Origin of the sequence: Rhizobium sp. AC44/96, from assembly GCF_001692185.1 — a bacterium.
In the GTDB taxonomy this organism is placed as follows: Bacteria; Pseudomonadota; Alphaproteobacteria; order Rhizobiales; family Rhizobiaceae; genus Rhizobium.
Genome location: NZ_LXKO01000003.1, coordinates 114,095 through 171,765, shown reverse-complemented (window position 1 = coordinate 171,765; position 57,671 = coordinate 114,095). Strand labels below are relative to the sequence as shown.

Below are 57,671 nucleotides of genomic sequence, written 5' to 3'. Positions count from 1 at the left end.
TCCGAAAACCCGGGGCCGCATCGCGCACCCCGCCATCGACATGCTCCTCGAACTTGGCGAAATTCTCGATGAACATGGCAACGAGCTTCGCTGCCTGCGCATCGTAGGCGACCGGATCCTGCCAGGTCGAACGCGGATCCAGAATGCCGCTATCGACGCCCGGCACGACAACGGGAACGCCGAAACCGAAGTTCGGATCAGCCCGAAGATCGGTCTTGCCGAGGTCGCCGGAAAGCGCGGCGGCGAGAAGCGTGCGTGTTGCCTTGATCGGCATACGCTTGCCGGTGCCGTAAGCACCGCCGGTCCAGCCGGTGTTGACCAGCCAGCATTCGACACCGTGACGACCAATCAGGTCCTTCAGCAGATTGCCGTATTCCGAGGGGTGGCGCGGCATGAACGGGGCGCCGAAGCAGGTCGAAAACGTTGCCTCCGGCTCCGTGACGCCACGCTCGGTACCGGCCACCTTGGCGGTGTAGCCAGAGAGGAAGTGATACATTGCCTGGTCCGGCGTCAGCTTGGCGATCGGTGGCATCACGCCGAAGGCATCGGCCGTCAGCATGATGATCGTTTTCGGGTGCCCCGCGAGGCCGGTCTTCGATGCATTCGGAATGAAATCCAGCGGGTAGGCACAGCGCGTGTTTTCCGTCAGCGAGCCATCATCGAAATCGGGCTCGCGAGCGGAATTGAGCACGACGTTTTCGAGAACCGTCCCGAAACGCTGCGTCGTTGCGTAGATTTCCGGTTCTGCTTCCGCCGAGAGGCGGATCGTCTTGGCGTAGCAGCCACCTTCGAAATTGAAGATGCCGTCCTCGCCCCAGCCGTGCTCGTCGTCGCCGATCAGCGTGCGGGCAGGATCTGCCGACAGTGTCGTCTTGCCGGTGCCCGAGAGACCGAAGAATACGGCCGCATCGCCATCCGGCCCAACGTTTGCCGAGCAGTGCATCGGCATGACGCCCTTTGCCGGCAGGAGGTAGTTGAGCACCGTGAACACCGACTTCTTCATCTCGCCGGCGTAGAACGTGCCAGCAATCAGGACTTCGCCATTCGTGAGATCGCAGGCGATGACCGTCTCGGTGCGGCAGCCGTAGCGTTCGGGATCAGCCTTGAAGGTCGGAAGATTGATGATGGTCAGCTTCGGAACGAAGCCTTCCAGCGTGGAGCGCTCCGGACGGATCAATAGGTTGCGGATGAAAAGCGAGTGCCAGGCGAGCTCTGTTACGACGCGCGTCGGCAAGGCGTTGTTTTCATCGGCGCCACCGATCAGATCCTGAACGAACAGGTCCTTTCCGGCTGCATGCGCCAGCATATCCCGCTTCAGCAGAGCGAAATTCTCCGGCGACATCGGCTTGTTGTTGTCCCACCAAATCTGGCCGTCCGTGTTGGCATCGCGAACGACGAACTTGTCACGTGGGGACCTGCCGGTGTGCTGGCCAGTCAGGGCGCGCAAGGCTCCATGAGCGGTGAGTTCGGCCTCGCCCCGGCGAATCGACTCTTCATAGAGGTAGGCGGCGGTAAAGTTATAGCGAGCGCTATTTGCGCTCCCCAAACCGATCGTCGCCAGCTCTATCGCCGGGTTGTGGACTCCGAACAGCTCCATGGTCTTTCCCTTCCCTTGAGGCTCGTGCCGTTAAGAAACTGAGCGGGACCGTACGGGCAGGATTTTTAAAACGCAATAGGCCGAAATCAATAAAATATAGTAATATCAATTATTTAATCGATTTAAATTATTGCCGATTATTTTAAATCGTTTGAATTCGGCTAGGCAGGTTCAATTTGTCGCACAACCAAAAGCTGTCTTCAAAACTTTGAAACAATCCTCCCCTTTATCTTTGCCACAATTTGTTCCACCTTTATCCCCATAAGCGCATCCGGTTCAGAGAGGCCGGCTAGGGGACCTTCAAATTCCTGGAGACGCGCATAGATGACGGAGACGAATACCATGCCGACAATCGCGCTCGTTGATGACGACCGCAACATCCTCACTTCAGTATCGATTGCGCTGGAGGCAGAAGGATATAAGGTCGAGACCTACACGGATGGCGCTTCGGCCCTCGATGGTCTTCTCGCACGGCCGCCGCAGCTGGCCATTTTCGACATCAAGATGCCGCGCATGGACGGCATGGAGCTGTTGCGCCGCCTGCGCCAGAAATCGGACATGCCGGTGATCTTCCTCACCTCGAAGGATGAGGAGATCGATGAACTCTTCGGCCTGAAGATGGGCGCCGACGACTTCATCACCAAACCTTTCTCGCAAAGACTGCTGGTCGAGCGCGTTCGCGCCGTGCTGCGCCGTGCATCCAGCCGCGAGGCCGCGGCTGCAGCCGGCGGCGTTGCGCCGAAGCCGGGCGCGGCCCAGCTCGCGCGGTCTCTGGAACGTGGTCAGCTGGTGATGGACCAGGAGCGGCACACCTGCACCTGGAAGGGCGAACCGGTGACGCTAACGGTTACCGAGTTCCTGATCCTGCATTCGTTGGCTCAGCGTCCAGGCGTCGTAAAGAGCCGCGACGCCTTGATGGATGCCGCCTATGACGAGCAGGTCTACGTCGACGACCGAACCATCGACAGCCACATCAAGCGGCTGCGCAAGAAATTCAAGATGGTCGACACCGACTTTGATATGATTGAAACGCTCTACGGAGTGGGGTACCGCTTCCGCGAAGCAGCCTGACGCCCAAGCGGTGCGGCATACGAGAATTGTAGAGAGCTGAGTTCGCGACCTGCGGACCGCTCTCCGAAAGGGCCTGTCGTTGGCACAGTTGGTGCAGGAAAGGGATCTGGATGACGTGGAGGGCGTAAGCGGCCGCCGCGTCAGGGGAAGGCGTTGGTCACATCCCTTTACGATCATCCGCCGGATCTTCGGCAATGCGGTCTTTTCCAGCCTGACGCGCCGTATTCTTTTCTTCAATCTTGCGGCGCTGGTCGTGCTCGTCGGCGGTATTCTCTACCTCAACCAGTTCCGCGAAGGGCTCATCGACGCCCGCGTCGAGAGCCTGTTGACGCAAGGCGAGATTATCGCGGGTGCCGTCTCGGCCTCCGCCTCTGTCGACACCAACTCGATTACCATCGATCCCGAGAAACTGCTGGAACTGCAGGCCGGACAAAGCATTACGCCTGTTCCAAACGACGAGGACCTCGAGTTCCCGATCGATCCGGAGAAGGTGGCGCCAGTGCTGCGCCGACTGATCTCCCCTACGCGTACACGCGCCCGCATCTTCGACGCCGACGCCAATCTGCTGCTCGACTCGCGCCATCTTTATTCGCGTGGGCAGGTGCTGCGCTTCGATCTGCCGCCCGTCGAGGATCAGGAGCAGACCTGGGGCGAATGGTTCACGACGATTTTCAACAAGGTGCTGCAACCCGGCAACCTGCCCCTTTACAAGGAAGCGCCCGGCGGTGACGGCTCGATCTATCCAGAGGTCATGAACGCGCTGACCGGTGTTCGCGGCGCCGTCGTCCGCACCACAGAGAAGGGCGAGCTGATCGTTTCGGTTGCTGTGCCTATCCAGCGCTTCCGCGCTGTGCTTGGCGTTCTTCTCCTATCGACCCAGGCGGGCGATATCGACAATATCGTCCATGCGGAACGCCTGGGCATCATGCGCGTGTTCGGTGTTGCGACGCTCGTCAACGTGTTGCTCTCGCTGGTGCTGTCTTCCACGATCGCAAATCCGCTGCGCCGCCTGTCGGCCGCCGCCATCCGCGTCCGCCGCGGCGCCAAGGAACGCGAGGAAATTCCTGATTTCTCGGCGCGCCAGGACGAAATCGGCAACCTGTCGATCGCACTGCGCGAGATGACGACTGCGCTTTACGACCGCATCGACGCGATCGAGAGCTTTGCCGCCGATGTCAGCCATGAACTCAAGAACCCGCTGACATCGCTGCGCAGCGCGGTCGAGACATTGCCGCTCGCGAAGTCGGACGATTCAAAGAAGCGTCTCATGGATGTTATCCAGCACGACGTGCGCCGCCTCGATCGCCTCATCAGCGATATCTCTGATGCCTCGCGCCTCGACGCCGAGCTCGCCCGTGTCGACGCCGGATCAGTCGATCTTGAGATCCTGCTGCGCGATCTCGTCGACGTGTCGCGCCAGATCCACAACCGCAAGAAAGAGGTTCAGATCGAATTCGCGATCGAGCGGAAGCCTGGTGTGAAAACCCGTTTCGTCGTCAATGGGCATGACCTGCGCATTGGCCAGATCATCACCAACCTGATCGAAAATGCGCGCTCCTTTGTCGCCGACCATGAAGGCAAGATCACTGTCAGGCTGGTGCGGACCCGCTCGCGCTGCATTGTCTATGTTGAGGACAACGGTCCTGGTATACAGGCCGAGGATATCGATCGCATCTTCGAGCGCTTCTACACAGACCGCCCCGAATCCGAAGGATTTGGCCAGAATTCCGGCCTCGGGCTTTCGATCAGCCGGCAGATCGCCGAAGCACATGGCGGCTCGCTGCGGGCGGAAAACATCATCGATGCGGAAAGCGAGAAGATTGTCGGCGCTCGATTCATTCTCGCCCTGCCCGTCGATACGACCGCATGACCGACGCACCGTCGAACATCCACGCCACCGCTATTGTCATCGGCAAGACCGGCCTTCTGTTCCTCGGGCCATCGGGGTGGGGGAAGTCAATGCTTGCCTTCACCTGCATCACCGAGGCGCAACGGATGAACATCTCTTCCATGCTTGTCGCTGACGATCAGGTGCTCATCTCCCGGCGCGGCCAAAACGTGATCGCGCAATGTCCACCGACGATCGCTGGGCTCATCGAACTTCGCGGAACCGGCATTGTCCGGGTGCCTCATATCGACGAAGCGCGGATGCACTATGCGGTCCTGCCCGGCAACGTTACAGGAGAAGATCGCGTTCCGCCTGCAAATGAACGGTCGGTCGTCGCTGAGGGCATCGACCTCCCGGTCGTTCGATTGCTGGCCACCGCACCGCTTCCTTTGGCTGTCCTGATGGCAGCGCTGCCCGATATTGGACGATAATGCCTCTCAAATCAGCAAATCCGGCCCATAAAGTCGTATTTTTGTCTTGCACTTCGGCTTTTCATCGCCAAGATGTGCCCCCACGGTGGACGCGATTGCTGCATTGCGATATTGGGCCCACCGTTTGCATACGCCACTAGGAGCAGTAATATCATGATCGGACTTGTGCTTGTCACTCATGGCAAGCTGGCTGAAGAGTTTCGTCATGCGGTCGAACACGTCGTCGGTCCTCAGAAATTCATCGAAACGGTCTGCATCGGCCCCGAAGACGACATGGATCAGAGGCGGCAGGATATTCTCGAAGCAGTGGCGAGTGCCGACGATGGTCACGGCGTCGTTATTCTGACGGATATGTTCGGCGGAACACCGTCAAACCTGGCGATATCGGTGATGAGCAGCGGCCACACCGAGGTCATTGCCGGCATGAATTTGCCAATGCTGATCAAGCTTGCGGGCGTGCGTGGCGAAAACAACATGGAAAAGGCGCTCGTCGAAGCATCCGAGGCCGGCCGCAAATACATCAATGTTGCCAGCCGCGTTCTCAGCGGCAAATAACGAGCTCTGCGCCCCATGACCTCCCCGCTCTCCCGCGAAATTCTCATCATCAACAAACGTGGTCTGCACGCCCGTGCTTCGGCCAAGTTTGTGCAGACGGTCGAGACCTTCGATGCTGCAATCACCGTTTCAAAGGACGGGATGACTGTGGGCGGTACTTCGATCATGGGTTTGATGATGCTCGCAGCCAGCCCGGGCTCCAGCGTCGTCGTCTCGGCGAGCGGCAATCAGGCTGCACAGGCGCTCGAGGCGCTCGACGAACTGATCCAGAACAAGTTCGGCGAAGAGATGTGAGCGATCCGCTCATATAAACATATAAAGACTTCTTTATATCATTATTGCCTTCGTCACGGAAGCCTGCTAAACGGCGACCATAGCCGCGTTCCGCGCGGACATATCGCGGCGTGACCATTTCGCGCCTTCGCCTTTTTGAGACGCTTTTCAGCCCGGAGAATCCCAATGAGCACTGAAAAAGACTATGTCGTCGCCGATATCGGCCTTGCAGACTTCGGTCGTAAGGAGATCACCATCGCCGAAACCGAGATGCCGGGCCTGATGTCCTGCCGCGCCGAATTCGGCGAAAGCAAGCCGCTGAAGGGCGCGCGCATCACCGGCTCGCTGCACATGACGATCCAGACCGCCGTTCTGATCGAGACGCTGGTCGCACTCGGCGCCGAAGTCCGCTGGGCATCGTGCAATATCTTCTCGACGCAGGACCATGCGGCGGCTGCTATCGCAGCGTCTGGCGTTCCGGTCTTTGCGATCAAGGGCGAGTCTCTCGAAGACTACTGGATCTACACCGACAAGATCTTCCAGTGGACCGATGGTGGCCTCTCCAACATGATCCTCGACGATGGCGGCGACGCCACGATGTACATCCTGCTTGGCGCCCGTGCGGAAGCCGGCGAGGACGTTCTGTCGAACCCGCATTCTGAAGAAGAAGAAATCCTCTTCGCACAGATCAAGAAGCGCCTTGCCGCTTCGCCGGGCTGGTTCACCAAGCAGCGCGACGCGATCAAGGGCGTCACCGAAGAAACCACGACCGGCGTCAACCGCCTGTACCAGCTCAGCCAGAAGGGCCTGCTGCCCTTCCCCGCTATCAACGTCAACGACTCCGTCACCAAGTCGAAGTTCGACAACAAGTACGGCTGCAAGGAATCGCTGGTCGACGGCATCCGCCGCGGTACCGACGTGATGATGGCCGGCAAGGTTGCCGTCGTCTGCGGTTACGGTGACGTCGGCAAGGGTTCGGCTGCTTCGCTTCTAGGCGCCGGCGCTCGTGTGAAGGTCACCGAAGTTGACCCGATCTGCGCGCTGCAGGCCGCTATGGATGGTTTCGAAGTTGTCACGCTCGAAGACGTCGTATCGACCGCTGACATCTTCATCACCACGACTGGCAACAAGGACGTCATCCGCATCGACCATATGCGTCAGATGAAGGATATGGCGATCGTCGGCAACATCGGCCACTTCGACAACGAGATCGAAGTTGCTGCGCTGCGTAACCTGAAGTGGACCAACATCAAGCCGCAGGTTGACCTGATCGAGTTCCCGAAGGGCAACCGCATCATCCTTCTCTCCGAAGGCCGTCTGCTCAACCTCGGCAATGCGACGGGTCATCCGTCCTTCGTCATGTCGGCCTCGTTCACCAACCAGACGCTGGCGCAGATCGAGCTCTTCACCAAGCCCGGCCAGTACCAGAACCAGGTGTACATCCTGCCGAAGCACCTCGACGAAAAGGTCGCTCGCCTGCATCTCGAAAAGCTCGGCGTGAAGCTGACGCAGCTTTCCGAAGAGCAGGCAGCCTATATCGGCGTGACGCCGAAGGGCCCGTTCAAGTCCGACCACTACAGATATTAACCAATAATTCAATATCCACAACATCTAGAGGGTCCGGCATTGACAAATGCCGGGCCCTTATTTTTTGCCGTGCACCTTCCCGCCGATTCCCTTCCGAAGTATTGTTTTAGAACTCGATTCGTGGCCACGGACGTGTCCGTTTGCTTCGAAAATGGGATGTCTTGTCGTGATGCGGCACATTGAAAGACGGAGACATACCGCGCATGTCGGAAATGATGCATAGCCTGGTCGACCAGGCAGAGGATGGCATACATGCTTCCCCCTGCCCGATCTCCGCAGGTGAACGGACAGTCGTCGGCGCCTCCGAGGCTTCGGCGCGAAAGCCAGGGATATTGGCCCGCGTAGCAAGGATATTTGCTGCGGGTACGGCCATTGCATCGGTTGCCCGACCCGTCCTCGCACAGGCGGAAGTCGAAGCGAGTGCGTCCGCGCATCTTTTCACCTCCACGCAGGTGGTTGGCCTGTCCGTCGTGATCGGCGTGATTTCCGCAGCCTTGCTTTCGACACTGTGGGTCGTTCGCCAGCGTGGCAATCTTGAGAGCGAAAGCCGCGAGATCCGCACGGCACTTTCGGACGCGCAACAGCAGATCTCCCAGTACCAGGCACTGATCGCCGACAATAACCGGCGTATCGTCATCTGGGACGGCGACAAGCGTCCCGAGTTGCTTGGCCAGCTTCCCGCCGAAACCGGCGCGCCGCAGGACAACGAATTCCTCGCCTTCGGCCTTTGGCTGAAGCCACGCTCGGCGTCCGAACTCGAACGTGCGATCGACCGTTTGCGGCAATCGGCGCAGAGCTTCGATATGGTCGTCGAAACCCATCGCGACGAGATCCTGGAAGCGCAGGGACGCGTTTCCGGTGGCCGGGCCTTCGTTCGCTTCGTGGCGCTGAACAATCTGCGCGCCGAACTTGCCGAGCTGAAAATCGAGCGCGACCGGTTAATGGCCTCGATTTCAGCATTTGAGGGCCTTCTCGATTCAATCGACCTGCCGGCATGGCAGCGCGACACCGACGGTCGACTGACATGGGTGAACCAGGCCTATGGTGACGCTGTCGATTCTGCCTCGCCTGAGCAGGCGGTCAGCGAAGGCCGTGAGTTCCTCACGACGATCGCCCGCGAGCGTATCCGCGCCAGCGCGACGCCGGAATCCCCCTTCCACGACAAGATCTCGACGGTCGTCAACGGCAACCGGACCTTCTTTGACGTTGTCGATGTCAAAGTTCCGGGCGGTTCCGCCGGCATCGCCGTCGATGTCTCCGGCATCGAAGCGGTGCGCGCCGAACTGGAACGGACGCTGAAGAGCCACGCCGAAACGCTCGACCATCTCGCGACCCCGGTTGCGATCTTCGATGGTGACCGACGCCTGCAGTTCTATAACCAGGCGTTCGTATCGCTCTGGGAACTCGACATTGCCTTCCTCGAGAGCCGACCCGACAACGCTGAGTTGCTGGAGCGCCTGCGGGCCGCCAAGAAGCTGCCGGATCAGCTGAACTGGAAGACCTGGAAGGAAAGCGCACTCGCGGTCTATCGCGCGCTCGATACCCAGTCCGACCTCTGGCACCTGCCCAACGGCCAGACGCTGCGCGTCTTTGCGACCGCGCATCCCCAGGGCGGCGCGACCTGGGTGTTCGAAAACCTGACGGAACAGGTCGATCTCGAGACACGCTACAACACGCTACTGAAGGTCCAGGGCGAAACCATCGACCACCTTTCCGAAGGCGTTGCCGTGTTCGGCGCAGACGGCCGTATTCGTCTGTCGAACCCCGCTTTCCGCGCATTGTGGGGCATCACCGAGGCCGAAGCGAAGCCGGGAACGCACATTCGCGCGCTTGGCGAGGCCTGCGCGCCATCCTACGACCGACCAGACGGCTGGAAGAGCTTTGCCGAACTCATCACCAGCATCGACGATGAGCGCCGCTCAAGCCAGGGCACGCTCGAGCTGTTTTCCGGCCTCGTTCTCGACTACGCCGTCATTCCGTTGCCGAACGCGCAGACGATGCTGACCTTCGTCAACATGACGGACAGCGTTCGTGCCGAGCGGGCTCTGACCGAAAAGAACGAGGCACTGCGCAAGGCCGACGAGCTGAAGAACGATTTCGTTCAGCATGTCTCCTACGAATTGCGCTCACCGCTCACCAACATCATCGGCTTCACCGACCTGCTGCGCACGCCGGGCGTCGGCGATCTCAATGAGCGGCAGGCTGAGTATATCGACCATATCTCTACCTCTTCGTCGGTTCTGCTGACGCTGGTGAACGATATTCTCGATCTCGCAACGGTCGATGCCGGCATCATGCGGCTGAACTATGCGGAAATCGATCTCGGCGATCTGCTGGACGATGTTGCGATCCAGATTGCCGACCGACTGCAGGACAGCGGTGTAACGCTGGAAATCACGGCTCCGGCGCATCTTGGAACCATCGTTGCAGACCCGCAGCGCTTGAAGCAGATTCTGGTCAAGCTGCTGTCCAACGCCGCCAATTTCTCGCCCGAAGGCGCGGCCATCTCTCTGGAATGCCGTCGCGATGGAACGGATTTCGTCTTCTCCGTCAGCGATCGCGGGCCCGGCATTTCGCAGGATATGATCTCAAACGTCTTCGAACGGTTCGCAACCGGCGCCAAGAGCGGAAAACGCGGTGGTGCTGGGCTTGGCCTGTCGATTGTCGATAGCTTCGTGAACCTGCACAACGGCCAGGTCGCCATCGACAGCCAGTCGGGTAAGGGAACGACGGTGGTCTGCCGCATTCCTTCGGCCAATCTGCCGTCGTACGTCGCTGCGGAATGACCACGACGGCACCTGAAATCTCCCTTTTTCTCGAAGACGAATCTGCAACGGTGCGTCTCGGCGAGGATCTGGCGCTGGCGCTCAGGGCGGGCGATTGCCTTGCGCTTTCGGGCGACCTCGGCGCCGGCAAATCGTCGCTGGCGCGTGCCTTTCTGCGCGCTCTTGCGGATGACGCGGAGCTGGAGGTGCCGAGCCCGACGTTTACGCTGGTGCAGTCCTACGATCTGCGGATACCCGTTTCTCATTTCGACCTTTACCGCCTCGGTGATCCCGCGGAACTGACAGAACTTGGGTTCGACGAGGCGTTGCAAGGCGGCGTTTGTCTGGTCGAGTGGCCGGAAATGGCCGAAAGTGAACTGCCGGATGATCGTATCGTTCTCAGGCTCACCCATGAGGGAGCCGGGCGGCGTGTCACCATCTTGGCACCTGAAAAGCAAGCCAGCCGGATTCGCCGAGTTTTCGCCATTCGTGAGTTCCTCGACGGTGCCGGATTTCCGCAGGCGAAACGCCGGTTTCTGACGGGAGACGCCTCGCTTCGGGCATACGAAGCGATCTACCCTAATGACGGCGTTCGCCGGATCCTCATGGACTGGCCGCCGCTGCCGGAGGGGCCACCTGTTCTGGACGGAAAGCCCTACCCAAAGGTCGCTCATATCGCCGAGAACGCCTATCCCTTCGTTGCGATCGCGAATGTCCTCCGCCAGGAGGGGTTCGCCACCCCTGAGATCTACAGCGTCGATTATGACCAAGGAATTCTGCTGCTGGAGGATCTCGGCAGCGATGGCGTTCTTGACGATGATGGAAAGCCGATCGCTGAGCGATATCTGGAAAGCGTCGCGTGCCTCGCGCAGTTGCATTCGCAACCGATGCCGCAGGATATCCCCGTCACCGATACGCATGTTCACCGCATTCCGGATTTTGACCGAACTGCCATGAAGATGGAGGTTCGCCTCGTTCTTGACTGGCATCTGCCGTGGAAGCGTGACGGCGCGCTGGCAAGCGAGGACGAGCGAAACGAATATCTCACCATCTGGGACACGCTGATCGACCAGCTTGGAACGGCAGAGAAGAACCTTCTGCTGCGCGATTTCCACTCGCCGAACATCATCTGGCGCGAGAACAAGGCTGGTATCCAGAAGGTCGGCCTGATCGACTTCCAGGACGCGATGATCGGCCCCACCTCTTACGATCTCGCATCGATCGTGCAGGACGCGCGGGTGACGATCGAGCCTGACCTGTTCCATCGCCTGATGGAGCACTACCTGTCGCTGCGCCGCCGCCAGCCGAATTTCGACGAAGCCGCGCTTTTGAAGAGCTGGGCGATCATGTCGGCACAGCGCAATTGCAAGCTTGCCGGCCTCTGGGTCCGGCTGATGCGGCGGGATGGCAAGCCGGGTTACATGAAGCACATGCCGCGCACGCTTGCATATCTTGGGGTTGCCCTGCAGCACGATACGCTTGCCCCCTTGCGCGACTGGTGCGTAAGGGCTGGAATAGCGACAGCCGAATCATAAGTTCCGAATGAAATGACGATTAAACAAGCCATGGTGCTGGCTGCCGGCCTCGGCACCCGCATGCGCCCCATTACCGATACGATCCCTAAGCCGCTGGTCAAGATCGACGGCAAGCCGATGATCGATTATTCGCTCGACGCGCTGGCCGAGGCGGGCGTCGAAAGGGCAGTAGTCAACGTCCACCATCACGCAGAACAGATGCTCGAGCATCTCAGGTCGTACACGCGCCTGGAAATCATCATCTCCGACGAGCGCGAGAGACTGATGAACAACGGTGGCGGTTTGGCTAAGGGCCTGAAACTGCTTGATCCCGGCGATGTATTCGTGACGAACGCAGATCTCTTCTGGATCGGCGAACCGAGCGACCGGCCGAGTAACCTTAGACGCTTAGCCGGATTCTATGATGGCAACCAGATGGACATGGCCATGCTGTGCGTCAAGCTCGAGGACACAACGGGCCATAACGGCAAGAACGATTTCAACCTTGCCAATGACGGCAAGCTCAGCCGCTATCGCGAACAAGGTCCGAAGCCGGTGGTCTATGCCGGCGCTATCGCCATGAACACCTCTTTTCTGGACGATGCGCCGGACGATGCCTTCAATCTCAACATCTACTTCGACAAGGCGATCGCGCGCGGTCGCCTCTATGGCATGATGCTTGAAGGCCATTGGCTGACGGTGGGCACGCCTGAGGCAATCGGGGACGCAGAGGAAACGATCCGACGTTACCGGACGTTTGCGTGACGCATGAATGAGCGCCATCGGCCGAGAGTACTGACGATTCCGGCGGGATTGCCGTTCCTCGCTACCCTTGCTCAGACGCTCTGTGCTGGACAACTCACTCCATCCTTTCGGCACGACCCTGCCGATCCGCTGTCGTTGTCCAAGGTTACGATCTATCTGCCCACGCGGCGTGCGGCGCGCGTGCTGCGGTCGGAGTTCGTCGATCTGCTTGGCGGCCAAGCAGCTATCCTGCCCGTGATCCGACCGCTTGGCGAAACCGATGACGACAACGGCTATTTCGACGAAGCGCTGCCGGCAACGCTTGACCTTGCACAGCCACTCTCCAATACGGCGCGTCTGCTGGAACTGGCTCGGCTGATCCTTGCCTGGCGCAACAAGCTTCCGGAGATCGTGCGCAGCATTCATTCCGATTCTCCCCTTATCGCACCGGCAAGTCCCGCGGACGCCATCTGGCTGGCGCGCAATCTTGCCGAGCTGATCGATTCCATCGAAACCGAAGATCGTGACTGGAGCGAGCTTGGCCGACTGACCGCTAGGGATCATGCGCTTTGGTGGCAGTTGACGGCGGAGTTCCTGCAAATTGCCAGCGCATTCTGGCCGGAACGGTTGAATGAGCTTGGGAGGTCTTCGCCGGCGCGCCATCGCAACGCCATTCTGCGTGCCGAGGCAAACCGGATTGCAACCATGCAGCCGACAGGGCCGATTATCATTGCCGGCTCCACCGGCTCAGTGCCCGCGACCGCCGACCTTATCGCAGCGGTGGTAAACCGTCCGGAAGGCGTCATTGTCCTGCCTGGACTTGATGTCGGAATGCCCGAAGAGCATTGGCGCATGGTCGCGCCCGAGAGGATCGCGGGCCAGCCCACGGACGCAGCAAGCCGAAGCCATTCGCAATATGGTCTCTCCCTGCTTCTGAAGCGCCTTCAGCTGACGCGCGAAGACGTTGCCACGGTCGCAGAAGCCCCCGCCGTGCTCAAGCAGCGCGCGGAGATCCTGTCCCACGCCCTTTCGCCCGCTGAAGCGACAAGTGATTGGGGTGCCTGGAAGGAAACGCTGCCGCAAGGCGCGCTGTCCGATGCCTTTGGTGACGTATCCCTGATCGAGGCGGGAAATGAACGCGAGGAGGCAACTGCCATCGCCATCGCGCTTCGTCTGGCGCTGGAGCAGCCGGGGATGAACGGCGAAAGCCGGGCGGCTTTGATCACTCCGGACCGCAATCTCGCCCGGCGCGTGATGGCGGACTTGTCACGTTTCGGCATTCTTGCCGATGATTCCGCAGGCACACCGCTTTCAGCCACGCCTCAGGGAGCGTTGTTGCAGTTGCTTCTTGAGGCAACGTTGCGGCCCGGCGATCCGGTTGCGATCGTCGGCTTGCTCAAGCATCCTTTGGCACGCTTTGGCCTGGATCGCGAAACACTTGGCGAAGCCGTGGCCGCTCTCGAGCTCCTGGCATTGCGCGGCGGCGTGGCCGAAGTCGACGTCAGCGCGCTCGAACCGTTGCTCGATCATCAGCTGTCGGAACAGTCGCTGGACCGGCATGCACCGAACTGGCGCAAGGCCCTGCCCCTTGATGCCCATGAAAAGGCTCGCGACCTTGCCCGTCGCATCGCCAGCGCAGTGGAGCCGCTTGCGGCCGCATTGGTCCGTCGCGGGCCTGGCGATCGCGGCCTGACGACGAGCTTTCCGCCTTCCGAGTGGGCACAGCGGACCGGCCGGGCCATCGATGCCATTGCCCGCGACGAACGGGGCGATCTCTCGGGCCTTTGGTCGGGCGAAGCCGGCGACACGTTGGCAAAGTTGCTTGGCGAAGTCATCGAGACCGAAGGTCAGATCGAGGCCGACGGGCCGCAATGGATCGACATCATGGCCGCACTGACGGCTGGCCAAGCGGTGAAGCCGCGCGCGCTCAGCCATCCGCGGCTCTTCATTTTCGGAACGCTGGAAGCACGTCTGCAAAGTGTCGATACCCTGATCCTCGGCGGCCTGAACGAAGGCTCGTGGCCGGGGCAGACCTCCAATAATCCGTTCATTTCCCGATCGATGAAGACGGAGATCGGCCTGGAGCCACCCGAACGCAGGATCGGCCAGTTGGCGCACGACTTCGAAATGGCCAACGGGACGCGCCATCTCGTCTATTCACGCGCGCTGCGTCAGGGCTCAACGCCAACGGTTGCGTCCCGCTGGCTGCAACGGCTCCTGGCCTTCGGTGGCAAGGGGTTCGAGGCGGAGATTAAAGCGCGCGGCGAAAACTTCGTGCACTGGGCCAATCTCCTCGATCAAGGAGATCGCCAGGCACCAGCCCAGCGTCCGAGTCCCACCCCGCCGCGCGAGATGCAGCCGAAGTCCTACTCGTTCAGTGAAGTTGGCCGGCTGCGGCGCGATCCCTATGCGATTTATGCGCGTCGCGTGCTCCGCCTTGATCCCGTGGATCCATTCAACCGCGATCCAGGTGCAGCGGAACGCGGAACGCTCTACCACAAGATCATCGACCGTTTCATTCGCGAGGGCAATATCGCCGGGACGCCGGACGCGATCGCGGCGATGGAGCGTATTCTCACGGAACTGTTCGACATGGAGCAACTGCCGCCGCACATCGACGCCGTCTGGCGGCCGCGCTTCCGGGAAGTCGCCCGTTCTTTCCTTGTGTGGGAAGCTGAGAGGCGGCCCGGTATCAGAAGAACACTGACGGAAGTGCGCGGCGGGATCGAGCTCGAACCAATCGACATTCGCCTCAGCGGCGTTGCCGATCGCATCGATGTGACCGGGCCGAACGCGGCCGACATCATCGACTACAAGACCGGCTTCAATCCCTCGCCTGCGCAAGCGCGGGCTCTCCTCGATCCGCAGCTGGCGCTTGAGGCGGCAGCGATGAAAGCGGGCGCCTTCCGCGACGCCGGGAGCCTCGTGCCGCAGGATCTTCTTTATGTGCGACTGCGCCCGGCAAGTCGGTTCCAGGTCGACACCGTCAACAACGAATTCTCCACGAGGAGCGACAAGCCGAAATCGGCTATCGATCTCGCTGCCGATTCGATCGACCAACTGGTAAAGTTCGTTTCGCTGCTGCAATCCGGCGAGAAAGGCTTTACCTCGCGGCTCATTCCCGCCCAGCAATTCGAATTCGGCGGCGATTACGATCACCTCGCGCGTGTTTCCGAATGGTCGACGGCGGAAAACGATGAGGCTAGCGGCGATGAATGACGAACCCCTGCTACCAGAAGGCGATGATCCTGTCGCCTGGACGAGCTGGACGACGATCCAGCAATCGATCGCTTCCGATCCGCAGCGTTCTGCCTGGGTTTCGGCCAACGCTGGCTCCGGCAAGACGCATGTGCTGACGCAGCGTGTCATCCGCCTGCTGCTTGCAGGCGCTCGCCCTTCCGCAATTCTTTGCCTCACCTACACGAAGGCTGCGGCTTCCGAGATGTCGAACCGTGTCTTCGACCGACTTGCGGAATGGGCCGTGCTTTCGGACGATGATCTCAGCCAGCGTATCGCGCAGATCGAGGGCAAGACGCCTGACCTAATAAAGCTCGCTGAAGCGCGGCGCCTGTTTGCCAAGGCGCTGGAAACGCCGGGCGGTCTGAAGATCCAGACGATTCACGCGTTCTGCGAAGCGTTGCTACATCAGTTTCCACTGGAAGCGAACGTCGCCGGCCATTTCTCCGTGCTTGACGATCGGGCGGCCGCAACCCTGCTTTCCGACGCTCGCCGATCGCTGCTGACCGCAACAACGCCCGAAGAGGACCCGGCACTGGCGGAGGCATTTTCCTATGTGCTCAACCTCGGCGATGAATCGGGACTTGAACGGCTGTTGGAAGAGATCGTTGCCGATCGCAACGCTATCCGGAGCTTCACGCTCGCAGCGGCACACAATGGTGGCCTCGATCACGTGCTCCGGACGCAGCTTGGCCTTTCCGGCGACGACACCGAGGCCGGCATAGCGGAAGAGTACTGGCCGCTGCCCGGCCTTTCCGGAAGTACGCTTGACCGCTATCTCGCGCTTGCGGAGCAGAAGGGTGGTGCCAAGGCGCAAGATGTCGCGGCGAGCCTCAAGGCCGTGGCACGAGAGTTGAATGCCGCGCGGCGTATCCCGTTACTGGACAAGATTTTCCTGACGGCCAAGGGCGATCCTAAGTCGGATTCGCAGTTCGTCGTGAAGGCGATGCTTAGCGAAGCGCCAGAACTGGCAGATGCCGTGGCGACCGCGCGCACGCATGTGGTTTCCTGCCGCGACCGGTTGAAAATCGCGCGAATGTACACCGCCACGCATGCTGCCCTGGTGCTCGCGGAGCGGCTGAACCGAGACTACGAAGATCTCAAGAAACAACGAAGCCAGCTCGATTTCGAGGACTTGATCACCCGGACCGCCGACCTGCTGACCAAGAGCGATGTTGGTCCGTGGATCCACTACAAGCTCGACCAGGGTATCGACCATATCCTTGTCGACGAGGCTCAGGATACCAGCCCCATCCAGTGGAGCGTCATCCAGTCGCTTGCGGAAGACTTCTTCTCCGGTGATAGCGCGCGCAATGTCGTTCGTACCCTGTTTGCGGTGGGCGACGAAAAGCAATCCATCTATTCATTCCAGGGTGCGCGCCCCGAACGCTTCTCCGAAGAGAGTCAGCGCACCCGGCATCGTGTTTCCCAAAGCGGCCTCGCCTTTTCATCGGTGCGGCTACCTCTATCGTTCCGTTCGACCTCCGACGTCCTGGCTGCCGTCGACCACATCTTCGGTCCGGCCGACAATGCGCGCGGCCTGAGTGCGACCGGCGAGCCCGTTATCCATCGCTCCAACCGCATCGGCCATCCCGGTGCTGTGGACCTCTGGGAGATGATTGCACCTGAGGTCGCGATCAAGGAGGAGGATTGGACGGCACCGTTCGATTCGACGCCGGAGAGCGCGCCAGCGGCCATCCTCGCTCGCCGCATGGCACATGTGATCGATGGTTTGGTCGGCAAGGAAACGATTGTCGAGAGGGGCAAGGAACGTGTGATCGAGGCCGGTGATATCCTCGTGCTCGTTCGCAAGCGTGACTCCTTCGTGAATGCTTTGACACGGGCACTAAAGCGCCGGGACAATATTCCGGTGGCAGGAGCCGACCGTCTTCGCCTGACGAGCCACATCGCCATCCAGGATCTCATGGCGCTCGGCCGCTTCCTGCTGTTGCCGGAAGATGACCTATCGCTCGCCGCGCTCATGAAAAGCCCGCTGCTGGATCTGACGGAAGACGATATCTTTGCCGTTGCGGCCCTTCGCGGCGACGGCGAGAGCGTATGGCGCCATATGGAGACCTTCGCAGCCGATGGCAATGAGCGCCTTGGCGCTGCGGTCTCCCGGCTGAAGCTATTTCTCGCCGAATCGAAAGGCCTCTCCGTCCACGATTTCTACGCCCGTGTGCTGGGCAGCCATGGGGGGCGGCGCCAGTTTCTTGGTCGGCTTGGCACCGAGGTCAGCGATATTCTCGACGAATTCCTGACCTTCACGCTCGATCACGAGACGTCCGGCTTACCGGGGCTGCAATCCTTCATCTCGACACTCGAGTTGGAAGCGCCCGAGGTAAAGCGCGAGCAGGACAAAGGCCGCAACGAAGTCCGGATCATGACGGTGCACGCCTCCAAGGGCCTCGAAGCGCCGATCGTCTTCCTGGTCGACGGTGGTTCGAAGGCCTTTACCCCCAGCCATATGCCGAAACTTCGCCTGCTTAAGCAGCGTGGCGATGCACCGGCGATACCCGTCTGGGTGCCGCTCGGCGATCTCGGCAATTCGTTGACGCAGGCCGATGCCACGCGCATCCAGGTGTTGGCGGAAGAGGAATATCGCCGCTTGCTTTATGTGGCGATGACACGAGCGGCCGACAGGCTGGTCGTGTGCGGCTACCGTGGCGTTCGCGCCAATACCGACACCTGGCATGCCATGATCTCGGCCGCCATGGCGAGCGACCATCCCCATGTCGCCGCGGCAACATTCACTGGGCCGGACGGCGACTGGCAGGGGATCAAATGGCGGGTGCCACGGGTCGAACGAAGCTTCGAGCGTGCCGATCAGGTCGACCATGTTGCAAAGCGCGACGCACTACCGATCGATCTCAGCCGCCCGCTGCCGCCGCAAAGGCAGTTGCCGCGTCCGCTGAGCCCTTCCGGAGCAGGAACGATCATCGATGAAGAGGCCGACGACCTGCTGGTGACGTCGCCGCTCTTCAGCGAGAAACCGAAATCCGACCGTGCGCTGCAGAAGGGCCGCCTGCTTCACCGCATGTTGCAGATGCTGCCGGAGATCGCTGCGCACGACCGGGAGGACGCGGCAACACGCTATACCGAACGCGCAGCACGGTTCTGGCCCGAGGGCGAACGCCGGCAGCTGGTCGATTCGGTTCTGAAACTATTGGATGAGCCGGACCTGGGACCCGTGTTCGCAGCGCATGCGCAGGCGGAGGTCTCGATCATGGGGACATTGTCGCTGGATGACCGCGACTACGCCGTTTCCGGTCGTGTGGACCGGCTGGCCGTGCTCGAGGATCGAGTGATCATCCTCGACTACAAGACCAATCGTGTTCCGCCGCCAACGGCCGATGCGATTCCCTTCGCGCATCGGGCCCAGCTGGCGATCTATCGCAGTATCCTCACACCGCTCTATCCCGGCAAGCGCATCGATTGCGTGCTCGTCTACACCGAGAACGGCTCCGTCCACACGCTGACGCCGGACGCGCTGGCATTGGCGCTTGCACAGCTCAAGACAAAGTGAAATACCGGACATTGAAATCCCGTCCGCGCACCCTCACATGTGCTTCAACAGGAAATCCTTAAAGGAGCAGCCTATGGCTACCGTGAAAGTCGATATCAACAACTTCCAGGCTGAAGTTCTGGAATCCGCAGAACCCGTCGTCGTCGATTTCTGGGCTGAATGGTGCGGCCCGTGCAAGATGATCGCTCCAAGCCTCGAAGAACTCGCCGTCGAGTTTCAGGGCAAGGTGAAGGTCGCCAAGCTCAACATCGACGAGAATCCGGAACTTGCCGCTCAGTTCGGTGTTCGCTCGATTCCGACGCTCGCCATGTTCAAGGCCGGCGAAGTTGCTGACATCAAGGTTGGCGCTGCCCCGAAGACCGCTCTTTCGAGCTGGATTTCGAGCGCCGCTTAATTCGTCACGACATCAATGAAAAAAGCCCGGCTTCGACCGGGCTTTTTTCATTTTGGAGGGGTGCCGTTGTCGGCAAGGACATCGCCGACAAGATAAAGCGATCCGCCGATCAAAATTCGCGGCGGGTGCTCCTGTTCGACGGCGCTCTCGCGGATTGCTTCGAGCGCGTCGCTGACCGTCGACATCGGCTCGGCAATGAGCCCAGCATCATACGCGGCGTTCGCGAGAATGACGGGATCGATCATCGCGTCGCTGCCGCGGATCGGGACGCAATAGACCTTCTCGGCCAGTCCCTTGAAGGCATTGAAATAGCCGACCGGATCCTTGGTGTTGATCATTCCGATAATCAGGAAGAGCGGCCGCGGCTGCTTCTCCTCGAAATTGGCCATGGCTTCCGCGATGACTTCTCCAGCACCGGGATTGTGCCCGCCATCGACCCAGATCTCTGCCCGTGGCGGCGCGCTGGCCATCAGATTGCCGTCGCCCAGCCGCTGCAGTCGACCCGGCCATTCGACCGCGCTCATCGCCTTTTCCATCATCGCTTCTGTGACGGCGAAGCCCGCCGCCTTTACGGCGCGGATCGCGGCCGCGGCATTGGCGTATTGGTGGCGACCGGGAAGTCGCGGTAGCGGCAAATCCGCCAAACCGAATTCGTCCTGGTAGACGAGCCGGCCGTATTCCTCATGCGCCATGTAGTCCTGACCGAAGGCCGCTGTCGGGCAATTCAGCCTTTCTGCCGTCGACATCAGGACATCGAGGGCGGCATCATATTCCTGCTTGCCGATGACGGCAGGGCATCCGCGCTTCATGATACCTGCCTTTTCCGCAGCGATCAGTTCAACGCGATCGCCAAGATAGGGCTGATGATCGAGCGAGATCGGCATGATGACGGAAACGGCGGGATCGGAGATGACGTTTGTGGCGTCGAAACGACCGCCGAGGCCGACTTCGATGATCGCAGCATCGGCCGGCTGTTCCGAGAAGAGAAGGAAGGTAACGGCCGTCAGGATTTCGAAGACCGTGATCTTCTGTCCATCATTGGCGGCGGCAACGCGGCGCAAGGCGTCGGCAAACACAGCGTCGTCAACCAGCTGGCCGCGGCCACCCTTCACGCCGATGCGGTAGCGTTCATGCCAATTGACCAGATGCGGCGATGTGTGGACGTGGGCGCTGTAGCCGCCTGCCTCGAGTAAGGCGCGGCAAAAGGCCGTGACAGACCCTTTGCCATTGGTGCCGGCAACGTGGATGACCGGCGGGAGCTTCGTCTGCGGATCGCCGAGAACCGCGAGAAGACGCGTAATGCGATCGAGCGACAGATCAAAGCCCTTGGGATGCAATCCCATGAGCTTGTCGATCTCCTGCGCTGCTTCGCTCACTGCGGTTTGGCCTCTGGGTATCATTGCTCAACCCGCCTGTGATGGATTCGGTCAGGCGCTTGCGGCAATCGCAAGCGATCCGCTGCTTTCCTTGGAGAGATTTGCCGCCGGCTTCTTGGTCAGGATCTTCAGGACGCGTGCCAGCGTGTCGGGAATGTCGTGACGCTTGACAACCATGTCGACCATGCCGTGCTCCAGCAGGTATTCCGAGGTCTGGAAGCCTTCCGGCAGCTTTTCGCGGATCGTCTGCTCGATGACGCGCTTGCCGGCGAAGCAGATTTCAGCGCCAGGCTCGGCAAGATGTAGGTCGCCCAGCATTGCATAAGACGCGGTGACGCCACCGGTCGTCGGATTGGTCAGCACAACGATATACGGCTGGCCGGCTTCCTTGAGCATATCGACGGCAACTGTCGTGCGCGGCAGCTGCATCAGCGACAGTATGCCTTCCTGCATGCGGGCGCCGCCCGACGCCGGGAACATCACCAGCGGGCACTTCTCGGCAATCGCACGCTCGAATGCCTTGACGATGGCCTCGCCGGCGGCGATGCCAAGCGAGCCGCCCATGAAGTTGAATTCGTGCACGACCGCAACGAGCTTCAAGCCTTGAACCTTGCCTACGCCGGCAACGATCGTGTCTTCCTGGTCGGTCTTGACGCGGCTATCGCGCAGACGGTCGGTGTACTTCTTCGAGTCACGGAACTTCAGTGGGTCCTGCGCCACTTTCGGCTGCGGCAGCGCTTCGTAGGCGCCGTCATCGAACAGATCGGCAAGGCGAGCCTTTGCCGGCATCTTCATGTGATAGCCGGAGGCAGGAATGACCCACTTGTTGCTTTCCAGGTCCTTGTGGAAGACCATTTCGCCCGTTTCCGGGCACTTGATCCAGAGGTTCTCCGGCACTTCGCGACGGCCCAGCATGGAATTGATGCGGGGGCGAACGTAGTTGGTGATCCAGTTCAAGTCGAAAACTCCTAATTGACTATTGCCAATGTGGGAAAACTATTCGGCAGCAACAAGGCGCGCCGAACGTGTTCCCGATGACAGCCCGCGAACGAGCGTGGCGACAGCCTGAACGGTATCGGCAGTTGCCTTCCCGTCCTTGGTCAGGCTGAGCGCCACCTGATTGACGATTGCCGTGCCGACAACGACGCCATCAGCGGAACCGCCGATGACCTTCGCATGATCGGCCGTCTTGACGCCGAAGCCGACGCAGACGGGCAGGTTTGTATGCTGTTTGATACGCGCGACGGCACCGGAAACCAGCGACGGATCCGGCAACGCCGAACCGGTAATACCGTTCATCGAGACGTAGTAGACGAAACCCGACGTGTTCTTCAGAACGGTCGGAAGACGCTTTTCGTCCGTCGTGGGCGTCGCCAGACGGATGAAGTTGATGCCCTTGCGGATGGCGGGAATGCAGAGCTCGTCATCCATCTCGGGCGGAAGATCGACAACGATCAGGCCGTCGATGCCAGCTGCCAACGCGTCATCGAGAAACTTTTCGACGCCGTAGATGTAGATCGGGTTGTAGTAACCCATCAGAACGATCGGCGTCGCATCGTCGGTTTTGCGGAAGTCGGCTGCGAGCTGCAGCGTCTTCTTCAGCGTCTGCCCTGCCTTCAGCGCACGTTGGCCGGCCATCTGGATCGCCGGGCCATCGGCCATCGGATCGGAGAAGGGCATGCCGAGCTCGATCACATCGGAACCGGCTTCCGGCAGCGCCTTCATGATACCGAGCGATGTTTCGTAGTCGGGATCACCGCCCATGAAATAGGTGACCAGTGCCGGACGGCCTTCGGCTTTCAGATCGGCAAAACGTTTGTCCATACGTGCGGTCATGACTTATGCACCCATTCCCAGAATCTTGCCGACAGTGAAGATATCCTTGTCGCCGCGGCCGGAGAGGTTCATCAGGATGATCTCATCCTTGCCCATCTTCGGCGCGCGCTTGATGACTTCCGCCAGCGCATGCGACGGCTCCAGCGCCGGGATAATGCCTTCAAGGCGGGTCAGCGTCTGGAAGGCTTCGAGCGCTTCGTGGTCCATGATCGGCACGTATTCGACGCGACCGATATCGTTCAGGTAGGAGTGTTCGGGCCCGATGCCGGGATAGTCGAGGCCAGCCGAAATCGAGTGGCCTTCCTTGATCTGGCCATCGCTGTCCTGCAGCAGATAGGTCCGGTTGCCATGCAGAACGCCAGGCGAACCAGCGGTGATCGATGCGCAGTGCTCGTCGCCCTGCAGACCCTTGCCGCCGGCCTCGACGCCAACGATCTTGACGCTCGCGTCGTCGAGGAAGGGGTGGAAGATGCCGATCGCGTTCGAACCACCGCCGACAGCGGCAACGACCAGATCAGGCAGACGACCTTCGGCTTCCAGCATCTGTGCCTTGGCTTCCGTGCCGATCACGGCCTGGAAGTCGCGCACCATCTCCGGATAGGGATGTGGGCCAGCAGCCGTACCGATCAGGTAATAGGTATCATCGACATTGGTAACCCAATCGCGCAATGCCTCATTCATCGCGTCCTTGAGCGTTCCGTGGCCAGCCGTTACCGGCTTCACTTCTGCGCCGAGAAGCTTCATGCGGAAAACGTTCGGGGCCTGACGTTCGACGTCCGTTGCGCCCATATAGACAACGCAAGGCAGGCCGAAGCGGGCGGCAACCGTTGCTGAGGCAACGCCATGCTGGCCGGCACCTGTTTCGGCAATGATGCGGGTCTTGCCCATGCGCTTGGCGAGCAGGATCTGGCCGATGCAGTTGTTGATCTTGTGCGAACCGGTGTGGTTCAGCTCTTCGCGTTTGAAGTAGATCTTCGCGCCGCCGAGTTCCGCCGTCAGGCGTTCAGCGAAATAGAGCGGGCTCGGGCGGCCGATGTAATGGGCGCCGAGATGCTTCAATTCCGCCTGGAATTCCGGATCGTTCTTCGCCTTGTCCCACTCGGCCTGGAGATCCAGGATCAGGGGCATCAGCGTTTCGGCGACGAAGCGGCCGCCGTAGATGCCGAAACGGCCATCTTCATCGGGGCCGGAACGGAAGGAATTCGGTTTTGGCGTCTCGTTCAATTTCAACTCCCTGAGGCCGTTTCAGGCTGGCAGGCCTGTTCGACCGCATCGAAAAACTCATCGATCATCGCGACGTTCTTTACACCAGGGGCGCTTTCAACGCCCGAGGACACGTCAATCCCGGGCGCCTTGGTGATGGCAAGCGCCTCGGCTATATTGCCTTTGTTCAAGCCACCGGAAAGCATGTAATCCACATTGCCGTCAAGCCAAGTGAGCAGGCTCCAATCGAAGGAAACACCGTTGCCGCCGGGCAATTCGGAACCCTTCGGGGGTTTCGCGTCAAACAGGAAACGATCGGCGATGCCAATATACGCTTCCACGCGCTTGAGATCATCCGCGGTTCGCACGGAAAACGCCTTCATCACAGGCAGCCCGTAGACCGCCTTGATGGTCAGAACGCGCTCGGGGCTTTCCTCGCCATGCAGCTGAAGGATATCGGGCTTCACAAGCGCGACGATTTCATCCAGATCGTCGTTCGTCGGATTGACGACGACGGCGACGATCTTCGCCCGTCCACGGATCGGATCGGCCAGCTTGCCGGCGACATCTGGTTCGACATATCGCGGGCTTTTCTCGAAGAAGATGAATCCGATATGGCTCGCGCCGCGTGTCAGCGCCCGATCAATCGCCTCAGCCGTCTTCAGGCCACAGATTTTAATATCCGGTTTCATGGCAGCGAAGTGACACGAAAAACGCTGGGAGTCGAGCCAATTTGCGACGGAGCCTATATTTTGAACGCTTACGTTTCAGTCGAAATCGATCGCGTGGAGCTGGCTGCCGTGTCGCTTGAGCCAGGACTTGGATTCATCCATGTGCGGACATAGCTTCTTGCACAGTGCCCAGAAGTGAGGGCCGTGGTTCATTTCCTTGAGATGTGCAACCTCGTGCGCGGCGAGATAATCGATGACAGAGGGCGGCGCCATGACGATACGCCAGGAGAAACTGAGGTTACCCTCGAACGAGCAAGATCCCCAGCGACTGCGCGTGTCCTTCATGGAAATCGAGGCGATCGTCGCACCGATGGATCGGGCATGAAATCTCGCCAGCCTTTCGAGATCGGCCCGCGCCTCCTTCTTAAGGAAGGTCGAAATGCGGCGGCCAAGGTGTTCGGGCATGCCGCTGACCCTGAGGATCGGCTTGCCGTCCACGACGACCGTCTCTGTCACCCCGCGCAGACTACCGGTATGCTGAATGCGGTGGGATACGCCCCGCAGGGAAATGTTGCCGCCATCGCGCAAACCCGTGTCGGGAGAAAACTTGGCGAGCTTGGTCAGCAGCCAACCCTGGTGCCGGTCGAGAAAGGCGTTGACCTCGCGCGCGGCCAGACCGCGCGGCACCGTCATCTTCAGCGCCTTTCCACCCGGCTCGATCCGCAAGGTGATGCGGGTCGCCCGTTCGTGCTGCTTGATGGTCAGCGGCATCAGTCGCCCGGCCACGTCAAGCGTTCGCGTCTCGGGCTGAGGCGGTCTCCGAACACTACGGCGCGGCTTGGATAGAAGCGGGAACATAGGCATTTTCTATATGATTCGCAGCGTTTCCGGGCAAAGAAAAGCCGGCATCAAGGATGCCGGTTCAAAGTTTCGGTGCTGAATTATGTTACGGTGCCTGGTATTCGGCAACCGGACCGTCGCCGTCGCGCCTGGTATTCTTGCGATCGCGCATAAAGCGATCGAACTCGTCCTGATCCTTGGCACGGCGCAGCTCCCGAACGTAGGAATCGAATTCCTCGCGCATTTCGTCAAGCTTACGGCGCTCTTCCTCAAGCCGATCAAGCTCGGCCTTGCGCCAATCGTCGAAGGCAACGTTCCCGGTCGTGAAGTGCTGACGGTAGCGACCATGAGAACGTCGGCAGCCGGCGAAGAATCCATCGGCGGCGTTGTTTGCGTCACGCTTGAAGCCGCGAAGACGCTCCCCGAAGATGATGTAGGCGAGCATGGCGAGACCCAGAGGCCAGAAAACCACGAAGCCGAGGATCATCAGGGCAATGGTAGCCGGAGTCCAATCCGGTCGAAGCAATGCTGACTGGTTCATCGTGCGGTATCCTCGCAATTCCGCGCCCGGCAAAATGCCGAACGCTGGAAATCGATGTGGTAACCCCGCAGAACAGCTTCAAGACGGCCCACCACTCAAATCGGACAAGCCATTGAAACGCAATCACTAATTCAGAACACGCTAAATCAGATGGACTTTCCGCCCTTGATAACGCGCTTGACCGACGATTTTCCAGATCGCGCGTGGGTGCGAACGAAATTGACGATACGCGGCGCAATTTCGCGGCGGAACCGGGAGCCGTTGAACACCCCATAGTGGCCGACATCAGGCTGCAGGTAGTGCATGCGCATGTTGTCCGGGATGTTCACGCATATCGTCTGGGCGGCCTGGGTCTGGCCGACACCCGAGATGTCGTCGTTTTCGCCTTCGACGGTCAGCAGGGCCACGTTACGGATAGCGGCGGGATCGACCCGTTGGCCGCGATGGACCAGCTCGCCCTTCGGCAGCGAATGCTTGATGAACACCTGATCGACCGTCTGGAGATAGAACTCCGCCGTCAAATCCATCACGGCAAGATACTCGTCGTAGAAGTCACGGTGCTTCTCGGCGGGCTCCCCGTCGTTCTTCACCAGATGCATGAAGAACTCCTTGTGCGCGATCAGATGGCGATCAAGGTTCATCGACATGAAGCCCGAAAGCTGCAGAAAGCCCGGGTAAACAGGACGCATGAAGCCAGGCTGTGGCCAGGGAACGTTCATGATGACGTTTTCGGAAAACCACTCCAACGGCTTGTCCTTGGCGAGCTGGTTGACCGCCGTCGGATTGATGCGCGTATCGATCGGGCCGCCCATCAAGGTCATTGATGCAGGCGACAGCGGATCGCCGGCCTGTTCCATCACCGCGGCTGCAGCGAGAACGGGCACGGAAGGCTGACAGACGGCGATGACATGCGTATCGGGGCCAAGAAAGTGCAGCATTTCAATGACATAATCGACATAGTCGTCAAAATCGAAGTTGCCTTCTGTCATCGGCACCATGCGGGCATCGATCCAGTCGGTGATATAGATATCGGCGTTCGGCAGCAGAGCCTCGACCGTACCGCGCAACAATGTGGCATAGTGGCCGGACATCGGTGCAACGACGAGAATGCGCGGGTCGGCCGGATGCCCATTCGGGACGTCGCGCGCGAAGTGCAGAAGGTTGCAGAAAGCACGTGACCAGACGATCTCTTCGCGCACGGCAACCTTGCGCTCGCCGATCACCGTCTCCTTCAACGCGAAGGGCGGCTTTCCGTAACGGCGCGTCGTGCGCTCGAACATTTCGAAACTGGCGGCCATCGTGCGACCCCAGGGGGTCTGCGCCAGAGGATTAAGCGGATTGGCATAGGCTAAACGCATGACATCGGCGAAGGCCCGATAAGGCGCCATTGCGGCATGGTTCAATTCGTAAAGCTGATAAAACATGAGTGCGCCACCTTTCTCTGATCTGGAAGATGATGCCGATTGAAGGGCATCGAAGTCTTTCCAACGACATGCTGGCACCTCAACGCAGATTAACAGGTTTTTGTTGCGCAGCAACATTGCCATCCGCACCGCAAAAAGAAATGCCGGAGATATGTTCCCCGGCATAATGGTGCGCTTGAATGCTTAATGTTCGCGAAATGAGCCTTAGCGGTCGGCCAGAAACGTCTGCTTCTGGGTGCCGAGACCCTCAATGCCGAGTTCAACGACATCGCCGGCCTTGAGGAAGCGCGGCGGCTTCATGCCCAGGCCAACGCCCGGGGGTGTCCCGGTCGAGATCACATCACCTGGATGAAGCGACATGAACTGGCTGAGGTAGGAGACGACATGGGCAACGCCGTAAACCATCGTCTTCGAGGAGCCGTTCTGCATGGTTTCGCCATTGACCTTGAGCCACATGCCCAGATTCTGTGGGTCGGCGATCTCATCCTTCGTAACCAGCCAAGGGCCGATCGGTCCGAACGTGTCGCAGGACTTGCCTTTCGTCCACTGGCCCTGGCGCTCGGTCTGGAATGCCCGCTCCGACACATCGTGCGAGACGCAGTAGCCGGCAACGTAATCGAGTGCGTCCGCCTCGCTGACATATTTTGCCGTCTTGCCGATGACGACGCCAAGCTCCACTTCCCAGTCCGTCTTTTCCGAGCCGCGCGGAATGAGGACATTGTCATCGGGACCGACAATCGCCGAGGTCGCTTTCATGAAGATGACCGGCTCCGACGGTACGGTGGCGCCGGTCTCGGCGGCGTGATCGGAAAAATTGAGGCCGATACAGATGAACTTTCCGGTGCCGGCGACACAGGCGCCGATACGGCCCGGCGCGAGTTCCGGCAGGCTGCTTGGGTCCAATGCCTGAAGCTTGGCAAGCCCGGCGGGCGAGATGGCTTCACCCCCGATGTCGGAGACATGAGCCGACAGGTCGCGGATCTTGCCCGCTTGATCGAGCATGGCCGGCTTCTCGCGGCCAACCTCTCCTACACGCATGAGCTTCATTGCATTTCCTCCTCAGCGAAATCGAAGTTTGATCACCTATGAACGAATTATTCACGGGTGTCATTACGGCTTTTCGGCCAAGCGGTACGCACCGTCAGAAAATCTCGGCGAGCGCGGGACCGACAGGAACGATTCTCGTCGGGTTCAGGCTTTCGATCGAATAGTAACCGCGCTTGATATGGTCAAAATTGACCGTCTCAGCGATGCCCGGCCAATCCAGCATATTCCGGCAAAAGCGGCGCAGGTTGGCATAGTCCGAGAGGCGGCGGAGGTTGCACTTGAACAGGCCATGATAAGCCACGTCGAAGCGAACCAGCGTCACGAACAAGCGGATGTCGCTTTCGGTGGGATGGTCGGCAAACAGGAAAGCGCGATTTTCAAGCTGCGGCTCAACCCAATCCAGGCAGTCGAAGACGCCAGCGAAGGCTTCTTCGTAAGCGATCTGGGTGGTTGCAAAACCCGCACGGTAAACGCCATTGTTCAAACTGGGGTAAATGCGCTCGTTGAAAGCGTCGATTTGCGCGCGCCATTCGGCCGGATAAAGATCGCTCGAATGCGTGGCCAGCGTCCCGAAGCCGTCGTTCATCATCCGCAGGATGTCGGACGATTCATTGTTGACGATCGTCTGTCGGTGCTTGTCCCAAAGGACGGGGACGGTTGCACGGCCGGTGAAATCGCTGGCGGCACTGGTATAGATCTCGTGCATGTAGGTGGCACCCTGGATGTGATCCTCCGTCGCGCCCGGATAGGTGCCGAAACGCCAGCCCTCCTTGGTCAAGGACGGCTCGACAATCGATACTGAAATCGCCGACTCCAACCCCTTCAGTTTTCGGCCGATCAGCGTTCTCGATGCCCAGGGACAAATATAAGCGACATAGAGGTGATATCGCCCCGCCTCCGCCTGGAAGCCCGCCTCGCCGGTCGGGCCGGCGCTTCCGTCAGGCGTCACCCAGCTGCGAAAACTAGACGTCTGACGAACAAACCCGCCTTTCGAATCCTTGGCTTGCACCGGTTGCCAATCTTCTGTCCATCTGCCGTTTACAAGCAAAGCGCACTCCATATGTTACCAATTTGGCCGACCTTAGCGCGCTTTCGCACGTGCGGGAGGCCACATTTATTGAAACAGTCTGTGCACCGTCGGCTGGACGCACTGCTTGCCAACTGCGTTTGTCGGCGCCTAAGACTGTCGATGCAAAGGAAGCATGCCATGCCTGTTTCGACATCCACCGTACGCACGACAAACGGAAGCAAGTATCTTCAACAGCTTTGCAAGCATTGGAGCCACAAGTTTGCGGTCGAGTTCGATCCGGGCCATGGGCGGATCCCCTTCAACGATCCCGTCGAACTGACGCTGAAAGCAGGAGAGACCACGCTTGTTCTGACACTGACCGCTCTCGAACAAGGGCAGCTTGAGCGTTACGAGGCCGTCGTGGCCGATCATCTCAAGCGCTTCGCCTTCCGTGAAGAACTCGACATAACCTGGAATTCCTGAATCCACCAAAAGCCGGAAGAACCATGACAAAGAGCAACAGCCGCGAATCCTCCTATTCCATCGATCCGATATTCCTGGATCGCTGGTCACCTCGCGCATTCACCGGTGAGGTTATTGCCGAAGCAGACCTGCTGACCGTACTGGAAGCCGCGCATTGGGCGCCGTCCGCTTCCAACCAGCAGCCGTGGCGCTTCATCTATGCCCTCAAGGGCTCCGACGACTGGGACAAGTTCGTCGACTTGCTGGTCGAGGGCAACCAGGAGTGGGCGAAGAACGCTTCGGCGCTGCTTTTCGTCGTTTCCAGGGAGTTCAACGGCGAGTTTTCCGAAGGCCGCAAAAGCTATACGCATTCCTTCGACGCCGGCGCCGCTTGGGGCCATTTCGCATTGCAGGCGAAATTCTCAGGTTTTTATGCCCATGGCATGGGCGGGATAAAGCACGATCAGATCCGCGCGACATTCGCGATCCCGGAGGGCTACCGCGTGGAAGCAGCGATCGCCTTCGGCCGCTTAGCCGACAAGAGCGTGCTATCTGAACACAATCAGGAGCGAGAGTTTCCGAGCCAGCGCAAGCCGCTAGCCGATGTCGCATTCAAGGGCAAATTCGTAGCAAACTGAGCGCTGAATGCAGAAATCCCCGCGGAGCCATAAGCTCGCGGGGATTTCGATCGGGGAGTAGACCTTAGATGTCGAGGTTGGCGACGTTCAAGGCGTTGTCCTGAATGAACTCGCGGCGGGGCTCCACTTCGTCACCCATCAAGCGGGCAAAGAGGCCATCGGCATCCGTTGCATCGGCTACCTTGACCTGCAGCAGCGAGCGGACGTTCGGATCCAGCGTGGTTTCCCAGAGCTGCTCGGCGTTCATCTCACCGAGACCCTTGTATCGCTGCATCGTCAGCCCCTTGCGCCCGCTGGCAAAGACTGCCTCGAGAAGCGCCCGCGGACCGGAAATTTCCAGCGTCCCATCACGCCGTGTCAGGCTCGGAGGTGTCTGGTAGATATCCTTGAGGCGCGCCGAGAGCTGATCGATGTGCCGGGCGTCCTGCGAGCCGATCAAGGCCATATCCAAGACGACAACTTCCTTGACGCCGCGAACCATGCGTTCCAGGCGAAGACCGCCCTCGCTGGTCAGGCCGCCTTCCCAGCCGCGCTCCGTTTCCTCGGCGATAACATCAAGGCGCCGGGCCACGTCGTTCGCCAACTGCTCGGCGCGCGCACGATCGCTCACCGCTTCCGCGTTCAGGGCGCCTGCAATTGCTGCCTGCTCGACAGCGGCGCGGTTATATCGCGAATGCAGATTGTCGAGCAGCGCGCGCAGCCTGAGTGCATCGAGAATGACCTCGCGCAGGTCCTGGCCCACGCGGACTTCGCCGCCTCCAACCGTCAAGGCCGCATCTTCAAGACCCTGGCTGATCAGGTAATCCTCAAGCGCCTTCTCGTCCTTGACGTATTGCACCGACTTGCCGCGCGATACCTTATAAAGCGGCGGCTGGGCGATATAGAGATGCCCACGTTCGATCAGTTCCGGCATCTGACGGAAGAAGAACGTCAACAGCAATGTACGAATATGTGCGCCGTCCACATCAGCATCAGTCATGATGATGATCTTGTGATAACGCAGCTTGTCGGCGTTGAACTCGTCCTTGCCGATACCGGTACCCAGAGCCGTGATCAGAGTGCCAATTTCCTGGCTCGACAACATCTTGTCGAAGCGAGCGCGCTCGACGTTCAGGATCTTACCGCGGAGCGGCAGGATCGCCTGGTTCTCGCGCGAACGGCCCTGCTTGGCAGAACCACCAGCGGAATCGCCCTCGACGAGAAATACTTCCGACTTCGCCGGGTCGCGCTCGGAACAATCTGCGAGCTTGCCGGGCAGCGACGCGATATCAAGCGCACCTTTACGACGAGTGAGTTCGCGTGCCTTGCGCGCAGCCTCGCGCGCGGCGGCAGCTTCCGCGACCTTTCCGACCAGCACCTTGGCATCAGCAGGATGCTCCTCCAGCCAGGTACCGAGCGCTTCGTTGACGAGCCGCTCGACAACGGGACGAACTTCGGAAGAAACCAGCTTGTCCTTGGTCTGGGACGAGAACTTCGGATCCGGCACCTTCACGGACAGGACAGCCGTCAAGCCTTCGCGGCAATCGTCTGGAGCGAGCGTGACCTTCTCCTTCTTCGTGATACCGGAGGTATCCGCATAGGAGGTGATCTGCCGTGTCAGCGCTGCGCGGAAGCCGGCCATGTGGGTGCCGCCGTCGCGCTGCGGGATGTTGTTGGTAAAGCACAGCACGTTCTCGTGGTAGCTATCGTTCCACCACATGGCGACTTCGACGGTGATGCCATCCTTCTCACCACGGATCGCGATCGGCTTCTCGACAAGCGGCTTCTTTGCGCGGTCGAGATAGGAGACGAAGGCTTCCAAGCCGCCGTCATAGACCATCTCTTCCTGTCTTACGTCCGAGTGCCGCTTATCGGTCAAAAGAATACGGACGCCCGAATTGAGGAACGCGAGCTCGCGCAAGCGGTGCTCCAGCGTGCCATAGTCAAACTCGGTCATCGTGAAGGTTTCGGAACTGGGCATGAAGCTCACTTCCGTTCCGGTCGCACCGCCGGACTCGCCCGTGATCTTGAGCGGAGCATCGGCAACGCCGTGCGTAAAGCTCATCTCATGGATATTGCCCTGGCGCCGGATCTTGAGCTTCAACCAGACGGAAAGAGCGTTGACAACGGAAACGCCGACGCCGTGCAGACCGCCCGAAACCTTGTAGGAATTCTGGTCGAACTTCCCGCCCGCATGAAGCTGAGTCATGATGACTTCGGCAGCCGAAACGCCTTCACCGGTATGAATATCGGTCGGGATTCCTCGCCCGTTGTCGGTGACGGTGACCGATCCATCGGGATTGAGCGCTACCGTGACGATGTCAGCGTGGCCGGCGAGCGCTTCGTCGATGGCGTTGTCGACGACTTCGTAGACCATGTGGTGAAGGCCCGAGCCGTCGTCGGTGTCGCCAATATACATGCCGGGGCGCTTACGCACGGCATCAAGGCCCTTGAGAACCTTGATGGAGTCTGCGCCATATTCGGTGCTAACGCCGTTTTCCGTCGCGGGTACATCGGTCATATTGTCGAGAATTTCCCTGTTGTCAGAGCCGTAGAGAGACTTGCGAATCACCGGCCTTATTCACATCAGAATATAGGGTTTTTGATCAAACTTCCCAATGCCGATGCCCTTAAGTGCGGCATAAAACAGGGGATTATGACCGTTTTCCGTCCGCTTTTTCGCCATTCTCCAAAACGGCGGCAAGTTGCGCCAACGTCGTGGGGTCCAGATGGCGAATACGGCCCGCCAACAGGTTTGCAAACGCGGTGTATTCCGCAGACAAACCCGAGGTATCGACAACAACGCGCGGATCGGAAGACCGCGCAAGCAGGAATAATTCCTCTGCTTCATCCCAGATGATGTTGAAGTAACCGGCGATCCGCTGAAGCAGGTCGAAGGTAGGTAAGCCACGCTTGCCATGTTCCAGGGCAGAGAGGTAGGCCGGCGAGACATTGAGCGCTTCGGCCATCTGCTTTTGCGAGACGCCCTTGCGTTGACGCAGCTTGCGAACAGCATCTCCAAACGGTGTCATGTCCTGTCACCATAGCCACGCGAAAGGCGAATATAGAGAGCGCCCTCGCCGCCATGATGATGCGCCGCGGTCTCATAGGACGATATGAGATAACGGAACTCCGGCTTCGAGAACCAGAATGGGACGGCACGCTTCAGCGCCCCCTCGCTTCCGCGTGAGCTGCCCTTGCCTGTTATCACCAGAACGTGGCGCATCCCGCGCTCATGCGCCCGGATCAGGAACTCGAGCAACATGACGTGGGCTTCGCTCTGGACAAGCCCGTGAAGATCGATGCGCGCCTCGAGCGCAAGCTTGCCTTTGGCGATCTTGCGCCTTACCGGGCGTTCGAATGGGTGATGGACGCCAGAGGGTGTTTTCGAAGCGGGCGATGTCGCAAGTTCAGTTGCACCAACGGCACCAGACACACCGTTCTCAGACTTTGCTTTCTCGGCTGCCGCTTCAGTCTCCGCTTCAAGCAGAAACAGATCAAGTTCGCTCAGCTTTCCCAGCTTGTCGGGCATGGGGCGCGTGCTTCGCGCCACTTTGCCCCAGAGAATACGCTCGTCCTGGCTGAGCTTGCGATCCTTCGTCATCAGCCAAGCCTTGCCGCGGCGCCGTTCGGCACCAGAATGTGGAAGTCGGCGTTATGACGGACCGTTCCTGCCAATTCGCCGGCCTCGTCACCGGACCCGGTAAAGATGTCGCCACGCGCAGGGCCGACAATGGCCGAGCCGGTATCGAGCGCCAGCATCAGCCGCTGAAACGCCCTGCCCTGATCCAGATGCGTGAGCTTTTCGGCGCGAACAAAGAACGGAAATCCAAACGTATGGATCAGGCGATCGACGGCCAATGATCGGCCGGCGATCAGCGGCACTTTCGCCGCCGCGATTGGTCCGCCATCAGCCCCATCGAACGGCGCCTCTCGAAAGAAGATATAGGATCGATTGTGCCAGAGTATCTCATCGACGCGCTCGGGATTGAGCGCTAGCCATCGTCGGATGGACTGCATCGAGATATCCGCCGGGGCGATTTCGCCGCGCTCGATCAGGAGCTTGCCGATTGCGGAAAATCGGTGGCCAGCCTTTGCGGCATAGGTAATCCGTCCGATCCGGCCATCGCGATAGCGCAGACGGGCTGCTCCCTGGACGTGGACGAAGAAGACATCGACTTTGGATTTGGCCCAGGCGATTTCGAGAGCTCGCCCCTCCAGGGCGCCTTGGTCGATCGCGCGGCGATCGGGATAGGCGATAATCTCTCCATCCGCCAATTGGCCAAAGACATAGCTTTCATCCAGCGAGGCAGGCCGATTTCGGTCGTCCAAGTCCACGAGATCATCAGGCCGACGATAGAACGGAAAACGATACTCGTTGTCAGGTTCTGCGGCGACGGAGATCTCCGGCTCGTAGAACGCGGTGACAAACCCTGGGGTCTGATTTGCCAGCTCGATGCGGAAAGGCCGGCAATGAGCCTCGAAAAACTCACGTGCCGCTTTAGCCGATGACGGTCGAAAACCACGAGCAGCATTCAGCAACTCGAGCAGATCGCCCGAAGTCAGACCCAGAGACCCGGTTCGATAGGGCTTCACGGTCTCGATATATCGGCGACACGCTTCCATAGTTTCAAAAAGGCCGGAGGGATCATCGTCCCTCCAGCCTTCCAACTGATCGAAGCTTATCGCGTGAAGGGCAAAGCCCCGCGTTTCGTCACTCATGTTCCGATTCGGTGGCCACGAGTTTCCAATTCGGGTCCCGCGAGCGGGTATCGCGAGCAAATGTCCAGAGATCGTTGACCTCCGCCACGTTTTCCGCATCGCCGTCAAGCAGCTTGCCATCCTTGTCGTATGTCGCGGAAATCAACTGGCTGACCATGCGAACGGTAATCTGGGCTTCACTACCCTTCAGTTCGACATTGGTGATCTCGGCTTTCTCGACGCCGACGAAGGTCGACTTCACCTTTTCACCCTTCGCCTCACGCTCGCCGATCGCCGCATCGAAGCCATCGTAGACTTCGCGAGACAGAAGGGTCTTCAGCGTCTTGCGATCGCCGTCGGCGAACGCGGTCACGACCATTTCATAAGCCATCCGCGCGCCGTTCAGGAATTCCTTCGGATTGAACGACGCATCGGCCTTGTTCATCTCGCGAAGCGAATCGTTCAGAGGCGTGCCGGCGGGAGCGAATGCGTCGATCGCTGCAAACCGGTCATCATCATCCGACGTTGCATCCCGACGCGGCAACGTCACGACCTTGCCGGCGTCAGGCGTTTCGGGGCCGACGGCATCCCGCGGCGTATAAAGATCGCGCGGGGGCTTCTCATTTCCCGTACGCCGACCGAGAACACTGCGAAGCTGCAAAAAAATCAGCACCGCCGCCACGAGAAAAAACAATGTGATGAAGTCGTTTGAACCCATGTTCCGCCGCTATCGCTGTTAACATCTCTGATTTGTACTCCCATATAGTCTGCCGATACAGATGATTCAAATAGGTCCGCGAATGGGACCGATTTAAACGGAGTCCGGTGACCACCGGAATGATGACATGCGACCGACGATAATCCCTGGTTTCCTGCTGCTTCTGCCTCTTGCCGAGATCGCCGGCTTCGTGCTGGTCGGCAAAGCGATCGGCCTTTGGTTGACGCTCGCCCTCGTCATGCTGAGCTTCATCACGGGCATCGCCCTGCTCAAACGCCAGGGTATAGGCATCCTTCGGCGCATGTCAGAACAGGGACAGACCGGTGTTCTGCCGGGTCGCGAGCTGTTGCGTCCCGCAATGTTCGTGATCGCTTCATTGCTGCTGATCATTCCTGGATTCATTACCGACATCGTTGCGATCCTTATCTTCATCCCGGCGGTGCGGGATCTGGCATGGAAATATGTGAGCCACCGGTTTGTCGTTGTGGGATCAGCCAACGGCTACCAGTCGTCCGCGCGACCGACCGATCGCGACGGACGTTCGACTGTCGTCGATCTGGATGCGACGGATTTTCATCGTGAGCCTGACGGCAAGTCTCCTTGGGCCGGCAAACATATCGGCGATTGACGCACAGCTTGGACCGCAATAGGCCCGGGTTGTAACGCTAACCTCGAAATGATAATGCGGCTCATCCAAAGCTCTCGAGGAAAAGCCAATGGCCAGCGAAGACAACAACGGTGCAACAAGCCCGAGCCTTACCATCCTTGCTCAGTACACCAAGGATCTCTCTTTCGAAAACCCGGGCGCTCCCCGCTCGCTGCAGGCCCGCGACAAAGCGCCGGCGATCAACATCAATGTCAACGTCAACGCCAATCCGCTCTCGGATACCGATTTCGACGTCGTTCTTTCGCTGAACGCGGAAGCCAAGGATGGCGACAAGACGGTCTTCCACACCGAGTTGGTCTATGGCGGCGTCTTCCGGATCGCCGGTTTCCCGCAGGAACATATGCTCCCCGTTCTCTTCATCGAGTGCCCGCGGATGCTTTTCCCGTTCGCGCGCCAGATCATCGCCGACGTGACGCGCAATGGCGGCTTCCCGCCGCTGATGATCGATCCGATCGATTTCTCGCAGATGTTCGCGCAGCGCGTTGCTGAAGAGCAGGCACGTGCAAAGGTTCAGGCGAACTGATTCATTCCGTCAGGAAGATCTTGAATGCCCGGGTTCTGCCCGGGCATTTTTAGTTTGGGCGATCGTATTTTGCCCAGATGCCCTTTTGACCAAGCTTGGCGATCAGCGCGTCGTGCGCCTGCCCTTCCTGCTCGCTGATGCGGGGGGCGAGCGGCCGCGGCCGGGCAATTGGCTCGATGATGATCTCATCGGCGGCGTCCTGTTCCAGGGCCGCGTTGTTTTGCGCCACACCGAGACCCAGCGCCGTCTGACGACCACCGATCATCTCGATATAGACTTCCGCAAGCAATTCGGAGTCGAGCAACGCGCCGTGCTTTGCGCGATGTGAATTGTCGACACCGTAGCGACGGCAGAGCGCATCGAGGGAATTCGGGCCCATCGGATGCTTGCGCCGGGCGAGCGAAAGTGTGTCGATCACACTGTCGGGCAGGATCGGCGGCATTCCCAGCCGGGCAAGCTCGGCGTTGATGAACCCCATATCGAACGTCGCGTTGTGGGCGATCCATTTTGCATCCCCGAAGAAATCGAGGATCTGTTGCACGACGTCGGCGAACGGAGGCTTGTCCTTCAGGAACTCATCGGTAATCCCGTGCACGGCCAATGCATCCGGATGAACCTTCTGGCTGCCGGGGTTCACGTAGATATGGATCGTTCTACCGGTTGGAAAATGATTGAGAAGTTCGATCCCGCCAATTTCGATGATGCGGTCGACGCGGTTATCCAGGCCGGTGGTTTCCGTATCAAAAATGATCTCACGCATGCTCGAATTCCCCATTCGCCAATCGACGCTTTATATCGGACACAGTTTCAGCTACTCGCTGTCTCGCCGCCTCGATGCTGGAACTTGTATCGATCACGTAGTCCGCTCTCTTGCGCTTTTCCGCATCCGGCGTCTGGCGAGCAAGAATCGCATTGAATTTCTCTTCCGTCATGTTCGGCCGCGCAAGCACGCGCGCCCGCTGAATCTGTGGATCGCAGGTAACCACTACAATCACATCAACTCTTTTTTCCGCTCCGGTCTCGAAAAGCAGCGGTATATCGAGCAGCACCATGTCGCTGCCCTTCTCTCGCTCGCGTGCGATGAACTCTGATTCGCGCTTTCTGACGAGAGGGTGGACGATCTCTTCGAGGCGCTTGAAGCCACCCGGCGTAGCCGACAGTTGGCGTCCAAGTTCCTGGCGATCGACCACACCGTCCTTTACTGTTCCTGGAAAGGCTGCCTCCACCAACAGTGCCGCCTCCCCGGAATAGAGATCATGGACGACGGCATCGGCATCGTTCACCGGCAGGCCCAGCTCGGCGAAAAGTTTCGCCATGGTGGACTTTCCCATTCCAATCGAGCCGGTCAATCCAATCCGCAGCATCAGTGTCTTTCCATATCCGCGATGATCAGCGACCGAAGTTCCTCGGTCACGATCGGCCGCTGGCCGAACCACTTCTCGAAACCTGGAACAGCCTGGTGCAACAGCATGCCCAAGCCATCGACAATGGCGAAGCCTTGCTCTTCTGCCTGCTTGAGGAAAGGTGTCTTGAGCGGCACGTAAACGATATCTGTCACCACCGCGCCGGACAGCAATGGAGAGAAATCAATCTGCGGTGCGCTTTCACCGTCCATGCCGAGAGATGTCGTGTTGATGAACAGGCCGGCGCCTTTCATGACCTCGCCGAGGGCGGCGATCGGGTGAGCATAGACCTTCGGCCCAAAGCGATCGGCGAGTTCGGCCGCGCGGTCAACCGTGCGGTTGACGACATGGATCTCTGAAAAGCCCCTGTCTCTCACAGCCTGGATGACAGCGCGGCTTGCCCCGCCGGCGCCCAGGATGACGGCCGACGTCGCCTTGTCCCAGCCGGGGCGGCGCTCGTCGAGGTTGGCTGTAAATCCTCGGCCGTCCGTGTTGGTCGCTTTGAGACGGCCATCTTCGATCCAAAGAGTATTCGAGGCCCCGAGCTCTTCCGAAAGCTCATCGGGCTCATCGGCCAGCTTGAACGCCATTTCCTTGTGCGGGATTGTGACGTTACCGCCGGCAAAGCCAGACTCGCCATTTTTCAGAGCGCGCATAAAGGCGGGAAAATCTTCCGGCTTTACCTCGTGAGCCTGATAGCTGCCCTGAAGGCCAAGCGTTTTCAGCCAATGGCCATGGATCAGCGGCGACCGGGAATGTTTGGCGGGGTAGCCGGTGACAAACGCTCTCGGACCCAATGTTTCACGTGAATCATCCATCGATCGCACCCAGTTCACGCAGCTTCTCCAACAGGGGCATCATGGGAAGGCCCAATATCGTGAAATAGTCGCCTTCTATCTTCGTGAACAACTGCAGTCCCTCCCCCTCAAGCTGATAGGCCCCGACGCTTGCAAGCGCCCTGTCTCCGACGCGACAGAGATAACGTTGTATGAAGTCATCGCTGAACATGCGCATCGTCAATTCGGCGTGTGAGATGTGCTCCCATATGATATCGCCACCCAGGGCAAGTGCGATCGCGCTATTCAGCCGGTGCGTTGCTCCGCGCAGCGCCTTCAAGTGATCGGCCGCATCGTTCATGTTCCTGGGCTTGTGAAACGTCCGCTTTCCGAGCGACATCGTCTGATCCGACCCGAGGACCAATGCATCAGGGAAGCGACCGCTCACTTCTCGCGCTTTGGCTTTTGCAAGAACAAGGGCGACTGCATCAGGCGGCGCGCCGTCAGCCTCGAGCGGCGCTTCGACAGCGCGCTCATCGATTTCGGCCGGATGAACATCAAACGACACGCCGGCATTTTGCATGAGCATTCGCCGGAACGGACTGGAGGATGCAAGGATGAGTCTAACTGTCATAAAACCTCCGCGGCGATAGACGTTCAGCGCTTAACGCAGCTTTGGCCGAAGAGCAACGATCGCAGCCGCGGTCTCTTCGATCGAGCGTCGCGTCACGTCGATCAACGGCCAGTTATGTCGCGCGCACAGTGATCGCGCATATTTGAGTTCCTCGGATATGGCCGCGCGATCCGTGTAGTCGCCACGATCGAAGCCCGACGTAGTTCCGAGAACGCGATTTTCACGGACCTGCGAAATGCGGTCCGTGGTCGCGATCAGACAGACGATCAGCGGCTTGGTCGCCGAGAACAAGCTCTCAGGAAGAGGCACGCCGTAGACGATCGGAATGTTGGCCGTCTTAATGCCGCGGTTGGCGAGATAGATGCTGGTCGGCGTTTTCGACGTACGGCTGATGCCTATAATGACGACGTCGGCGTCATTATAGTCATCGGGCATCTGGCCGTCATCATGATCCATGGTGAAGTTAAGCGCTTCGATGCGCGCAAAATATCCCGCGTTCATGACATGCTGCGCGCCGACCCGGCGGCGCGAAGGCGCGCCGAGATAGATCTGGAATGCGTTGAGGACTGGTTCCAGCACATTGACGGAAGCCACACCCATTTCCGCGCATCGCTCATCAATCAGCGCAGCGAGCTCCCGATCGACGATAGTGTAGAGGACGATGCCCGGCTCACCGTCGATTGTCTGCAATACGGCCAGGAGCTGCTTTCGATTTCGGATCAGCGGATAGACATGTTCGACCGGCTGGGCGGACTTGAATTGCGCGGAAGCAGCGCGACCGGCGGAGATCAGAGTCTCTCCCGTTGAGTCAGAAATCAGGTGCAGATGGAAGAAGTTCGGCCGGTTCTCCACGATATTTTCCGATGCCTGTTGAAAAGACTGGATAAGGGAGAGCTACGAGACCGGCCCGGGTCAAGGCAAGGGAAAACATGCCTAGTTTTCCACATTTCGGATTCTTGTGACGTGGCCCCGGCGGCACTTGTGGGTTTTGTGGAAAGTTTGCACACGGCACACAGATATGCAGCAGTTGTCCACAACCAGGTGCGTATTGCGGTAGCCTTCATCGCATTGAAATCTAAGACCGTTTCAGTGTTATCCCCAAAGTCGCGACAGAGCTTTCTTTCTTCGTGCGCGCAACTTCGGCGTGGCGCGACAAATCGTATCGTCCGTGGATGGATTTTAATCCTTGATAGTCACCGACTCTAAGAAATAGAAACCTCTTTAAATATCTTTAGATTTTATAGGGAAGAAGCGCTTGAGCGGAACGCGGCGGAAAATCTTACGAGTGCTTGAGGGTGAAACACTGAGCCCTCCCCCGATCTGGCTGATGCGGCAAGCAGGACGGTACCTCCCCGAATACAGGCAAGTGCGCGCAAAAGCCGGGAGCTTTCTCGATCTCTGTTATTCGCCGGAGCACGCAGTCGAAGTGACGCTTCAGCCGATACGGCGATACGGATTCGATGCAGCAATCCTTTTCTCCGATATTCTGGTGATCCCTGATGCCATGAGACGGAATGTTCGCTTCACCGAAGGACACGGACCGGAGATGGATCCGATTGATGTTGGCGGTATCGAGCGGCTGGATTTGGCACCTGTGATGGAGCACCTTGCGCCCGTCATGGAGACGGTTCGGCGGCTGCGGCTCAAACTTCCTGACGAGACGACGTTGCTGGGCTTCTGTGGGGCGCCCTGGACGGTCGCGACCTATATGATCGCCGGGCACGGAACGCCGGATCAGGCGCCGGCGCGATTGTTTGCCTACAAGCACCCGAAAGCCTTCGAGCATCTTCTGGCGGTGCTGGCGGATATTTCTGCGGACTACTTGGTTGCGCAGATCGACGCTGGTGCAGACGCTGTGCAGATTTTCGATTCCTGGGCGGGTGTGCTGGGCGAGCGGGAATTTGCTGCCTACGCAGTCGCACCGGTTGCGCGGATGATCGCGTCGGTCAAGGCACGGCGACCGAAGGCACGCGTGATCGCCTTCGCGAAGGGCGCTGGCTATCTCCTGAACGATTACCGGCAGAAGACTGGGGCGGACGCGATCGGGCTCGACTGGTCGGTGCCGCTGGATTTCGCGGTCGAGCTGCAGAAGGATGGACCCGTGCAGGGTAACCTAGATCCAATGCGGGTCGTTGCCGGCGGGGCGGCTTTGTCGGAGGGTATCGACGACATTCTGCAGCGGCTCGGCAGCGGCCCGCTGATCTTCAATCTTGGCCACGGTATTACGCCTCAGGCGGATCCTGAAAACGTTCGCCTGCTCGTCGAGCGCGTTCGCGGCGGAGGACGCTGACAGATGGCGCGCCAGATCGATGAGCGGCCGGGCGCCTATGCCCGACGTCGCGCCTATTTCGCGATCGTTTTCTTCGTCTTAATCGCGGTCGGTCTATTCGCTTGGAATCCTGATGACCTCTACCTCTGGATCAAGGCGTTGCATGTGATTGCGGTGATCTCGTGGATGGCCGGGCTCTTCTACATGCCGCGCCTGTTCATCTACCATACCGATGCAGAGCCAGGCTCCATTCAGTCGGAGACGTTCAAGGTCATGGAGCGGAGATTGCTCAAGGTGATCATGAACCCAGCAATGATGTTGACCTGGATCTTCGGCCTATACCTTGCCTGGTCCGTTTATGGTTTTCAGGGTGGCTGGCTGCATGCCAAGCTTGGCTTGGTTGTGCTGTTGACTGGCGTGCATGTCTTCTTCAGCCGCGCAGCCAAGGCTTTTGAGCGTGACGAAAATCGACGTTCGGCGCGCTATTGGCGTTTCATGAACGAGGCGCCGACGCTGCTGATGATCGCGATCGTCATTCTCGTCGTGGTCAAGCCGTTCTGATCGGTTAAATTTCTTTCATTTTAAGCAGCCCCCTTGCGGCATTGCGCATGAGCCGCTATTTTCGCTTCACCTCATCCTTGTGGCATGTATGTAAAGTTCGATCGTCTGCGGACTCTTCGCAGGAACGGTTACTGTCCTCGCATCGCCTCTCCCCTCAGAAATATAGAGTATTGGTCACTTCATGGCTGAAATGAAGCTTCAGGAACTTAAGAGTAAATCCCCGACGGATCTGCTGGCTTTTGCCGAATCGCTCGAGGTCGAGAATGCGAGCACGATGCGCAAACAGGAGCTCATGTTTGCCATTCTGAAGGTTTTGGCCAGCCAGGATGTTGAGATCATCGGCGAGGGTGTCGTCGAGGTTCTCCAGGATGGATTTGGCTTCCTGCGTTCCGCGAATGCAAACTATCTGCCGGGTCCTGACGACATCTATATTTCTCCGTCGCAGATCCGCCGGTTCTCGCTGAAGACCGGGGATACGGTCGAAGGACCGATCCGTGGTCCGAAGGAAGGCGAGCGGTACTTCGCGCTGCTGAAGGTCAACACGATCAATTTCGATGATCCGGAGAAGATCCGGCATAAGGTTCATTTTGACAATCTGACGCCGCTCTACCCGAACGAACGTTTCAAGATGGAGCTCGACGTTCCCACGTCCAAGGATCTGTCACCGCGTGTGATCGATCTCGTCGCTCCGCTCGGTAAAGGCCAGCGTGGCCTGATCGTGGCGCCGCCACGCACCGGTAAGACCGTCCTGCTGCAGAATATTGCGCATTCGATCACGGCAAATCATCCAGAGTGTTACCTGATCGTGCTCTTGATCGACGAGCGTCCTGAGGAAGTGACCGACATGCAGCGATCGGTTCGCGGCGAAGTCATTTCGTCTACCTTTGACGAGCCGGCAGTGCGCCATGTCCAGGTCGCCGAAATGGTGATCGAAAAGGCGAAGCGTCTTGTCGAGCACGGTCGCGACGTTGTCATCCTGCTCGATTCGATCACGCGTCTCGGTCGCGCCTACAACACAGTCGTTCCTTCCTCCGGCAAGGTGTTGACCGGTGGTGTTGACGCCAATGCGCTGCAGCGCCCTAAGCGCTTCTTCGGTGCAGCACGTAACATCGAAGAAGGTGGATCGCTGACGATTATCGCGACGGCGCTGATCGATACCGGCAGCCGAATGGACGAAGTTATTTTCGAAGAGTTCAAGGGTACCGGTAACTCGGAAATCGTCCTCGATCGTAAGGTTGCAGACAAGCGCATCTTCCCGGCGATGGATATTCTGAAGTCGGGCACTCGTAAGGAAGACCTGCTTGTTCCACGCCAGGATCTGCAGAAGATCTTCGTGCTGCGCCGCATCCTTGCACCGATGGGTACGACAGATGCGATCGAGTTCCTCATCGACAAGCTAAAGCAGACGAAGAACAATCCAGATTTCTTCGACTCGATGAACACTTAATCTTTAGCCGGATTCGCCTATAAGGCCGACCACGCGAGTGGTCGGCTTTATCGTTTCTAGGAGGGTCGTTTCCACAACTAGCCAAGTCGGCTAGGGGCTGGCTAAGTGAAGTTCCGGTATTCGATTCGGCTTCGAACCGGATGGACAAAAACGATGATCAGATCCACTGAAACCATTTATGCACTCTCCAGCGGTTCGGTGCCGGCCGGGGTGGCCGTTATGCGCGTGAGCGGTCGCGAGGTCGCTACGGTGCTGACCAGCTTGGCGGGACATGTCCCCACGCCGCGACAGGCAACATTGCGAACGATTCGGACTCGTAACGGAATCAAACTCGACAATGCGCTGATCCTCTTCTTTCCCGGTCCCAAATCATTTACAGGCGAAGACGTCGCAGAAATTCATCTGCACGGTGGCCGCGCTGTCGTCGAGGCATTGCATCGGGAGCTCGATACATTCGAGGCTGTTCGCCAGGCCGAGGCCGGTGAGTTCTCCCGACGGGCGTTTGAGAACGGCAAGTTGGATCTGGTCGAGATCGAAGGCCTGGCCGATCTTATAGCGGCAGAGACCGAGATGCAGCGCCGCTTGGCGATGGAGCATAGTTCCGGCGGGCTCTCAGCGCTCTACAATTCATGGGCGGACCGACTGACGCGTGGGCGTGCTCTTATCGAGGCGGAACTTGATTTTCCCGACGAAGATGACGTTCCGGGCTCCGTCTCAGACAGCGTCTGGTTAGATATGGAGCGATTGTCGCGCGAGATCGCGGTTCATCTCCGGGAAGCGGCAACTGGCGAGATTATTCGGGATGGCTTCAGAGTTGTCATTGCAGGCGAACCTAACGCCGGGAAGTCTAGCTTGATGAATGCGCTGGTGCGCAGAGATGTCGCCATCGTTACCGATATTGCGGGCACGACCCGCGATGTGCTGCAAACTGATCTCAATATCGACGGGTATCTGGTGAAACTATACGATACCGCCGGCTTGCGCGAGACGGTTGAAATTGTCGAGCGGGAAGGTATCAGGCGCGCCGAGGCAGTTATCAGCCAGGCCGATCTCGTACTCTATCTCGAGGACCAATCCCTCCCCTCTTCTGCCCAGACGTTGCCAGCAGGCGCCCTCGTCGTTGGGACGAAGTCGGACCTCCCGGCTAGCAACGACCGGCAGTACGACCTGCTGGTCTCGGTCAAGCAAGGGTTGGGATTGGATGAGCTTAGGCTTGCGATCGGCCAACGGTTGAAGGACAAAGTCCACCCGAGTTCAATGGCAATTCCTAGCCGGACGCGACATGTCGATTCGCTTTCGCAATGCTTGCACGCTGTTGACGCAGCGCTACAGTCGCCGTCACACGGACTCGACGTTAGAGCAGAGGATCTGCGCATCGCGAGTGAAGCCCTTGGGCGCGTTACGGGCCGTGTCGATGTCGAGAGTCTTCTCGATGTGATCTTCGGTGAATTTTGTATCGGCAAATGATTCACGTGAAACATCAAGGTGCCTGCACCGGCAATGCGGTTTCACGTGAAACACCCTTGACTCACGCACTAACTTCGCTCATCACCGGGACACTTCAGGAGCCTTAAAGAAATGGATACCTCTCGGTTTGATGTCATCGTTATCGGTGGCGGACACGCGGGATGCGAAGCTGCAGCCGCGGCGGCGCGTCTGGGCGCCACGACTGCGCTAGTCACACACAAGAGAGACACCATCGGCGTCATGTCTTGCAACCCGGCGATCGGTGGTCTCGGTAAGGGCCATCTCGTTCGTGAGATTGATGCGCTGGACGGTCTGATGGGGCGTGTCGCGGATGCTGCAGGTATCCAGTTTCGAATGCTGAACCGCAAGAAGGGACCGGCAGTGCGTGGTCCTCGCACGCAAGCAGACCGGAAGCTCTATCGGCAGGCGATGCTGACAGAGATTGAGGCCATCGAGAATCTTACCGTTATCGAGGGCGACGCCTTTGATCTGTCGATTAAGGACGGCCGTGTAGAAGCGGTCATTATGAAAGATAGCCGGATTCTTGACTGCGGATCGGTTGTCCTGACGACAGGAACGTTCTTGCGTGGTCTCATCCATATTGGGGATAAGAAAATACCTGCGGGCCGCGTTGGCGAAGAGCCGTCGCTTGGGCTTTCGCAAACACTTCTGCGGTTTGATCTCCGACTCGGCAGATTGAAGACGGGCACGCCTGCCCGGCTGAACGGCAAGACAATCGATTGGGCCAGCGTCGGCCGGCAGGGTCCGGATGAGGATCCGGTTCCTTTCTCTTTCATGACGACGCACATTGCGAATGCGCAGATCGATTGTGGCGTGACGCGGACCACGGATGCGACGCACCGGATCATTGTCGAGAATTTGAAACGTTCTGCAATGTATTCCGGTCAGATCGCGGGTGTCGGGCCTCGCTACTGCCCCTCGATTGAGGACAAGCTGGTCAAATTCGGTGAACGTGATGGCCATCAGGTATTCCTGGAGCCAGAAGGCCTGGATGACGATACGATTTATCCAAACGGTATTTCGACTTCACTGCCGGCAGAGATCCAGGATGCGTTTATCCATACAATCCCCGGCTTGGAACACGTCGAGATTCTTCAGCCAGGCTATGCGATCGAATACGATCATGTTGATCCGCGCGAGTTGAAGCCATCGCTGGAGGTGAAGAAGGTGTCCGGCCTGTTCCTGGCGGGTCAGATCAACGGGACAACCGGCTATGAGGAGGCCGCGGCGCAGGGCATGGTCGCGGGCCTTAATGCAGCGCGGCTGTCAGGCGGACAGAACGCGGTCCGGTTCAGTCGGACGGATTCCTACATTGGTGTCATGATCGACGACTTGACCTCCAGAGGTGTCGCGGAACCTTATCGGATGTTTACCTCGCGGGCAGAATATAGGCTCTCTCTGCGGGCTGATAATGCGGACGTGAGATTGACGCCATTTGCCATCGGTCTCGGCGGCATCTCCGCTGAGCGCAGGCGCAAGTTTGAAGCTTATAAGGCTGACCTCGATGCCGGTCGCGCACTGTTGTCCTCCTTGAAGGTGACCCCAAATGAAGCCCGGCACGCCGGCCTGAAGTTGAACATGGATGGGCAGCGACGGACCGGTTATGAGCTCTTGTCCTATCCTGATTTTTCCCTGGATGTGTTGAAACGGCTATGGCCGCAGCTGTCAGCGATCGATGGTCGGGTTGGGGAAGCGCTCGAGATCGAGGCGAACTATGCGGTCTATATGGCGCGCCAGTCGTCGGATATTGAGCATGTCAAGCGCGACGAAGACCGCGTGATTCCCGACGATTTTGACTTCGATTGCCTGTCAGGGCTTTCGAACGAGTTGAAGCAAAAGTTGCGATTGGCGAAGCCCTACAACATTGCGCAAGCGATGAAAGTAGATGGCATGACGCCGGCAGCCATTTCGCTTCTTCTCGTGCAGCTGCGGCGGCTCACTGTCGCAGCCTAAGCGTTCAGATAATACACTATATGAGAGTCCACCGATGGAGTTAAACGGCCGACGTGTTTCACGTGAAACAGAACAACGCCTGAAGGATTTCGTATCCCTATTTCAAAAGTGGGCCAAGTCGATCAACTTGACGGCACCCTCGACGCACGAGGACGCATGGCGGCGTCATGTCGCGGACAGCGCCCAGATCTTTCAGCTCCAGGATCAGCCCAGAACGTGGATTGATCTCGGCAGCGGCGGCGGCTTTCCGGGAGTGATCACCGCCATTTTCTTGGCAGAAATTGGTGATGGTTGGGTACATCTCATCGAGAGCAATCACAAGAAGGCGGCGTTTCTGCGTACGGCGTTGAGGGAGATGGGCGCGCGTGGTTCAGTCCATCCGATCCGCATTGAAGACGCACCGGCGGCCGTTCCGGATTGCGATTTCATTTCAGCACGCGCTCTTGCTGACTTGGATCAGCTATTTTCCTACTTCAATCCCTGGGCGGCCAATAATGAAAAACTGCGAGCGTATCTCCATAAAGGCCGGGATTACCGGGCAGAGATTGCGAAAGCACATGGTCGCTGGACATTCGATCTGGTAGAACATGGAAGCGCCGTCGAGCAGGACTCGGTGATATTGGAAGTATGCAACCTTCGGCGTTTGGTTTAACGGGATCGGGCAATACAGCATGGTTGGCGCACGGAATCGGATTATTACCATCGCGAATCAGAAGGGCGGTGTCGGCAAGACGACGACGGCCATTAATTTGGCGACGGCACTGGCGGCCATTGGTGAACGCGTTCTGATCGTTGATCTTGATCCGCAAGGCAATGCGAGCACGGGCCTTGGTATCGACCGAAAGAACCGCCGGCTGTCATCCTACGATCTCCTTCTCGGTGATCATGGGGTGCTTGATGTCGTTCAGGAGACGGCGGTTCCCAACCTGTATATCGTGCCGTCGACCATGGATCTGCTGGGCATCGAGATGGAGATCGCTCAGCAAAGTGATCGTGTTTTCAAGCTGAAGAAAGCCTTGGCGATGGAAGAGGCTTATAGCTTCTCCTATATCCTCGTGGATTGCCCCCCTTCCTTTAATCTGTTGACAATGAACGCCATGGCGGCGGCCCATTCCGTTTTGGTTCCGCTGCAGTGCGAGTTTTTCGCGCTTGAGGGCTTGAGCCAGCTTCTGGAAACGGTCGATCAGGTGCGGCGGACGGTGAATCCGCAACTGGATATCCAGGGTATCGTGCTGACGATGTTTGATTCCCGGAACAATCTTGCTCAGCAGGTTGTGAGCGATGTGCGGACGCATCTTGGCGAGAAAGTCTACCATACGTTGATTCCACGCAATGTTCGCGTGTCTGAGGCGCCCTCCTACGGTAAGCCGGCGATCCTCTACGATCTGAAGTGCGCAGGAAGTCAAGCATATCTCCAATTGGCGTCTGAAGTGATTCAGCGCGAGCGTCAGCGGCTTGCGGCTTAACACCTAACTGAAATTAGTGGCGAGTTAGACGATGAACGATGATGTCTCGAAGAGAAGACTTGGACGCGGTCTTGCCGCATTGATCGGCGAGATGGATCAACCGGTTGCGGTGGACTCAGAGAAGTCCCCTGTCAGCGCGGACAGATTGATTCCGATCGAGTTCATCAGCCGCAATCCCAGAAACCCGCGGCGCTTCTTCGATGACAGCGAATTACACGATCTGGCGAGTTCCATTCGACAGCACGGCATAGTTCAGCCGGTCGTGGTGCGAACGCTCTCGCCCAACCAGTATGAAATAATAGCCGGCGAACGACGTTGGCGTGCGGCTCAGTTGGCCGGGCTCGTTGAAGTTCCCGTCGTCGTCCGCGATGTGGACGACAAGACGGCGCTCGAGATCGCTATCGTGGAAAACGTTCAGCGCTCCGACCTTAATCCGCTTGAAGAGGCGCTGGGTTACGAACAGTTGATCGCCGAATACGGCTATACGCAGAACGATCTTGGTGAGATTATCGGCAAGAGCCGTAGTCACGTCGCGAACTCCCTGCGACTGTTGAAACTGCCCGAACCAGTTCGCGACCTCCTCGCGGCTGGAAGCCTTTCCGCCGGTCATGCGCGTGCGCTCGTGCCGACCTCGGACCCCTCCACCCTTGCTCGGGCCATCGTTGCCAAGGGGATGTCCGTGCGTGACGCGGAGCGCCTAGCACAAAACGATATCAAGGCACAGTCCGAGCCGCGGACTGCTGCACAGCGCGACCAAAAGGATTCCGATACGCTCGCCCTCGAGCGGACGCTCTCCGATACGCTTGGGCTTGATGTTACCATCAATCACAAGGCAAGCGGCGGGCAGATCCGGATCTCTTATAAGTCTCTGGAGCAACTCGAAGAGATTTGCCGCCTGCTGGAACGCCGCTGACGCTGCTACCGGCGCGCCGACTGCAGCGTCGTTGATAGCAGCGTATGGAGGGCAATGGTGTCTTCCAGAGAGGCGCGCTTGCGGGTTTGAAGGACAGCCGATTGTAGTCGGTTGGTTTCGCGAGCGATGGCCTCCGGCGACCATGTCCGGAGGGCCTGTTCTACGATTGGCTTGCGCCGAAAGTGCAGATGCCTGCCGAGTGTCTGCAGCGCCTGGGTCGACGAGATCCGTTTTTCATCCATCTCCGCCCTGATCGCGTCCATCAGCTGGAATTGCTTCAGGCAGGACTGGATTACCAGGAAGATCGCGGTTTTCGATGAGATGATCTTCTGCATGGCATGCAGGAAGTTGGCGGCGTTGCCGCTCAACACCGCGTCGACGGCATCATCGACCGAGATGGCGCTCGCATCGCCAATGATCTCTGTGACGTGGTGTTCTTCGATGCTCCCCTGCCCTCGGCAGTAGAGCGCTAGCTTCTTCAGTTCGTTGCGGGAGGCAATGCGGTCACCACCGATCAATTCCAGGAGCGCCTGGCGGGCATCTGGAGTGATACGAAGTTCAGCAGCGGAAAGCTCTGAATCGATCAAGGCGTTCAGTGCGCGGGTGTCGTCCGCGTAGCAAGGAATCGCGATAACGTTGCGGGATGATTCCGCCGCCTTTCGCAGAAGCGAGCCCTTCTTCAGGTCGCCAGCTTCGATGATGACAAACGTCCCTGCCAGTGGGGATTCCGCGAGAAACTGTAGCGCGTCGACGAGATATTTCTCGTTGGCAGCGCCCCGGACCCAGAGCAGCTTGTCGCCACCAAACAGGCCGATCGCGCCGGCCTCATCGACCAGGCGTCCGTGATCGCGCTGCAAATCAGCAATATCGAGCTTGATAAGGGAAAAGGGATCTTTCAGCGCGACGCCGGTTCTCTCGGCAAGAATCGAAGCTCGTTCTGAAACGAGCCCGCGATCGGGACCGTAGACTACAAAGAGCTTGTAGCTACGGGCGGATCTCTCCGCAAATCCCTCGAACTCATGCGATTTGATCTCGGCCAATCGTCCGCTCCTCAGCGGCCAAGGGCCGCCGCAAGGTCAGCAGCGACGAACTCGGCAGCCTCTCGAGCTGCCCTGTCCTCGGCATCGCGGATTGCCCGGGCCTTGGCGAATTCCTGACGTGGGAAGTCCACGAGCGCCGTGGCGTAGCGATTTCCGGCCTTGATCACATGGCCGTCCTTCGTCGCCTTCAGCGTATAGTCTACGCTGACCGTCGCGCGACCCGCGCGCGACGTATCGGACGACTCGACAAGAAGCGTATTGATGACGTCCGAGTGAGCATTGATCTCAACCTCGTATTGCGGGTTATCCGGCTCTCCGGCGCCTCTGGACGCCAGGAAAATCAGACGGTTCCGCACTTCCTGCTCGACGCGGCTGGTTGCTTCGGAGAAGCCGACGGACGATAGCTTTTCCGTCACGCCAGAGCTTTCGGAATACAGCGGACGTACCTGGCAGGATGCAACGAGGATCGTGGACGCAAGCACCGTGGCAATACCGGTGCAGCGCACCAGCTTCTGAGCGAGATTAAACGACAATGTTCACAATCCTTTGCGGAACCACGATGATTTTCTTCGGCGCCTGCCCGTTCAGCGCCCTCTTCACATCATCCAAAGCAAGCGCGCTTTCGCTGACTGTATTCTGATCTGCGTCGCGGGAAATTGTCAATTCAGCGCGCTTCTTCCCGTTGATCTGCACGGGCAGAACCACTTCATTTTCGGCGACAAGCGCATCGTCATAGCTCGGCCAAGATGTCCGTGCGAGCAAGCTGCTGTTGCCAAGCGTGGCCCAGCATTCTTCCGCCAAGTGTGGAGTCATAGGCGCCACGAGTTGAATCAGAATCTCCGCAGCTTCTCGCACAGCGGCCCGATAAGTTTCGTTGCCTTCGCCACCAGCGACCCTCGTCAATGGCGCTGCGAGAGCGTTGACGAGTTCGTAGATGCGCGCGACTGCCTTGTTGAACCACAGCTTGTCGTAATCATTCTGAACGGCCTTCAAGGTCCGGTGAGCCAGTTGCGAAATAGCAACCGCATCACCATCCTTAGCCGGAGTCGCAGCGACGTCTCGAAGGTTCGCGGCCGCTTCCGAAATCAGGCGCCAAAGCCGCTGCGTAAAGCGATGCGCACCTTCGACACCGGCCTCCGACCAGATCACGTCGCGCTCGGGCGGCGAGTCCGACAAGACGAAGAATCGCGCCGTATCCGCACCGTAGGACGCGATGATATCGTCGGGATCAACCACGTTCTTCTTCGACTTCGACATCTTCTCGATGGAGCCGATCGCGATCTCGTCGCCATTGGACAGGAGATACGCGCGCCGCGCGCCGTCCAGTTCCTCGATACGGATATCGGCCGGGGAAACCCATTCACGGCTCATGCCCGAGCCACGGCTGTAGGTTTCGTGGACGACCATTCCTTGCGTAAAGAGGCCCTTGAAGGGCTCCTTGACGTCGACGTGACCGGTCTCCCGCATCGCGCGGGTGAAGAAGCGCGAATAGAGCAAGTGCAGGATGGCGTGTTCAATGCCGCCGATATACTGGTCGACCGGCAGCCAGTGGTTGGCTGCAGATGGATCCGTCGGCTTGGTCTCCCACGGCGCGGTGAAACGCGTGAAATACCAGCTCGAATCAACGAAGGTATCCATCGTGTCCGTTTCCCGTCGCGCATCCTTGCCGCAGTGCGGGCAAGCGACGTGGCGCCATGTCGGGTGCCTATCGAGCGGATTGCCCGGCTGGTCAAAGGTCACGTCATCGGGAAGCTTGACCGGCAGGTCCTTCTTCGGAACCGGTACCACGCCGCAATCGTCGCAATGGATCACCGGAATCGGGCAACCCCAGTAGCGCTGACGGGAAATACCCCAGTCGCGCAGGCGGAAATTGACCTTGCGTTCGCCTTGCGGCACGTTCCCGAGCGATGCCGCGGCGAGACGTTCAGCAACGGCATTGAATGCGTCGTCGTTGCTCATGCCATCGAGGAAACGCGAGTTGATCATTACGCCGTCGCCATCATAGGCAACATCGCCTACGCTGAAGCTGGCCGCATCGCCATCCCGCGGCATGACGACTGGAACAACCGGAAGATCGTACTTGCGCGCGAAATCCAGGTCGCGCTGGTCCCCGGAAGGGCAGCCGAAAATGGCGCCGGTTCCGTAGTCCATGAGAACGAAATTGGCGACGTAAACGGGCAGTTCCCATGATGGGTCGAGCGGGTGGCGGACGCGTATGCCCGTGTCCATACCCTTCTTCTCCGCTGTTTCGAGCGCGGCAAGCGATGTGCCGGCGCGGCGGCATTCTTCGCAGAAGGCATCGATAGCCGGATTCTTTACCGCGGCTTCCTTTGCGAGCGGATGATCTGCAGAGATCGCCAGGAAGGATGCGCCGAACAGCGTATCGGGTCGGGTCGTATAGACCGTAACCTCGGTTTGACCAGCGGGTGCCGTTTCGCCGACGATCTCCCAACGGATCGTCATGCCTTCCGACCGGCCGATCCAGTTCTTCTGCATCAACCGAACTTTCTCGGGCCATTGGTCCAACGTGTCCAATGCGTCCAAGAGGTCCTGGCTGAAATCGGTGATCTTGAAGAACCACTGGGTAAGTTCGCGTTGCTCGACTAGGGCGCCCGAGCGCCAGCCGCGACCGTCGATCACCTGCTCGTTTGCAAGAACGGTATTGTCGACAGGATCCCAGTTCACCTTCGATTGCTTGCGATAGACCAGCCCCTTCTCGAGGAAGTCTACGAAGAGGTGCTGCTGGTGCTGGTAATAGGCGACATCGCAGGTCGCGAATTCTCGGCTCCAGTCGAGCGAAAGGCCCATAGCCTTCAGCTGCGCCTTCATCGATGCGATATTCTGGTATGTCCAGGACGCGGGATGAACCCCGCGCTCCATGGCAGCGTTTTCAGCCGGCATGCCAAATGCGTCCCACCCCATCGGATGCAGCACGTTGTATCCGCGCGCCCGTTTGTAGCGCGCAACGACATCGCCCATGGCATAGTTGCGGACGTGCCCCATGTGAATGCGACCGGATGGATACGGGAACATCTCCAGCACGTAGTATTTCTCGCGCGGATCGCTGTTGTCGGTCTCGAAAACCTTCTTCTCGTTCCACTTTTGCTGCCAGCGGGGCTCGGCATCGCGCGGGTTGTAACGTTCGGTAGCCATCGTATTCGTATTTCCGGAAAATCAAGGGAAGATGGTCCTGACCTTCACCATGAAACCGCGGTAGCGTCAAGTTTTGCGGCCGCTTTAAGCGCGCGATCACGGCCGCCGAGCGATATTTCGAGAGGTCGGCCCTTGGCAACCACGGGCGGGGCGTTTAGTGCATAGCCATTCTTCCCGATGATCTGCCGAGGCGCAATGATGGAACTTCACGAGCGATTGGACGATGTACGCGCGCGGATCGCCAAGGCTGAGCGGGACGCCGGCAGAACAGCAGGCTCCGTTGGACTCGTGGCTGTTTCCAAGACATTTGACGCAGACGCGATTCGACCCGCAATCCTTGCCGGACAGCGCGTCTTCGGTGAAAACCGGGTTCAGGAAAGCCAGGGAAAATGGGCCGAACTGAAGGCTGAAACGCCGGGCATCGAGCTGCATCTCATCGGACCGCTGCAGTCGAACAAGGCGGCAGAAGCCGTCGCGCTGTTCGATGTCATCGAAACGGTCGATCGCGAAAAGATCGCTCGCGCGCTTGTTGAAGAAATAAAGCGCCAAGGGAAGACCCCTCGCCTCTATATTCAGGTGAACACCGGTCTAGAGCCTCAGAAGGCTGGCATCGCACCTGACGACACCCTCTCCTTCGTTGCCTTGTGCCGCGACGAGCTTGGCCTGGAGATCGAGGGGCTAATGTGCATCCCTCCCGCTGATGAAAATCCAGGCCCGCATTTCGCTCTCCTTGCCAAGCTTGCGAAGCAATGCGGTGTCGAAAAGCTATCGATGGGAATGTCCAGCGACTACGAGATCGCGGCGGCTTTCGGTGCGACCAGCGTCCGCGTCGGCTCCGCCATTTTCGGCGCGCGCTGACCCGCTGCTTTCGTCGGGCTTTCTCTCTCCCGGTCTCTTCCCTAGATTGACGGCTTAAGGCGCATATCCTGGGGAGGAGAAAATGCGGCGTAGCTATCGGCAAACCTATTCGGAGTGGAAGCAGGACCCAGTAAGCTTTTGGGGCAAGGCCTCGGACGGTATCGACTGGTTCAAGCAACCTGAACGGATCTTCGACGCTGGCGGCGGGCCTTACGGGACCTGGTTCGCCGGCGGCGAAACCAATACCTGCTACAACTGCCTGGATCGTCATGTCTTGGCAGGACGGGGCAGTGAAACGGCGCTCATCTATGACAGCCCTGTCTCCGGCGCCAAACAGGCCTTCAGCTACGACGATGTGCTCGTCCATGTGAAATCCCTAGCCGCTACACTGAGTCAGTTTGGGGTTACGAAGGGCGATCGTGTTGTCCTCTACATGCCGATGGTGCCGGAGGCGGTGTTCTCGATGCTTGCCTGCGCGCGCATCGGGGCAATTCACTCCGTCGTGTTCGGCGGCTTCGCGGCGAGTGAGCTCGCGGCACGGCTGGATGATTCGGAGGCGAAACTAGTCATCACCGCAAGCTGTGGCCTGGAGCCTGGCAGGGTCGTTGCCTATAAACCACTTGTCGACAGCGCCATTACAATTGCCAGATCCAAGCCAGATCATTGCCTCGTTCTTCAGCGTCCGCAGCTTCGCGCTGATCTTGTTCCGGGCCGCGACCATGACTTTGAAGTGGTCGTTGCTGGCAATCGCGGAGCGGATATCGCGTGTGTCTCCGTCAAAGCGACGGATCCGCTTTATATCCTTTACACTTCAGGGACGACTGGCCACCCCAAGGGTGTGGTACGCGACAATGGCGGTCATATGGTCGCTCTCAACTGGTCGATGACGAACATCTACGGAATGAAACCGGGCGAAGTGTTCTGGACGGCGTCCGACATCGGTTGGGTCGTCGGGCACTCCTACATCGTGTATGCCCCACTGCTCGCCGGCGTGACGACGGTTCTCTTCGAAGGGAAGCCTGTGGGGACGCCCGATGCCGGTACGTTCTGGCGTATCGTGTCGGAATATAATGTTCGGGTGCTTTTCACGGCACCAACTGCGTTTCGAGCGATCCGGCGCGAAGATGGTGACGGTACTTATATAAGAGCACATCCGATGCCCGGTTTTCGCGCGCTTTTCCTCGCCGGCGAGCGCGCCGATCCGGAGACGTTGAAATGGGCCGAACAGATGCTCTCCGTGCCCGTCATTGATCATTGGTGGCAGACGGAGACAGGCTGGCCGATCGCCGCAAATCCGCTGGGGCTTGAGGCATTGCCGGTCAAACATGGGTCTCCATCCGTGCCGATGCCCGGATATGACGTACAGGTTCTCGATTATGGCGGGCACGCTGTTGCGCCGGGGATCCTGGGCAACGTCGTGGTGAAGCTTCCGCTTCCGCCCGGCTGTCTGCCGACGCTGTGGCAAGCCGACGAGCGGTTCCGGAGCGCGTATCTGGACGAGTTCCCCGGCTACTACAAAACGGCAGACGCGGGCTACGTCGATGAGGACGGCTATCTCTTCATCATGTCGCGTACGGACGACATCATCAATTGTGCCGGCCACCGTCTTTCGACCGGCGCCATGGAGGAAGTCTGCGCAAGGCACCCGGATGTTGCCGAATGCGCTGTCGTTGGCGTCGCCGACCCGGTCAAAGGGCAGGTCCCATGCGGCTTCCTGGTCCTGAAGCGGCATGTTTCACGGGAAACATCTGCCGTCGAAACGGAGGTCGTGAAACTAATCCGCGATGAAATCGGACCCGTCGCTTGCTTCAAAACTGCGATTGCCGTCGACCGTCTTCCCAAGACCCGGTCGGGCAAAATATTGCGCGGTACGATCCAGAAGATCGCTGACGGCGTTCCGTGGAAGATGCCGGCGACGATCGATGATCCCATCGTGCTCGAGGAAATCGCTGCGGCATTACGCAAAAAAGGCTTCGGCGGTCTGCCTATGTGACAATAAAAAGCCCCGCAGAAGCGGGGCTTGGGGTGACTATCGGCCGATCAGTATTGATCGTCTTCATCTTCGTCCTTGGGCGAGGACTTCAGAGACTTGAGCTTTGCGAAGACGGCGTCTGCATCGATTTCCTTTTCCTTCTCCTCCTCGCGATCGTAGCTCGGGGTCAGGCGTTCGGTTTCGTGTGCCGACTGCAGGGTTGCGCCAAGCTCTGCGGCTGTCGGGAGCGGACGGCCCTTGGCGGCCTTCTCGACCTCCATGTCAAGGTCGATCTGGCTGCAGAGGCCGAGCGTAACGGGGTCCATCGGCGCAAGGTTTGCCGAATTCCAGTGCGTGCGCTCGCGGATCTGCTCGATGGTCGACTTGGTGGTGCCGACAAGCCTGGAGATCTGGGCGTCCTTGAGTTCCGGATGGTTGCGAACCAGCCAGAGGATGGCGTTCGGGCGGTCTTGACGCTTCGAAACCGGCGTGTAGCGCGGGCCGCGACGCTTCGATTCCGG

The 57,671-nt window shown here is 59.1% G+C and carries 51 protein-coding genes (2 of these 51 running past the window's edge); 26 read left to right on the top strand and 25 right to left on the bottom strand.

Annotated features, from left to right (window positions below; all coding sequences use genetic code 11):
• Positions 1–1,597, bottom strand: partial view of a phosphoenolpyruvate carboxykinase gene (locus A6U87_RS07520; protein ID WP_065690632.1) — the 5' portion only. Its footprint begins 14 nt before the window's first position; only the first 1,597 of its 1,611 coding nucleotides appear in the window; it begins with the start codon at positions 1,595–1,597; the stop codon falls past the left edge of the window.
• Positions 1,598–1,939: 342 nt separating this feature from the next.
• Between A6U87_RS07520 and A6U87_RS07515 the strand changes: the two genes are divergently transcribed.
• The 12 genes from A6U87_RS07515 to trxA all read left to right on the top strand — a co-directional run bounded on the left by A6U87_RS07515 (position 1,940) and on the right by trxA (position 19,582).
• Positions 1,940–2,668 carry a response regulator transcription factor gene (locus A6U87_RS07515; RefSeq protein ID WP_198928687.1) on the top strand — a complete coding sequence of 243 codons (729 nt, stop codon included), beginning with the start codon at positions 1,940–1,942 and terminating at the stop codon, positions 2,666–2,668.
• A gap of 106 nt (positions 2,669–2,774) precedes the next feature.
• The gene (locus tag A6U87_RS07510; RefSeq protein WP_244499441.1) at positions 2,775–4,538 is read left to right on the top strand and encodes a sensor histidine kinase; all 1,764 of its coding nucleotides are present in this window, start codon (positions 2,775–2,777) and stop codon (positions 4,536–4,538) included.
• Positions 4,535–4,987 carry an HPr kinase/phosphorylase gene (locus tag A6U87_RS07505; RefSeq protein ID WP_065690629.1) on the top strand — a complete coding sequence of 151 codons (453 nt, stop codon included), beginning with the start codon at positions 4,535–4,537 and terminating at the stop codon, positions 4,985–4,987. Before A6U87_RS07510 ends, A6U87_RS07505 begins: the two co-directional genes overlap by 4 nt.
• A 153-nt stretch (positions 4,988–5,140) precedes the next feature.
• Entirely contained in the window at positions 5,141–5,542 is a 402-nt protein-coding gene (locus A6U87_RS07500; RefSeq protein ID WP_037064533.1) for a PTS sugar transporter subunit IIA, read from the top strand.
• Between the two features lie 15 nt (positions 5,543–5,557).
• Entirely contained in the window at positions 5,558–5,836 is a 279-nt protein-coding gene (locus A6U87_RS07495) for an HPr family phosphocarrier protein (RefSeq protein WP_065690628.1), read from the top strand.
• A 165-nt stretch (positions 5,837–6,001) separates the two neighbouring features.
• On the top strand, positions 6,002–7,402 hold the full coding sequence (ahcY, locus tag A6U87_RS07490) for an adenosylhomocysteinase (protein WP_065690627.1): 1,401 nt from the start codon (positions 6,002–6,004) through the stop codon (positions 7,400–7,402).
• Positions 7,403–7,605: 203 nt separating this feature from the next.
• A complete protein-coding gene (locus tag A6U87_RS07485) occupies positions 7,606–10,188 on the top strand; it encodes a PAS domain-containing sensor histidine kinase (protein WP_065690626.1) in 2,583 nt (860 codons plus the stop codon).
• Positions 10,185–11,702 (top strand): tRNA (adenosine(37)-N6)-threonylcarbamoyltransferase complex ATPase subunit type 1 TsaE, encoded by a 1,518-nt coding sequence (gene tsaE / locus A6U87_RS07480; RefSeq protein ID WP_065690625.1) that lies wholly within the window; start codon positions 10,185–10,187, stop codon positions 11,700–11,702. Before A6U87_RS07485 ends, tsaE begins: the two co-directional genes overlap by 4 nt.
• A gap of 12 nt (positions 11,703–11,714) precedes the next feature.
• A complete protein-coding gene (locus A6U87_RS07475) occupies positions 11,715–12,446 on the top strand; it encodes a nucleotidyltransferase family protein (protein ID WP_065690624.1) in 732 nt (243 codons plus the stop codon).
• 3 nt (positions 12,447–12,449) lie between these two features.
• On the top strand, positions 12,450–15,644 hold the full coding sequence (gene addB / locus A6U87_RS07470) for a double-strand break repair protein AddB (RefSeq protein WP_065690623.1): 3,195 nt from the start codon (positions 12,450–12,452) through the stop codon (positions 15,642–15,644).
• Complete coding sequence (gene addA, locus A6U87_RS07465; protein ID WP_065690622.1) at positions 15,637–19,188, top strand: double-strand break repair helicase AddA; 3,552 nt, start codon at positions 15,637–15,639, stop codon at positions 19,186–19,188. The genes addB and addA overlap by 8 nt, the downstream gene beginning before the upstream one ends.
• Positions 19,189–19,261: 73 nt before the next feature.
• Positions 19,262–19,582, top strand: coding sequence for a thioredoxin (gene trxA, locus A6U87_RS07460; RefSeq protein ID WP_018901140.1), 321 nt, complete (start codon positions 19,262–19,264; stop codon positions 19,580–19,582).
• A gap of 47 nt (positions 19,583–19,629) precedes the next feature.
• Here the strand turns inward: trxA and A6U87_RS07455 are convergent, their stop codons facing one another.
• The 10 genes from A6U87_RS07455 to A6U87_RS07410 all read right to left on the bottom strand — a co-directional run bounded on the left by A6U87_RS07455 (position 19,630) and on the right by A6U87_RS07410 (position 29,568).
• A complete protein-coding gene (locus A6U87_RS07455; protein ID WP_065690621.1) occupies positions 19,630–20,982 on the bottom strand; it encodes a folylpolyglutamate synthase/dihydrofolate synthase family protein in 1,353 nt (450 codons plus the stop codon).
• A gap of 27 nt (positions 20,983–21,009) precedes the next feature.
• Positions 21,010–21,915, bottom strand: coding sequence for an acetyl-CoA carboxylase, carboxyltransferase subunit beta (gene accD, locus A6U87_RS07450; RefSeq protein WP_065690620.1), 906 nt, complete (start codon positions 21,913–21,915; stop codon positions 21,010–21,012).
• Positions 21,916–21,954: 39 nt separating this feature from the next.
• A complete protein-coding gene (trpA, locus tag A6U87_RS07445; RefSeq protein ID WP_037181384.1) occupies positions 21,955–22,794 on the bottom strand; it encodes a tryptophan synthase subunit alpha in 840 nt (279 codons plus the stop codon).
• A gap of 3 nt (positions 22,795–22,797) precedes the next feature.
• Positions 22,798–24,018 carry a tryptophan synthase subunit beta gene (gene trpB / locus A6U87_RS07440; RefSeq protein ID WP_065690619.1) on the bottom strand — a complete coding sequence of 407 codons (1,221 nt, stop codon included), beginning with the start codon at positions 24,016–24,018 and terminating at the stop codon, positions 22,798–22,800.
• A gap of 2 nt (positions 24,019–24,020) precedes the next feature.
• Positions 24,021–24,689 (bottom strand): phosphoribosylanthranilate isomerase, encoded by a 669-nt coding sequence (locus tag A6U87_RS07435; protein WP_065690618.1) that lies wholly within the window; start codon positions 24,687–24,689, stop codon positions 24,021–24,023.
• Between the two features lie 75 nt (positions 24,690–24,764).
• Entirely contained in the window at positions 24,765–25,526 is a 762-nt protein-coding gene (locus A6U87_RS07430) for a M48 family metallopeptidase (RefSeq protein WP_065690617.1), read from the bottom strand.
• A gap of 88 nt (positions 25,527–25,614) precedes the next feature.
• Positions 25,615–26,049 carry a DUF2852 domain-containing protein gene (locus tag A6U87_RS07425; protein ID WP_065690616.1) on the bottom strand — a complete coding sequence of 145 codons (435 nt, stop codon included), beginning with the start codon at positions 26,047–26,049 and terminating at the stop codon, positions 25,615–25,617.
• A gap of 146 nt (positions 26,050–26,195) precedes the next feature.
• Positions 26,196–27,473 carry a polyhydroxyalkanoate depolymerase gene (locus A6U87_RS07420; RefSeq protein ID WP_065690615.1) on the bottom strand — a complete coding sequence of 426 codons (1,278 nt, stop codon included), beginning with the start codon at positions 27,471–27,473 and terminating at the stop codon, positions 26,196–26,198.
• 204 nt (positions 27,474–27,677) lie between these two features.
• Complete coding sequence (locus A6U87_RS07415; protein ID WP_065690614.1) at positions 27,678–28,520, bottom strand: fumarylacetoacetate hydrolase family protein; 843 nt, start codon at positions 28,518–28,520, stop codon at positions 27,678–27,680.
• Positions 28,521–28,614: 94 nt separating this feature from the next.
• The gene (locus A6U87_RS07410) at positions 28,615–29,568 is read right to left on the bottom strand and encodes a glutathione S-transferase family protein (protein ID WP_083199316.1); all 954 of its coding nucleotides are present in this window, start codon (positions 29,566–29,568) and stop codon (positions 28,615–28,617) included.
• Between the two features lie 159 nt (positions 29,569–29,727).
• Here A6U87_RS07410 and A6U87_RS07405 point away from each other — a divergent pair, with 159 nt between their 5' ends.
• Positions 29,728–30,012, top strand: coding sequence for a DUF2218 domain-containing protein (locus tag A6U87_RS07405; RefSeq protein ID WP_065690612.1), 285 nt, complete (start codon positions 29,728–29,730; stop codon positions 30,010–30,012).
• A gap of 23 nt (positions 30,013–30,035) precedes the next feature.
• Positions 30,036–30,629 (top strand): nitroreductase family protein, encoded by a 594-nt coding sequence (locus tag A6U87_RS07400; protein ID WP_065690611.1) that lies wholly within the window; start codon positions 30,036–30,038, stop codon positions 30,627–30,629.
• 64 nt (positions 30,630–30,693) lie between these two features.
• Here A6U87_RS07400 and gyrB read toward each other — a convergent pair whose 3' ends face one another.
• From gyrB to A6U87_RS07375, 5 genes are all read right to left on the bottom strand, one after another.
• Positions 30,694–33,129, bottom strand: a complete 2,436-nt coding sequence (gyrB, locus tag A6U87_RS07395; RefSeq protein ID WP_065690656.1) for a DNA topoisomerase (ATP-hydrolyzing) subunit B — start codon at positions 33,127–33,129, stop codon at positions 30,694–30,696.
• A gap of 133 nt (positions 33,130–33,262) precedes the next feature.
• Positions 33,263–33,640 (bottom strand): helix-turn-helix domain-containing protein, encoded by a 378-nt coding sequence (locus tag A6U87_RS07390; protein ID WP_065690610.1) that lies wholly within the window; start codon positions 33,638–33,640, stop codon positions 33,263–33,265.
• Positions 33,637–34,212 (bottom strand): Smr/MutS family protein, encoded by a 576-nt coding sequence (locus tag A6U87_RS07385; protein WP_065690609.1) that lies wholly within the window; start codon positions 34,210–34,212, stop codon positions 33,637–33,639. The genes A6U87_RS07390 and A6U87_RS07385 overlap by 4 nt, the downstream gene beginning before the upstream one ends.
• Entirely contained in the window at positions 34,212–35,330 is a 1,119-nt protein-coding gene (locus A6U87_RS07380; RefSeq protein WP_065690608.1) for a murein transglycosylase A, read from the bottom strand. The genes A6U87_RS07385 and A6U87_RS07380 overlap by 1 nt, the downstream gene beginning before the upstream one ends.
• The gene (locus A6U87_RS07375; RefSeq protein ID WP_065690607.1) at positions 35,323–36,027 is read right to left on the bottom strand and encodes a Tim44/TimA family putative adaptor protein; all 705 of its coding nucleotides are present in this window, start codon (positions 36,025–36,027) and stop codon (positions 35,323–35,325) included. The genes A6U87_RS07380 and A6U87_RS07375 overlap by 8 nt, the downstream gene beginning before the upstream one ends.
• 127 nt (positions 36,028–36,154) lie before the next feature.
• Between A6U87_RS07375 and A6U87_RS07370 the strand changes: the two genes are divergently transcribed.
• Positions 36,155–36,655 carry an FxsA family protein gene (locus A6U87_RS07370; RefSeq protein ID WP_065690606.1) on the top strand — a complete coding sequence of 167 codons (501 nt, stop codon included), beginning with the start codon at positions 36,155–36,157 and terminating at the stop codon, positions 36,653–36,655.
• An 88-nt stretch (positions 36,656–36,743) separates the two neighbouring features.
• Complete coding sequence (gene secB, locus A6U87_RS07365; RefSeq protein WP_065690605.1) at positions 36,744–37,217, top strand: protein-export chaperone SecB; 474 nt, start codon at positions 36,744–36,746, stop codon at positions 37,215–37,217.
• A 49-nt stretch (positions 37,218–37,266) separates the two neighbouring features.
• On the opposite strand, the gene dnaQ is transcribed toward secB, so the two are convergent.
• The 5 genes from dnaQ to A6U87_RS07340 are packed head-to-tail and all read right to left on the bottom strand — an operon-like array spanning position 37,267 to position 40,882.
• Entirely contained in the window at positions 37,267–37,977 is a 711-nt protein-coding gene (gene dnaQ / locus A6U87_RS07360) for a DNA polymerase III subunit epsilon (RefSeq protein ID WP_065690604.1), read from the bottom strand.
• Positions 37,970–38,581 (bottom strand): dephospho-CoA kinase, encoded by a 612-nt coding sequence (coaE, locus tag A6U87_RS07355; RefSeq protein ID WP_065690603.1) that lies wholly within the window; start codon positions 38,579–38,581, stop codon positions 37,970–37,972. The genes dnaQ and coaE overlap by 8 nt, the downstream gene beginning before the upstream one ends.
• Positions 38,581–39,438, bottom strand: a complete 858-nt coding sequence (locus tag A6U87_RS07350; RefSeq protein WP_065690602.1) for a shikimate dehydrogenase — start codon at positions 39,436–39,438, stop codon at positions 38,581–38,583. The genes coaE and A6U87_RS07350 overlap by 1 nt, the downstream gene beginning before the upstream one ends.
• Positions 39,431–40,030 carry a Maf-like protein gene (locus A6U87_RS07345; RefSeq protein WP_065690601.1) on the bottom strand — a complete coding sequence of 200 codons (600 nt, stop codon included), beginning with the start codon at positions 40,028–40,030 and terminating at the stop codon, positions 39,431–39,433. Before A6U87_RS07345 ends, A6U87_RS07350 begins: the two co-directional genes overlap by 8 nt.
• A 30-nt stretch (positions 40,031–40,060) precedes the next feature.
• Entirely contained in the window at positions 40,061–40,882 is an 822-nt protein-coding gene (locus A6U87_RS07340) for a pyruvate, water dikinase regulatory protein (protein WP_065690600.1), read from the bottom strand.
• 403 nt (positions 40,883–41,285) lie between these two features.
• Here A6U87_RS07340 and hemE point away from each other — a divergent pair, with 403 nt between their 5' ends.
• From hemE to A6U87_RS07300, 8 genes are all read left to right on the top strand, one after another.
• Entirely contained in the window at positions 41,286–42,320 is a 1,035-nt protein-coding gene (hemE, locus tag A6U87_RS07335) for a uroporphyrinogen decarboxylase (protein WP_065690599.1), read from the top strand.
• A 3-nt stretch (positions 42,321–42,323) separates the two neighbouring features.
• Entirely contained in the window at positions 42,324–42,860 is a 537-nt protein-coding gene (hemJ, locus tag A6U87_RS07330) for a protoporphyrinogen oxidase HemJ (RefSeq protein WP_065690598.1), read from the top strand.
• 181 nt (positions 42,861–43,041) lie between these two features.
• The gene (gene rho / locus A6U87_RS07325; protein ID WP_113521522.1) at positions 43,042–44,307 is read left to right on the top strand and encodes a transcription termination factor Rho; all 1,266 of its coding nucleotides are present in this window, start codon (positions 43,042–43,044) and stop codon (positions 44,305–44,307) included.
• 153 nt (positions 44,308–44,460) lie between these two features.
• Positions 44,461–45,774, top strand: coding sequence for a tRNA uridine-5-carboxymethylaminomethyl(34) synthesis GTPase MnmE (mnmE, locus tag A6U87_RS07320; protein ID WP_065690597.1), 1,314 nt, complete (start codon positions 44,461–44,463; stop codon positions 45,772–45,774).
• Between the two features lie 111 nt (positions 45,775–45,885).
• On the top strand, positions 45,886–47,748 hold the full coding sequence (gene mnmG / locus A6U87_RS07315) for a tRNA uridine-5-carboxymethylaminomethyl(34) synthesis enzyme MnmG (RefSeq protein ID WP_065690596.1): 1,863 nt from the start codon (positions 45,886–45,888) through the stop codon (positions 47,746–47,748).
• Positions 47,749–47,782: 34 nt separating this feature from the next.
• Complete coding sequence (gene rsmG / locus A6U87_RS07310) at positions 47,783–48,400, top strand: 16S rRNA (guanine(527)-N(7))-methyltransferase RsmG (RefSeq protein WP_065690595.1); 618 nt, start codon at positions 47,783–47,785, stop codon at positions 48,398–48,400.
• A gap of 19 nt (positions 48,401–48,419) precedes the next feature.
• Complete coding sequence (locus A6U87_RS07305; protein WP_065690594.1) at positions 48,420–49,214, top strand: ParA family protein; 795 nt, start codon at positions 48,420–48,422, stop codon at positions 49,212–49,214.
• Positions 49,215–49,245: 31 nt separating this feature from the next.
• On the top strand, positions 49,246–50,127 hold the full coding sequence (locus A6U87_RS07300; RefSeq protein ID WP_065690593.1) for a ParB/RepB/Spo0J family partition protein: 882 nt from the start codon (positions 49,246–49,248) through the stop codon (positions 50,125–50,127).
• A 5-nt stretch (positions 50,128–50,132) separates the two neighbouring features.
• Here A6U87_RS07300 and holA read toward each other — a convergent pair whose 3' ends face one another.
• Genes holA through leuS form a run of 3 tightly spaced genes read right to left on the bottom strand, consistent with a single transcriptional unit; the run spans position 50,133 to position 54,320 of the window.
• The gene (gene holA, locus A6U87_RS07295; RefSeq protein WP_065690592.1) at positions 50,133–51,167 is read right to left on the bottom strand and encodes a DNA polymerase III subunit delta; all 1,035 of its coding nucleotides are present in this window, start codon (positions 51,165–51,167) and stop codon (positions 50,133–50,135) included.
• An 11-nt stretch (positions 51,168–51,178) separates the two neighbouring features.
• Positions 51,179–51,700 carry an LPS assembly lipoprotein LptE gene (gene lptE / locus A6U87_RS07290; protein WP_065690591.1) on the bottom strand — a complete coding sequence of 174 codons (522 nt, stop codon included), beginning with the start codon at positions 51,698–51,700 and terminating at the stop codon, positions 51,179–51,181.
• Positions 51,690–54,320 carry a leucine--tRNA ligase gene (leuS, locus tag A6U87_RS07285; RefSeq protein WP_065690590.1) on the bottom strand — a complete coding sequence of 877 codons (2,631 nt, stop codon included), beginning with the start codon at positions 54,318–54,320 and terminating at the stop codon, positions 51,690–51,692. The genes lptE and leuS overlap by 11 nt, the downstream gene beginning before the upstream one ends.
• Before the next feature lie 198 nt (positions 54,321–54,518).
• On the opposite strand from leuS, the gene A6U87_RS07280 reads away from it, so the two are divergent.
• Positions 54,519–55,178, top strand: coding sequence for a YggS family pyridoxal phosphate-dependent enzyme (locus tag A6U87_RS07280; RefSeq protein WP_065690654.1), 660 nt, complete (start codon positions 54,519–54,521; stop codon positions 55,176–55,178).
• Positions 55,179–55,260: 82 nt separating this feature from the next.
• Positions 55,261–57,171: a propionyl-CoA synthetase gene (locus A6U87_RS07275; protein WP_065690589.1), complete on the top strand. Its 1,911-nt coding sequence runs from the start codon at positions 55,261–55,263 to the stop codon at positions 57,169–57,171.
• A 47-nt stretch (positions 57,172–57,218) separates the two neighbouring features.
• On the opposite strand, the gene A6U87_RS07270 is transcribed toward A6U87_RS07275, so the two are convergent.
• Positions 57,219–57,671, bottom strand: partial view of a DUF1013 domain-containing protein gene (locus A6U87_RS07270; RefSeq protein ID WP_065690588.1) — the 3' portion only. It continues 255 nt past the right edge of the window; only the last 453 of its 708 coding nucleotides appear in the window; its start codon lies off the right edge, out of view; it ends in the stop codon at positions 57,219–57,221.

What these genes read in the sequence shown, in the direction of transcription:
- A6U87_RS07515 (WP_198928687.1), top strand. Translation starts at nt 1,940, where the DNA reads ATGCCGACAATCGCGCTCGTTGATGACGACCGCAACATCCTCACTTCA.
- A6U87_RS07505 (WP_065690629.1), top strand. Translation starts at nt 4,535, where the DNA reads ATGACCGACGCACCGTCGAACATCCACGCCACCGCTATTGTCATCGGC.
- A6U87_RS07500 (WP_037064533.1), top strand. Translation starts at nt 5,141, where the DNA reads ATGATCGGACTTGTGCTTGTCACTCATGGCAAGCTGGCTGAAGAGTTT.
- A6U87_RS07495 (WP_065690628.1), top strand. Translation starts at nt 5,558, where the DNA reads ATGACCTCCCCGCTCTCCCGCGAAATTCTCATCATCAACAAACGTGGT.
- ahcY (WP_065690627.1), top strand. Translation starts at nt 6,002, where the DNA reads ATGAGCACTGAAAAAGACTATGTCGTCGCCGATATCGGCCTTGCAGAC.
- A6U87_RS07485 (WP_065690626.1), top strand. Translation starts at nt 7,606, where the DNA reads ATGTCGGAAATGATGCATAGCCTGGTCGACCAGGCAGAGGATGGCATA.
- tsaE (WP_065690625.1), top strand. Translation starts at nt 10,185, where the DNA reads ATGACCACGACGGCACCTGAAATCTCCCTTTTTCTCGAAGACGAATCT.
- A6U87_RS07475 (WP_065690624.1), top strand. Translation starts at nt 11,715, where the DNA reads ATGACGATTAAACAAGCCATGGTGCTGGCTGCCGGCCTCGGCACCCGC.
- addB (WP_065690623.1), top strand. Translation starts at nt 12,450, where the DNA reads ATGAATGAGCGCCATCGGCCGAGAGTACTGACGATTCCGGCGGGATTG.
- addA (WP_065690622.1), top strand. Translation starts at nt 15,637, where the DNA reads ATGAATGACGAACCCCTGCTACCAGAAGGCGATGATCCTGTCGCCTGG.
- trxA (WP_018901140.1), top strand. Translation starts at nt 19,262, where the DNA reads ATGGCTACCGTGAAAGTCGATATCAACAACTTCCAGGCTGAAGTTCTG.
- A6U87_RS07455 (WP_065690621.1), bottom strand. Translation starts at nt 20,982, where the DNA reads ATGATACCCAGAGGCCAAACCGCAGTGAGCGAAGCAGCGCAGGAGATC.
- trpA (WP_037181384.1), bottom strand. Translation starts at nt 22,794, where the DNA reads ATGACCGCACGTATGGACAAACGTTTTGCCGATCTGAAAGCCGAAGGC.
- A6U87_RS07435 (WP_065690618.1), bottom strand. Translation starts at nt 24,689, where the DNA reads ATGAAACCGGATATTAAAATCTGTGGCCTGAAGACGGCTGAGGCGATT.
- A6U87_RS07430 (WP_065690617.1), bottom strand. Translation starts at nt 25,526, where the DNA reads ATGTTCCCGCTTCTATCCAAGCCGCGCCGTAGTGTTCGGAGACCGCCT.
- A6U87_RS07425 (WP_065690616.1), bottom strand. Translation starts at nt 26,049, where the DNA reads ATGAACCAGTCAGCATTGCTTCGACCGGATTGGACTCCGGCTACCATT.
- A6U87_RS07420 (WP_065690615.1), bottom strand. Translation starts at nt 27,473, where the DNA reads ATGTTTTATCAGCTTTACGAATTGAACCATGCCGCAATGGCGCCTTAT.
- A6U87_RS07415 (WP_065690614.1), bottom strand. Translation starts at nt 28,520, where the DNA reads ATGAAGCTCATGCGTGTAGGAGAGGTTGGCCGCGAGAAGCCGGCCATG.
- A6U87_RS07405 (WP_065690612.1), top strand. Translation starts at nt 29,728, where the DNA reads ATGCCTGTTTCGACATCCACCGTACGCACGACAAACGGAAGCAAGTAT.
- A6U87_RS07400 (WP_065690611.1), top strand. Translation starts at nt 30,036, where the DNA reads ATGACAAAGAGCAACAGCCGCGAATCCTCCTATTCCATCGATCCGATA.
- gyrB (WP_065690656.1), bottom strand. Translation starts at nt 33,129, where the DNA reads ATGACCGATGTACCCGCGACGGAAAACGGCGTTAGCACCGAATATGGC.
- A6U87_RS07390 (WP_065690610.1), bottom strand. Translation starts at nt 33,640, where the DNA reads ATGACACCGTTTGGAGATGCTGTTCGCAAGCTGCGTCAACGCAAGGGC.
- A6U87_RS07385 (WP_065690609.1), bottom strand. Translation starts at nt 34,212, where the DNA reads ATGACGAAGGATCGCAAGCTCAGCCAGGACGAGCGTATTCTCTGGGGC.
- A6U87_RS07380 (WP_065690608.1), bottom strand. Translation starts at nt 35,330, where the DNA reads ATGAGTGACGAAACGCGGGGCTTTGCCCTTCACGCGATAAGCTTCGAT.
- A6U87_RS07375 (WP_065690607.1), bottom strand. Translation starts at nt 36,027, where the DNA reads ATGGGTTCAAACGACTTCATCACATTGTTTTTTCTCGTGGCGGCGGTG.
- A6U87_RS07370 (WP_065690606.1), top strand. Translation starts at nt 36,155, where the DNA reads ATGCGACCGACGATAATCCCTGGTTTCCTGCTGCTTCTGCCTCTTGCC.
- secB (WP_065690605.1), top strand. Translation starts at nt 36,744, where the DNA reads ATGGCCAGCGAAGACAACAACGGTGCAACAAGCCCGAGCCTTACCATC.
- dnaQ (WP_065690604.1), bottom strand. Translation starts at nt 37,977, where the DNA reads ATGCGTGAGATCATTTTTGATACGGAAACCACCGGCCTGGATAACCGC.
- coaE (WP_065690603.1), bottom strand. Translation starts at nt 38,581, where the DNA reads ATGCTGCGGATTGGATTGACCGGCTCGATTGGAATGGGAAAGTCCACC.
- A6U87_RS07350 (WP_065690602.1), bottom strand. Translation starts at nt 39,438, where the DNA reads ATGGATGATTCACGTGAAACATTGGGTCCGAGAGCGTTTGTCACCGGC.
- A6U87_RS07345 (WP_065690601.1), bottom strand. Translation starts at nt 40,030, where the DNA reads ATGACAGTTAGACTCATCCTTGCATCCTCCAGTCCGTTCCGGCGAATG.
- hemJ (WP_065690598.1), top strand. Translation starts at nt 42,324, where the DNA reads ATGGCGCGCCAGATCGATGAGCGGCCGGGCGCCTATGCCCGACGTCGC.
- rho (WP_113521522.1), top strand. Translation starts at nt 43,042, where the DNA reads ATGGCTGAAATGAAGCTTCAGGAACTTAAGAGTAAATCCCCGACGGAT.
- mnmE (WP_065690597.1), top strand. Translation starts at nt 44,461, where the DNA reads ATGATCAGATCCACTGAAACCATTTATGCACTCTCCAGCGGTTCGGTG.
- mnmG (WP_065690596.1), top strand. Translation starts at nt 45,886, where the DNA reads ATGGATACCTCTCGGTTTGATGTCATCGTTATCGGTGGCGGACACGCG.
- rsmG (WP_065690595.1), top strand. Translation starts at nt 47,783, where the DNA reads ATGGAGTTAAACGGCCGACGTGTTTCACGTGAAACAGAACAACGCCTG.
- A6U87_RS07305 (WP_065690594.1), top strand. Translation starts at nt 48,420, where the DNA reads ATGGTTGGCGCACGGAATCGGATTATTACCATCGCGAATCAGAAGGGC.
- A6U87_RS07300 (WP_065690593.1), top strand. Translation starts at nt 49,246, where the DNA reads ATGAACGATGATGTCTCGAAGAGAAGACTTGGACGCGGTCTTGCCGCA.
- leuS (WP_065690590.1), bottom strand. Translation starts at nt 54,320, where the DNA reads ATGGCTACCGAACGTTACAACCCGCGCGATGCCGAGCCCCGCTGGCAG.
- A6U87_RS07280 (WP_065690654.1), top strand. Translation starts at nt 54,519, where the DNA reads ATGGAACTTCACGAGCGATTGGACGATGTACGCGCGCGGATCGCCAAG.
- A6U87_RS07275 (WP_065690589.1), top strand. Translation starts at nt 55,261, where the DNA reads ATGCGGCGTAGCTATCGGCAAACCTATTCGGAGTGGAAGCAGGACCCA.